Annotated in this window: 56 protein-coding genes and 3 rRNA genes (2 of these 59 running past the window's edge); 51 read left to right on the forward strand and 8 right to left on the reverse strand. The window is 70.1% G+C overall.

The features are described 5' to 3' along the window. The 11 genes in view from pheT to LL946_RS15595 are tightly spaced (at most 46 nt apart) and all read left to right on the forward strand, a layout consistent with a single transcriptional unit that may run on beyond the window. Positions 1–286 carry the final stretch of a phenylalanine--tRNA ligase subunit beta gene (gene pheT / locus LL946_RS15545; RefSeq protein WP_404382217.1) on the forward strand. It extends 2264 nt beyond the left edge of the window, so 286 of the gene's 2550 nt are visible here — the last part of the coding sequence; its start codon lies beyond the left edge, outside the window; the stop codon is at positions 284–286. Then, on the forward strand, positions 283–1014 hold the full coding sequence (locus LL946_RS15550) for an SDR family oxidoreductase (RefSeq protein ID WP_404382219.1): 732 nt from the start codon (positions 283–285) through the stop codon (positions 1012–1014). The genes pheT and LL946_RS15550 overlap by 4 nt, the downstream gene beginning before the upstream one ends. Positions 1015–1060: 46 nt before the next feature. Continuing rightward, positions 1061–2104, forward strand: a complete 1044-nt coding sequence (gene argC, locus LL946_RS15555) for an N-acetyl-gamma-glutamyl-phosphate reductase (protein ID WP_404382221.1) — start codon at positions 1061–1063, stop codon at positions 2102–2104. Between the two features lie 5 nt (positions 2105–2109). Further along, complete coding sequence (locus tag LL946_RS15560; protein ID WP_404386925.1) at positions 2110–2517, forward strand: ACT domain-containing protein; 408 nt, start codon at positions 2110–2112, stop codon at positions 2515–2517. Beyond that, entirely contained in the window at positions 2514–3665 is a 1152-nt protein-coding gene (argJ, locus tag LL946_RS15565) for a bifunctional glutamate N-acetyltransferase/amino-acid acetyltransferase ArgJ (RefSeq protein ID WP_404382223.1), read from the forward strand. Before LL946_RS15560 ends, argJ begins: the two co-directional genes overlap by 4 nt. Before the next feature lie 10 nt (positions 3666–3675). Beyond that, on the forward strand, positions 3676–4560 hold the full coding sequence (gene argB / locus LL946_RS15570; protein ID WP_404382225.1) for an acetylglutamate kinase: 885 nt from the start codon (positions 3676–3678) through the stop codon (positions 4558–4560). Then, entirely contained in the window at positions 4557–5852 is a 1296-nt protein-coding gene (locus LL946_RS15575; RefSeq protein ID WP_404382227.1) for an acetylornithine transaminase, read from the forward strand. The genes argB and LL946_RS15575 overlap by 4 nt, the downstream gene beginning before the upstream one ends. After that, positions 5849–6805, forward strand: a complete 957-nt coding sequence (gene argF, locus LL946_RS15580) for an ornithine carbamoyltransferase (RefSeq protein ID WP_404382228.1) — start codon at positions 5849–5851, stop codon at positions 6803–6805. The genes LL946_RS15575 and argF overlap by 4 nt, the downstream gene beginning before the upstream one ends. Continuing rightward, entirely contained in the window at positions 6802–7305 is a 504-nt protein-coding gene (locus LL946_RS15585) for an arginine repressor (RefSeq protein WP_404382230.1), read from the forward strand. Before argF ends, LL946_RS15585 begins: the two co-directional genes overlap by 4 nt. Continuing rightward, a complete protein-coding gene (gene argH / locus LL946_RS15590) occupies positions 7302–8765 on the forward strand; it encodes an argininosuccinate lyase (protein ID WP_404382232.1) in 1464 nt (487 codons plus the stop codon). Before LL946_RS15585 ends, argH begins: the two co-directional genes overlap by 4 nt. Next, entirely contained in the window at positions 8762–9376 is a 615-nt protein-coding gene (locus LL946_RS15595; protein WP_404382234.1) for a DNA-3-methyladenine glycosylase, read from the forward strand. Before argH ends, LL946_RS15595 begins: the two co-directional genes overlap by 4 nt. Here the strand turns inward: LL946_RS15595 and LL946_RS15600 are convergent. Then, positions 9354–10370, reverse strand: coding sequence for an adenosine deaminase (locus tag LL946_RS15600; RefSeq protein ID WP_404382236.1), 1017 nt, complete (start codon positions 10368–10370; stop codon positions 9354–9356). The two genes, LL946_RS15595 and LL946_RS15600, sit on opposite strands and share 23 nt — an antisense overlap. 186 nt (positions 10371–10556) lie before the next feature. On the opposite strand from LL946_RS15600, the gene tyrS reads away from it, so the two are divergent. The 23 genes from tyrS to LL946_RS15715 all read left to right on the forward strand — a co-directional run bounded on the left by tyrS (position 10557) and on the right by LL946_RS15715 (position 37598). Beyond that, entirely contained in the window at positions 10557–11816 is a 1260-nt protein-coding gene (gene tyrS, locus LL946_RS15605; RefSeq protein WP_404382238.1) for a tyrosine--tRNA ligase, read from the forward strand. A 686-nt stretch (positions 11817–12502) separates the two neighbouring features. Beyond that, positions 12503–14026: ribosomal RNA gene (locus LL946_RS15610) — 16S ribosomal RNA — on the forward strand. A 355-nt stretch (positions 14027–14381) separates the two neighbouring features. Beyond that, positions 14382–17498 (forward strand): 23S ribosomal RNA (locus LL946_RS15615). A 130-nt stretch (positions 17499–17628) separates the two neighbouring features. After that, positions 17629–17745 (forward strand): 5S ribosomal RNA (rrf, locus tag LL946_RS15620). Together the 16S, 23S and 5S rRNA genes form the textbook arrangement of a ribosomal RNA operon. Positions 17746–17928: 183 nt before the next feature. Further along, positions 17929–18990 carry a tetratricopeptide repeat protein gene (locus LL946_RS15625; RefSeq protein ID WP_404382240.1) on the forward strand — a complete coding sequence of 354 codons (1062 nt, stop codon included), beginning with the start codon at positions 17929–17931 and terminating at the stop codon, positions 18988–18990. Further along, on the forward strand, positions 18987–19892 hold the full coding sequence (locus tag LL946_RS15630) for an HAD-IIA family hydrolase (protein WP_404382242.1): 906 nt from the start codon (positions 18987–18989) through the stop codon (positions 19890–19892). The genes LL946_RS15625 and LL946_RS15630 overlap by 4 nt, the downstream gene beginning before the upstream one ends. 68 nt (positions 19893–19960) lie before the next feature. After that, positions 19961–20878, forward strand: coding sequence for a hypothetical protein (locus LL946_RS15635; protein ID WP_404382244.1), 918 nt, complete (start codon positions 19961–19963; stop codon positions 20876–20878). Further along, entirely contained in the window at positions 20875–21225 is a 351-nt protein-coding gene (locus LL946_RS15640) for a hypothetical protein (RefSeq protein WP_404382246.1), read from the forward strand. The genes LL946_RS15635 and LL946_RS15640 overlap by 4 nt, the downstream gene beginning before the upstream one ends. A gap of 1 nt (position 21226) precedes the next feature. Beyond that, positions 21227–22033 carry a TlyA family RNA methyltransferase gene (locus LL946_RS15645; protein ID WP_404386927.1) on the forward strand — a complete coding sequence of 269 codons (807 nt, stop codon included), beginning with the start codon at positions 21227–21229 and terminating at the stop codon, positions 22031–22033. Next, positions 22030–22962, forward strand: a complete 933-nt coding sequence (locus LL946_RS15650) for an NAD kinase (protein WP_404382248.1) — start codon at positions 22030–22032, stop codon at positions 22960–22962. Before LL946_RS15645 ends, LL946_RS15650 begins: the two co-directional genes overlap by 4 nt. Positions 22963–22969: 7 nt before the next feature. Next, positions 22970–24676, forward strand: coding sequence for a DNA repair protein RecN (gene recN, locus LL946_RS15655; protein ID WP_404382250.1), 1707 nt, complete (start codon positions 22970–22972; stop codon positions 24674–24676). Between the two features lie 61 nt (positions 24677–24737). Continuing rightward, positions 24738–25919 (forward strand): putative cytokinetic ring protein SteA, encoded by a 1182-nt coding sequence (gene steA, locus LL946_RS15660; protein WP_404382252.1) that lies wholly within the window; start codon positions 24738–24740, stop codon positions 25917–25919. Then, positions 25916–26869 carry a copper transporter gene (locus LL946_RS15665; RefSeq protein ID WP_404382254.1) on the forward strand — a complete coding sequence of 318 codons (954 nt, stop codon included), beginning with the start codon at positions 25916–25918 and terminating at the stop codon, positions 26867–26869. The genes steA and LL946_RS15665 overlap by 4 nt, the downstream gene beginning before the upstream one ends. Then, positions 26866–27717, forward strand: coding sequence for a hypothetical protein (locus LL946_RS15670; RefSeq protein ID WP_404382256.1), 852 nt, complete (start codon positions 26866–26868; stop codon positions 27715–27717). The genes LL946_RS15665 and LL946_RS15670 overlap by 4 nt, the downstream gene beginning before the upstream one ends. Then, a complete protein-coding gene (murJ, locus tag LL946_RS15675) occupies positions 27714–29381 on the forward strand; it encodes a murein biosynthesis integral membrane protein MurJ (RefSeq protein WP_404382258.1) in 1668 nt (555 codons plus the stop codon). The genes LL946_RS15670 and murJ overlap by 4 nt, the downstream gene beginning before the upstream one ends. After that, entirely contained in the window at positions 29378–30460 is a 1083-nt protein-coding gene (locus LL946_RS15680; protein WP_404382260.1) for a glycosyltransferase family 4 protein, read from the forward strand. The genes murJ and LL946_RS15680 overlap by 4 nt, the downstream gene beginning before the upstream one ends. 78 nt (positions 30461–30538) lie before the next feature. Further along, on the forward strand, positions 30539–32245 hold the full coding sequence (locus tag LL946_RS15685; RefSeq protein ID WP_404382262.1) for a CTP synthase: 1707 nt from the start codon (positions 30539–30541) through the stop codon (positions 32243–32245). Then, positions 32242–32904, forward strand: a complete 663-nt coding sequence (locus LL946_RS15690) for an NUDIX domain-containing protein (RefSeq protein WP_404382264.1) — start codon at positions 32242–32244, stop codon at positions 32902–32904. Before LL946_RS15685 ends, LL946_RS15690 begins: the two co-directional genes overlap by 4 nt. Then, positions 32901–33314: a YchJ family protein gene (locus LL946_RS15695; RefSeq protein ID WP_404382266.1), complete on the forward strand. Its 414-nt coding sequence runs from the start codon at positions 32901–32903 to the stop codon at positions 33312–33314. Before LL946_RS15690 ends, LL946_RS15695 begins: the two co-directional genes overlap by 4 nt. Before the next feature lie 144 nt (positions 33315–33458). Then, positions 33459–33950, forward strand: a complete 492-nt coding sequence (locus tag LL946_RS15700; RefSeq protein WP_404382268.1) for a LysM peptidoglycan-binding domain-containing protein — start codon at positions 33459–33461, stop codon at positions 33948–33950. Between the two features lie 185 nt (positions 33951–34135). Then, positions 34136–35929, forward strand: coding sequence for an aspartate--tRNA ligase (gene aspS, locus LL946_RS15705; protein ID WP_404382270.1), 1794 nt, complete (start codon positions 34136–34138; stop codon positions 35927–35929). Beyond that, on the forward strand, positions 35929–36579 hold the full coding sequence (locus tag LL946_RS15710; protein ID WP_404382272.1) for an HAD family hydrolase: 651 nt from the start codon (positions 35929–35931) through the stop codon (positions 36577–36579). The genes aspS and LL946_RS15710 overlap by 1 nt, the downstream gene beginning before the upstream one ends. Beyond that, positions 36576–37598 carry a GTP pyrophosphokinase family protein gene (locus LL946_RS15715; RefSeq protein ID WP_404382274.1) on the forward strand — a complete coding sequence of 341 codons (1023 nt, stop codon included), beginning with the start codon at positions 36576–36578 and terminating at the stop codon, positions 37596–37598. The genes LL946_RS15710 and LL946_RS15715 overlap by 4 nt, the downstream gene beginning before the upstream one ends. A 78-nt stretch (positions 37599–37676) precedes the next feature. Here the strand turns inward: LL946_RS15715 and LL946_RS15720 are convergent, their stop codons facing one another. Then, positions 37677–38498, reverse strand: a complete 822-nt coding sequence (locus tag LL946_RS15720; RefSeq protein ID WP_404382276.1) for an alpha/beta fold hydrolase — start codon at positions 38496–38498, stop codon at positions 37677–37679. A gap of 93 nt (positions 38499–38591) precedes the next feature. Between LL946_RS15720 and LL946_RS15725 the strand changes: the two genes are divergently transcribed. After that, positions 38592–39986: a replication-associated recombination protein A gene (locus LL946_RS15725; RefSeq protein ID WP_404382278.1), complete on the forward strand. Its 1395-nt coding sequence runs from the start codon at positions 38592–38594 to the stop codon at positions 39984–39986. Positions 39987–40023: 37 nt separating this feature from the next. Here the strand turns inward: LL946_RS15725 and LL946_RS15730 are convergent, their stop codons facing one another. Together LL946_RS15730 and LL946_RS15735 are read right to left on the reverse strand one after the other, a co-directional pair. Then, positions 40024–40398, reverse strand: coding sequence for a hypothetical protein (locus LL946_RS15730; protein WP_404382280.1), 375 nt, complete (start codon positions 40396–40398; stop codon positions 40024–40026). After that, a complete protein-coding gene (locus tag LL946_RS15735) occupies positions 40395–40742 on the reverse strand; it encodes a PadR family transcriptional regulator (protein ID WP_404382282.1) in 348 nt (115 codons plus the stop codon). Before LL946_RS15735 ends, LL946_RS15730 begins: the two co-directional genes overlap by 4 nt. Before the next feature lie 138 nt (positions 40743–40880). Here LL946_RS15735 and alaS point away from each other — a divergent pair, with 138 nt between their 5' ends. Genes alaS through LL946_RS15760 form a run of 5 tightly spaced genes read left to right on the forward strand, consistent with a single transcriptional unit; the run spans position 40881 to position 46765 of the window. Further along, a complete protein-coding gene (alaS, locus tag LL946_RS15740; RefSeq protein ID WP_404382284.1) occupies positions 40881–43574 on the forward strand; it encodes an alanine--tRNA ligase in 2694 nt (897 codons plus the stop codon). A gap of 2 nt (positions 43575–43576) precedes the next feature. After that, entirely contained in the window at positions 43577–44089 is a 513-nt protein-coding gene (ruvX, locus tag LL946_RS15745; RefSeq protein WP_404386929.1) for a Holliday junction resolvase RuvX, read from the forward strand. Beyond that, on the forward strand, positions 44086–45249 hold the full coding sequence (gene mltG / locus LL946_RS15750) for an endolytic transglycosylase MltG (protein WP_404382286.1): 1164 nt from the start codon (positions 44086–44088) through the stop codon (positions 45247–45249). Before ruvX ends, mltG begins: the two co-directional genes overlap by 4 nt. Next, positions 45243–46067: a shikimate dehydrogenase gene (locus LL946_RS15755; RefSeq protein WP_404382288.1), complete on the forward strand. Its 825-nt coding sequence runs from the start codon at positions 45243–45245 to the stop codon at positions 46065–46067. Before mltG ends, LL946_RS15755 begins: the two co-directional genes overlap by 7 nt. Beyond that, positions 46067–46765, forward strand: a complete 699-nt coding sequence (locus tag LL946_RS15760) for a prepilin peptidase (RefSeq protein WP_404382290.1) — start codon at positions 46067–46069, stop codon at positions 46763–46765. Before LL946_RS15755 ends, LL946_RS15760 begins: the two co-directional genes overlap by 1 nt. Positions 46766–46787: 22 nt before the next feature. Here LL946_RS15760 and LL946_RS15765 read toward each other — a convergent pair whose 3' ends face one another. The 3 genes from LL946_RS15765 to LL946_RS15775 are packed head-to-tail and all read right to left on the reverse strand — an operon-like array spanning position 46788 to position 48448. Next, on the reverse strand, positions 46788–47315 hold the full coding sequence (locus tag LL946_RS15765) for a hypothetical protein (protein ID WP_404382292.1): 528 nt from the start codon (positions 47313–47315) through the stop codon (positions 46788–46790). 28 nt (positions 47316–47343) lie between these two features. Further along, positions 47344–47643 (reverse strand): DUF1905 domain-containing protein, encoded by a 300-nt coding sequence (locus LL946_RS15770; RefSeq protein ID WP_404382294.1) that lies wholly within the window; start codon positions 47641–47643, stop codon positions 47344–47346. A gap of 43 nt (positions 47644–47686) precedes the next feature. Beyond that, positions 47687–48448, reverse strand: coding sequence for an ArsR/SmtB family transcription factor (locus LL946_RS15775; RefSeq protein WP_404382296.1), 762 nt, complete (start codon positions 48446–48448; stop codon positions 47687–47689). Positions 48449–48569: 121 nt separating this feature from the next. Between LL946_RS15775 and aroC the strand changes: the two genes are divergently transcribed. From aroC to LL946_RS15800, 5 genes are all read left to right on the forward strand, one after another. Next, the gene (gene aroC, locus LL946_RS15780; protein WP_404382298.1) at positions 48570–49793 is read left to right on the forward strand and encodes a chorismate synthase; all 1224 of its coding nucleotides are present in this window, start codon (positions 48570–48572) and stop codon (positions 49791–49793) included. Further along, positions 49787–50308, forward strand: a complete 522-nt coding sequence (locus LL946_RS15785) for a shikimate kinase (protein WP_404382300.1) — start codon at positions 49787–49789, stop codon at positions 50306–50308. Before aroC ends, LL946_RS15785 begins: the two co-directional genes overlap by 7 nt. Continuing rightward, the gene (gene aroB, locus LL946_RS15790) at positions 50305–51369 is read left to right on the forward strand and encodes a 3-dehydroquinate synthase (protein WP_404382302.1); all 1065 of its coding nucleotides are present in this window, start codon (positions 50305–50307) and stop codon (positions 51367–51369) included. The genes LL946_RS15785 and aroB overlap by 4 nt, the downstream gene beginning before the upstream one ends. Before the next feature lie 65 nt (positions 51370–51434). Next, positions 51435–51830 (forward strand): carboxypeptidase-like regulatory domain-containing protein, encoded by a 396-nt coding sequence (locus LL946_RS15795; RefSeq protein ID WP_404382304.1) that lies wholly within the window; start codon positions 51435–51437, stop codon positions 51828–51830. A 94-nt stretch (positions 51831–51924) separates the two neighbouring features. Then, positions 51925–52371, forward strand: coding sequence for an SRPBCC family protein (locus LL946_RS15800; protein ID WP_404382306.1), 447 nt, complete (start codon positions 51925–51927; stop codon positions 52369–52371). Between the two features lie 49 nt (positions 52372–52420). Here LL946_RS15800 and LL946_RS15805 read toward each other — a convergent pair whose 3' ends face one another. Beyond that, positions 52421–54001: a glutamate synthase-related protein gene (locus LL946_RS15805; RefSeq protein WP_404382308.1), complete on the reverse strand. Its 1581-nt coding sequence runs from the start codon at positions 53999–54001 to the stop codon at positions 52421–52423. A 107-nt stretch (positions 54002–54108) separates the two neighbouring features. Here LL946_RS15805 and LL946_RS15810 point away from each other — a divergent pair, with 107 nt between their 5' ends. The 6 genes from LL946_RS15810 to LL946_RS15835 form a co-directional block, all read left to right on the forward strand. Then, entirely contained in the window at positions 54109–54981 is an 873-nt protein-coding gene (locus LL946_RS15810; RefSeq protein ID WP_404382310.1) for an intradiol ring-cleavage dioxygenase, read from the forward strand. 39 nt (positions 54982–55020) lie between these two features. Beyond that, positions 55021–55611 (forward strand): NYN domain-containing protein, encoded by a 591-nt coding sequence (locus tag LL946_RS15815; protein WP_404382312.1) that lies wholly within the window; start codon positions 55021–55023, stop codon positions 55609–55611. Between the two features lie 98 nt (positions 55612–55709). Next, entirely contained in the window at positions 55710–56270 is a 561-nt protein-coding gene (gene efp / locus LL946_RS15820; RefSeq protein WP_404382314.1) for an elongation factor P, read from the forward strand. 18 nt (positions 56271–56288) lie between these two features. Next, the gene (gene nusB, locus LL946_RS15825; RefSeq protein ID WP_404382316.1) at positions 56289–56699 is read left to right on the forward strand and encodes a transcription antitermination factor NusB; all 411 of its coding nucleotides are present in this window, start codon (positions 56289–56291) and stop codon (positions 56697–56699) included. Next, positions 56699–57199: a GNAT family N-acetyltransferase gene (locus LL946_RS15830; protein WP_404382318.1), complete on the forward strand. Its 501-nt coding sequence runs from the start codon at positions 56699–56701 to the stop codon at positions 57197–57199. Before nusB ends, LL946_RS15830 begins: the two co-directional genes overlap by 1 nt. Positions 57200–57321: 122 nt before the next feature. After that, positions 57322–57671, forward strand: partial view of a dihydrofolate reductase family protein gene (locus tag LL946_RS15835; RefSeq protein WP_404382320.1) — the 5' portion only. The gene runs 235 nt beyond the window's last position; only the first 350 of its 585 coding nucleotides appear in the window; its start codon is at positions 57322–57324; its stop codon lies beyond the right edge, outside the window.

Consider the following 57671-nt stretch of genomic DNA (forward strand, 5'->3'; position numbering starts at 1 on the left):
CACGACGTTCCCCATGGCGCAGAGCGACGTGGCGCTCGTCGTGGACGACGCGGTGACGGCGGAGTCCGTCGAGGCCGCACTGCGCGACGGCGCGGGTCCGTCGCTCGAGTCCGTCTCGCTCTTCGACGTCTACCACGGCGACCAGCTGCCTCCCGGCCGGAAGTCCCTGGCCTACCGCCTCACCTTCCGGGCTGCCGACCGCACCCTGACGACCGACGAGGTCTCGGGGCTGCGGGACTCTGCGGTCGCGGCCGCGGCGTCGCGCACGGGAGCGGTCCAGCGGTGACGGCTCCCGTCGCGATCGTCACCGGTGCCTCGCGGGGCATCGGTGCCCACCTCGCGACGGCGCTCGAGGACAGCGGGTATGCCGTGGAGCGCGGCTCACGCTCCACGGCGGAGGTCACCGACCGCGCGGAGGTCGACGCTTGGGTCGCCGACATCGTCGCGCGGCACGGCCGCGTCGACCTGCTCGTCAACAACGCCGGGGTCATCGACGCCGAGGTGCCGCTCGTCGACAGCGACCCGGACGAGTGGTGGCGGACGGTCGAGACCAACGTGCGTGGCCCCTACCTCGTGACGCGGGCGGTGCTGCCTCACCTCACCCCGGAGACCGGCCGGATCGTCAACCTCAACTCGGGTGCGGCCTACCGCAATGACGACAACGCCACGGCATACAACCTGAGCAAGGGTGCCCTGGCGCGGCTCACGTCACAGCTCGGTCTGGGGGAGGGGCGCACCGCACTCGTCTTCGACCTGGCGCCGGGTGTGGTGCGCACGGACATGACGCTGGGGATGCAGATGCACCGCGGCCGGACCGAGTGGACCTCCCCGGCCGAGGTGACCGACCTCCTGCTCGCGATCGCGCGCGGTGACCTCGATGCGTGGAGCGGCCGTCTGGTGCGAGCGGGCACCGACACCGTGGAGTCCCTCGGCGCCCGTGCGCGTGAGGGTCTGGGCGACCGGGACCGCACGCTGGGTCTCGTCACGTGGGGGGCGGACGACCCGCTGGGCTGACCCACCCTCTTTGCATAGTGATGTGTTGCCATGCAAGACTATGCACATGCTGAGTGTCGCAGTCGCCGGAGCGAGCGGGTACGCCGGGGGCGAGGTCCTGCGGTGGCTCCTGCAGCACCCCGAGGTCGAGGTCGGCGCGGTCACGGCGGGCGGCAACGCCGGTGCGCGGCTGGGCACGATCCATCCCCACCTGTTCGGCCTCGGTGACCGGGTCCTCGAGGAGACGACGCCCGACGTGCTGGCGGGCCATGACGCCGTCGTCCTCGCCCTCCCGCACGGTCACTCCGCGGGTGTCGCGTCCGCGCTCGGTGACGAGACCGTGGTCATCGACTGCGGTGCCGACTTCCGGCTGCGGGACGCGTTGGCGTGGACCCAGTTCTACGACACCCCGTATGCCGGGGCGTGGGCCTACGGCCTCCCGGAGCTGCCGCTCGCCGGCGGAGGCCGGGGTCGCGAGGCCCTCGCCGGAGCCCGCCGGGTCGCCGTCCCGGGGTGCTACCCGACGGCCGTGACGCTCGCCCTGGCACCCGGCCTGGCCGCAGGGGTCGTCGAGCCCGACGACGTCGTGATCGTCGCTGCGTCGGGGACGTCCGGCGCCGGCAAGTCACTCAAACCGCACCTGCTCGGTTCGGAGGTCATGGGGTCGATGTCGCCCTACGGCGTCGGGGGAGTGCACCGGCACACCCCGGAGATCGAGCAGAACCTCTCGGCCGCCGCCGGCTCCGACGTCACCGTGTCGTTCACGCCCACGCTCGCACCGATGCCCCGCGGCATCCTCGCGACCTGCACCGCCCGTGTGGTGCCCGGGACCTCGGCGGACGAGGTGCACGAAGCGTGGCGCACGACATACGCGGACGAAGCCTTCGTCCACGTGCTCGAGCCGGGCACCTGGCCCTCGACGTCCGCCGTCGTCGGCAGCAACCACGTCACCGTCCAGGTGGCGCTCGACGAGCGCACCGGCCGCGTCATCGCCGTGGCCGCGGTCGACAACCTCGCCAAGGGCACGGCCGGCGCGGCCGTCCAGTGCCTCAACCTCTCCGCCGGCCTGCCCGAGGCGACCGGCCTCCTCGGATCGGGGGTGGCGCCGTGAGCGCCATGCCACTGCACCTCATGACCCATCCCGAGTCCCTCGTCGTCGCCCGCCTCGACGGCGGTGCCGACCCCTCGTGGGACTGGACGCCCGGACCCTTTGCCTCCCTCACGAGGACGCCGCAGGAGACGTCGGTGGTGTGTCTCGCCGAGCTCGTCCCCGACGGCGTGCTCACGGAGGGGCCGTTCCGAGGTGTCGAGGTGGCCGGCCCGTTGGCCTTCGAGGCCGTCGGCGTCATGGCCGAGATCCTCGCGCCGCTCGTGTCGGCCGGCATCAGCGTCCTCGCCATGTCGACCTTCGACACGGACTGGGTGCTCGTCCCCGAGCAGCACATCGCCCACGCGAGCGAGGCGTGGCGCAAGGCCGGACTCATCGTCACCCCGACGGTCCTCACCGGTCGGAGGGACACGTGAGCGTCACCGCGGCGCAGGGCTTCCGGGCCGCGGGTGCGACCGCCGGTCTCAAGGCGTCGGGGTCCAGCGACGTGGCCCTCGTCGTCAACGACGGCCCGCACCACCATGTCGCCGCCGTCTTCACCTCGAACCGTGTCGAGGCTGCTCCCGTGACCTGGTCCCGGCAGGCCGTGAGCGACGGCCGCGCCGACGCGGTCTTCCTCAACTCCGGAGGAGCCAACGCCTGCACCGGCTCGAAGGGGTTCCAGGACACGCACCGCACCGCCGAGCTCGTCGCCGCAACGCTCGGCTGCAGTGCCCTCGACGTCGTCGTGTGCTCGACCGGCCTCATCGGTGAGTTCCTGCCGATGGACCGCATCGAGGCCGGCGTGGGCCTCACCGCCGACGCGCTCGCGGTCGACGGGGCCGAGGCCGCCGCCCGCGCGATCATGACGACCGACTCGGTGCCGAAGCAGGCGACGGTCTCGCGCGACGCCTGGTCCGTGGGCGGGATGGCCAAGGGTGCCGGCATGCTCGCACCGGGGCTCGCAACGATGCTCTGCGTCATCACGACCGACGCCGCCACCGACGCCGCGACCCTCGACGCGGCCCTCAGGGCCGCCACCGCGGTGACGTTCGACCGGGTCGACTCCGACGGCTGCATGTCGACCAACGACACCGTCGTCCTCATGGCGTCGGGCGCCTCCGGGGTGGCGGTCGATCCTGACGGCCTCACCGCCGCGGTGACCGAGGTGTGCGCGTCGCTGGCCCGACAGCTCGTCGCCGACGCCGAGGGGGCCAGCCACGACATCGCCGTCGAGGTCCGTTCCGCGGCAACCGAGCTCGAGGCCGTGGAGGTCGCCCGGTCCGTGACCCGGAGCAACCTCTTCAAGGCCGCGATCTTCGGGAAGGACCCCAACTGGGGCCGCGTGCTCGCCGCAGTCGGCACGACCGACGCGACCTTCGACCCCACCACGCTCGACGTCGCGATCAACGGCGTCCAGGTCTGCCGCGCCGCCACGGTCGGCGAGGACCGCGACCTGGTCGACCTCGGCCCTCGTGAGGTCCGGGTCGTCATCGACCTCCACGCCGGCGACGCCACCGCGACGGTGTGGACCAACGACCTCACCCACGAGTACGTCCACGAGAACTCCGCCTACAGCACGTGAGGACCTCCCCGTGATCGACGACCTGACCCGGCTCAAGGCGAGCACCCTCGTCGAGGCACTGCCGTGGCTCGAGGCGTTCCGCGGTGCGCTCGTCGTCGTCAAGTACGGCGGCAACGCCATGGTCGACGACGAGCTCAAGCTCGCCTTCGCACAGGACATCGCCTTCCTCCGGTATGCCGGACTGCGCCCCGTCGTCGTCCACGGCGGCGGTCCCCAGATCAAGGCGATGCTCGACCGGCTCGGGCTCGAGAGCGAGTTCAAGGGCGGTCTGCGCGTCACCACCCCCGAGGTCATGGACGTCGTGCGCATGGTCCTCACCGGCCAAGTCGGTCGCGAGCTCGTCGGCCTGCTCAACCAGCACGGACCACTGGCCGTAGGGCTCTCCGGAGAGGACGGCGCCCTCTTCGGCGCCCGCCGTCGGGGGGTCGTCGTGGATGGAGTCGAGGAGGACCTCGGGCTCGTCGGCGACGTCGTCTCGGTCAACACGAAGGCGGTCGTCGACCTGCTCGACGCCGGCCGCATCCCCGTCGTGTCCACGATCGCCCCGGACCTCGACCACGACGGCCAGGTCCTCAACGTCAACGCCGACACCGCGGCCGCTGCGCTAGCAGCCGCTCTCGGCGCGCGCAAGCTCGTCGTCCTCACGGACGTCGAGGGCGTGTATGCCGCGTGGCCCGACCGGTCCTCCCTGCTCTCGACCCTGCCCCTGAGCCAGGCGCGCGAGCTGCTGACCCGCGTCGACTCCGGGATGATCCCCAAGCTCGAGGCCTGCATCCGGGCCGTCGAGGACGGCGTCCCGCAGGCCCACGTTATCGACGGCCGCGAACCGCACTCGCTGCTCCTCGAGGTCTTCACCTCGGCGGGCATCGGCACCCTCATCGAGGAGGACGCATGAACACCCCACGAAGTTCGCCCACGCCGAACGTGGGACCCGCCCCGCTTCGCTCCTCCAATACTTCGCGGGGACCCCGCACGAGCACCCCCAGCGGCACCGGAAGCCAGCCCGAGCTGCTCGACCGCTACGCCCACTCGCTCATCCCCGTCTTCGGGACTCCGCAGCTCGTCCTCGAGCGTGGCGCCGGTCCCTGGGTGTGGGACACCGACGGCAAGCGCTACCTCGACCTCGTCGGCGGGATCGCGGTCAACGCGCTGGGGCACAACCACCCAGCCCTCGTCGCAGCGGTCTCCAAGCAGATCGGCGAGATGGCGCACATCTCGAACTTCTACACCTCACGCGTCCAGATCGAGCTCGCCGAGCGGTTGCTCGCCATCGCCGGCGCGCCCGAGGGCTCCGGGGTGTTCTTCGCCAACTCCGGTGCCGAGGCGGTCGAGGGCGCCATCAAGCTGTCCCGGCGCACCGGCCGCACGGGCATCGTCGCCGCCGAGGGCGCCTTCCACGGCCGCACCACGGGGGCCCTCGCCCTGACGCACAAGGCCGCCTACCGCGAGCCCTTCGCGCCCCTCATCCCCGACGTCACCCACGTGCCCAACAACGACATCGACGCCCTGCGCGGCGCTGTCACGACGGACACCGCAGCCGTCGTGCTCGAGCCGGTCCAGGGTGAGGCGGGAGCGGTCGTCGCCGACCCGGCATACCTGCGTGCCGCCCGTGAGGTGACCACGGCGGCGGGTGCGCTGCTCGTCATCGACGAGGTCCAGACCGGCATCGGTCGCACCGGCGACTGGTTCGGGTTCCAGGAGAGCGGGATCGTCCCGGACGCGATCACCCTCGCCAAGGGGCTCGGCGGAGGCCTCCCCATCGGAGCCCTCGTGACCTTCGGCGCCCACGTCACCGGTCTCCTCACCGCCGGCCAGCACGGCTCGACGTTCAGCGGCAACCCGCTCGTCGCGGCCGCCGGGCTCAGCGTGCTCTCGACGATCGAGTCCGAGCAGCTGCTCGGGCACGTCACGGCGATGGGAGAGCACCTCGTGGCGGCCGTCGCGGCACTCGAGCACCCCGACATCGTCGGCGTCCGGGGCCGGGGGCTGCTGCGGGCGATCGTCCTGCGCTCGGACCTCTCTGCCGACATCGCCGCAGCGGCCCGCGAGGCGGGCTTCCTCGTCAACGCCGTCGCGCCGGACGCCATCCGGCTCGTCCCACCGCTCGTCGTCACCGCCGAGGAGCTCGACCTCTTCGTCGCCGCCCTTCCCTCGCTCATCGCCACCGCCAAGGAGTCGAACTCATGACCACCACGCCCAGGCACTTCCTCCGGGACGACGACGTCACCCCGGCCGAGCAGGCAGAGATCCTCGAGCGCGCCGCGGCCATCAAGGCGCGTCCGTTCAGCGACCGGAGCCTCGAGGGGCCCGAGGTCGTCGCGGTGCTCTTCGACAAGCAGACGCTGCGCACCCAGGTGTCCTTCGCCGCCGCGATCGCCCACCTCGGCGGCTTCCCCCTCGTCATCGACGGCAAGCTCGCGCAGGTCGGTGTGCGTGAGTCGATCGCCGACGTCGCCCGGGTGCTCACGCGCGAGGCCAAGGTCATCGTGTGGCGCACCTACGGTCAGGAGCGCATCGAGGAGATGGCCGCGCACTCGAGCGTGCCCGTCGTCAACGCCCTGACCGACGAGTTCCATCCCTGCCAGATCCTCGCCGACCTCCTCACGATCAAGGAGCACAAGGGGACCCTCGCGGGGCTGACCTTCGCCTACGTCGGCGACGGCGCCAACAACATGAGCCACAGCTACCTGCTGGGCATGGCGATGTCGGGCCTCCACGTCCGCGTCGGCACGCCTGCCGACTACCAGCCGTCGCCGCCGCTGCTGGCCCGCGCTGCCGAGATCGCGGCGACGACGGGTGGCTCGGTGACGGTCGTCGAGGACCCCGCCGAGGCCGTGACCGGGGCCGACGTCGTCGCGACGGACACCTGGGTCTCGATGGGCTTCGAGAAGGAGAAGAAGTCCCGTCAGGGCTCGGCGAGCCCCTTCGCCCCGTATGCCGTGAGTGCCGAGCTCATGGCGAAGGCCAAGCCGGACGCGATCTTCCTCCACTGCCTGCCCGCCTACCGCGGCTTCGAGGTCGACGCCTCCGTCATCGACGGACCGCAGTCGGTCGTCTGGGACGAGTCCGAGAACCGGCTGCACGCGCAGAAGGCCGTGCTGTCCTGGCTCCTCGAGAAGAGCGGGGGACTGGGCCGATGACCGTCTCGTCCAGCCGCACCGGACGCCAGCGCCGCATCGTCGAGATCCTCTCGAGCCGTCCGGTCCGTTCGCAGACCGAGCTGCTCGGCATCCTGGGTCAGGACGGGATCGACGTCACCCAGGCGACCCTGTCGCGAGACCTCGTCGACGTCGGTGCCGAGAAGGTCCGTGTCGGCAAGAACCTCGTGTATGCCGTCCCCGGCGAGGGCGGCGACCGCACCGTCCGCGTCGCTCCGGACGAGGAGGAGACGTCGAGCCGGCTGGCCCAGCGCTGTCACGAGCTCCTCGTCTCGGCCGAGGTCTCCGTCAACCTCGTCGTGCTGCGCACCCCGCCCGGGGCGGCGAACTTCCTGGCCTCGGCCATCGACCACACGAGTGTCCCCGGCGTGGTCGGCACGATCGCGGGAGACGACACCATCATGATCATCACGACAGGAGCCGCGGCGTCGCGCAAGGTCGCCGCCAGGCTCATGGGCTACACCCGGAGGGAGAACGCGTGAGCGAGCACGCAGGCGAGCACGTTGGCGACAAGACGCAGCAGGCCGGTCTGAGCCTGTGGGGAGGTCGCTTCAGCGGCGGCCCGGCCGACGCTCTCGCCGAGCTGTCGCGGTCGACGCACTTCGACTGGCGGCTCGCGCTGCACGACATCGCCGGGTCGCGTGCCCACGCCCGGGTGCTGCACGGCGCCGGGCTGCTCGCCGACGACGACCTCGCGACCATGCTCGCCGCGCTCGACCGGCTCGCGGCCGACGTGGAGTCGGGCACCTTCGCCCCGGGCCCGGACGACGAGGACGTCCACACCGCCCTCGAGCGTGGCCTCATCGAGCGCGCCGGCGCCGACGTCGGTGGTCGTCTCCGGGCCGGCCGCTCGCGCAACGACCAGGTCGCGACGCTGGTCCGCATGTACCTGCGGGAGCACGCCCGCACGGTCGCAGGGCTCGTCGTCGACGTCGTCGACGCGCTGGTCGCCCAGGCCGGGCGCCACCCCGGCGTCGCCATGCCCGGCCGCACCCACCTCCAGCACGCGCAGCCGGTGCTGCTCGCCCACCACCTGCTGGCCCACGCGTGGCCGCTGCTGCGTGACGTGGAGCGGTTGCGTGACTGGGACGCGCGGGCTTCTCTCAGCCCCTACGGCTCGGGCGCCCTCGCGGGCAGCTCGCTCGGGCTCGACCCGGAGGCCGTCGCGGCCGACCTGGGCTTCGCCGGCGCCGTCGAGAACTCGATCGACGGCACTGCGGCGAGGGACGTCGTGGCCGAGTTCGCGTTTGTGACGACGATGGTCGCCGTCGACCTGTCGCGGATCGCCGAGGAGGTCATCCTCTGGGCGACCAAGGAGTTCGGCTTCGTCACCCTCGACGACGCCTACTCGACTGGGTCGAGCATCATGCCGCAGAAGAAGAACCCTGACGTCGCCGAGCTCGCGCGCGGGAAGGCCGGCCGGCTCGTGGGCAACTTGACCGGACTCCTCACCACGCTCAAGGGCCTGCCGCTGGCCTACAACCGTGACCTGCAGGAGGACAAGGAGCCGGTCTTCGACTCCATCGACACGCTCGAGGTCCTCCTCCCTGCCTTCAGCGGCATGGTCGACACCCTCGTGTTCGACACCGAGCGCCTCGAGTCCCTTGCGCCACAGGGCTTCTCCCTCGCCACCGACATCGCCGAGTGGCTGGTCCGCGAGGGTGTGCCGTTCCGCGTCGCCCACGAGGTGGCGGGGGAGTGCGTCCGGGTCTGCGAGTCACGGGGGATCGAGCTGTGGGACCTCTCCGACGACGACCTGTCCGGCATCTCCGAGCACCTCACACCCGGCGTGCGCGACGTCCTGTCCGTCGACGGCTCCCTGGCCTCGAGGGACGCCAAGGGCGGCACGGCGCCGGCTCGCGTTGCCGAGCAGCTGGCGAGGGTCGAGACTCAGCGCGACGAGGCCCGTGCCTGGGCGACGTCGCTGCCCGTCGTCCGGTGAGGCTGGAGCGGGCGTTCTTCGCCCGTCCCGCGCCGGTCGTGGCGCCCGAGCTGCTCGGGTGCCGACTCACCCACGGCGGGGTCACCGTGAGGCTCACGGAGGTCGAGGCCTACACCGGCGAGGGCACGGACCCGGGGTCCCACGCCTACCGGGGACGGACGCCGCGCACGGAGGTGATGTTCGGCATGGCCGGTCACCTCTACGTCTACTTCAGCTACGGCATGCACTGGTGCGCCAACGTGGTCTGCGGCGACGAGGGGAGTGCGGCGGCGGTGCTGCTGCGGGCCGGTGAGGTGGTCGAGGGTCACGACGTGGCCGCGGCGCGTCGGGCAGGGGTCCGACCGCGCGACTGGGCACGTGGTCCGGCCCGGCTCACCTCCACGCTGGCGATCGACCGGTCGCACGACGGCGCCGACGTCTGCGACGGGGGTGCGGTGCGGTTCGAGCCACCGGCCGAGGCGGTCGACCGCGCGCGGATCCGCACCGGACCACGTGTCGGGGTGAGCGGGCCGGGAGGCGACGGGACGGCATACCCCTATCGGTTCTGGCTCGACGGGGAGCCGAGCGTGAGCGCCTACCGGCCCGGGGTCACTCGCCGACGTACGCGCTGATCTCCGCGCGGATGCGCTGCTTGACGGCGTCTGGCGCACAGCTCACGTCGACCGCCGTCGTCGCGAGGTCGGCCAGACCACGCTCGTCGAGGTCGAGCAGGTCTGCCGCGATGGCGTACTCCCGGTTGAGGGTGGTGCCGAACATCGGCGGGTCGTCGCTGTTGACGGTGACGACGACTCCGGCGTCGCGCAGCGCGCGAAGGGGATGGTCCTCGAGGCTCTCCACGCAGCGGGTGGCGAGGTTCGACGTGGGGCACACCTCGAGGGGGATGCCTTCGGCGACGAGGCGCTCGATGAGGCGCGGGTCGTCGATCGACCGGATGCCGTGACCGATGCGCTCGGCCCCGAGGGCGTCGAGAGCGTCCCAGACGGACTGCGCGTCGGTCGACTCGCCGGCGTGGGGGAGCGAGCGGAGTCCGGCTGCGCGAGCACGGTCGAAGTGCGGCTTGAACTGCGGGCGTGGGACCTCCGGACCGCCCAGACCGAAGCCGATGAGCGACTCCGGCCCGTGGTCGATGGCGTAGCCGAGGGTCGCGTCCGCGGAGGCGAGGCCGGCCTCGCCCGGGATGTCGTAGATCCACCGGAGCACCACACCGAGGTCGCGTTCGGCTGCTCGGCGGGCATCCTCGATCGCCTCTGTGTAGGCCTCGATCGGGATCCCCATGCGCACACTCGTGAACGGCGTCATCGTGAGCTCGGCATAGCGAACCTGCTGTGCCGCAAGGCCTTCGGCCACCTCGTAGGTCAGGAGGTGGATGTCCTCGGGCGTCCGGAGCAGCGACACGACGGCGAGGTAGACGTCGATGAAGTGCGCGAAGTCCGAGAAGACGTAGAAGTCGCGCAGCGCCTCGATCCCCTGTGGCACACCGGAGTCGGGGTGTCGCTCGGCCAGCCGCGCGACGGTCTCCGGCCGGGCGGAGCCCACGTGGTGCACGTGCAGCTCTGCCTTGGGCAGACCCGCGATGAACCCTTCGTATGCCGTCCGCTCACCCATGTGCCGCAGTCTGTCAGTCCGCGAGTGCCTGGGCGACGGCCCTGGCGCCGAGGGGTGCGAGGGCGTGTCCGCGTGGTGAGGAGAACCAGGTCGCCATGAGTAGGAGCTCGGGAGCGGGCACGCCTCACATCCCACAGGGCGACGCGGTGCGTCGGCCACCGAGTTCGCCGTGGCAGGCTGACGCCCGTGAACGACATCCTTGCCGAGCTGCAGTGGCGTGGTCTCGTGGCGCAGACCACCGACGAGGGCGCGCTGCGTGACGCCCTGACCCAGGGCCCGATCACCGCCTACTGCGGCTTCGACCCCACCGCACCCTCCCTGCACTTCGGCAACCTCGTCCAGCTCATCGTGCTGCGCCACCTCCAGCGCGCCGGCCACCGGGTGATCTGCCTCGTGGGTGGGTCGACCGGGCTCATCGGCGACCCCCGGCCGAGCTCCGAACGCGTCCTCAAGACCAAGGAGCAGACCGCAGAGTGGGTCGGGCGGATCCAGCAGCAGGTGCAGCCCTTCCTCGACTTCGAGGGCGAGAACGCCGCGATCATGGTCAACAACCTCGACTGGACCGCCCCCATGACGGCCCTCGACTTCCTGCGCGACATCGGCAAGCACTTCCGGGTCAACCAGATGGTCAAGAAGGACGCGGTCGCCGCCCGCCTCAACTCCGACGAGGGCATCTCCTACACCGAGTTCAGCTACCAGATCCTCCAGGGACTCGACTTCCTCGAGCTCTACCGCGCGCACGGGTGCACCCTCCAGACAGGTGGGCAGGACCAGTGGGGCAACCTCACCGCCGGGTCCGACCTCATCCACAAGGTCGAGGGGGAGTCGGTCCACCTCCTGACGACGCCGCTCGTCACCGACGCCGCCGGCAACAAGTTCGGCAAGAGCGAAGGCAACGCCGTCTGGCTCTCGTCCGACATGACGAGCCCCTACGCCTTCTACCAGTACTGGCTCAACGTCGAGGACGCCTCCGTCGTCAAGCTGCTGCGCATCTTCACGGACCGCACCCGGGACGAGGTGGCCGAGCTCGAACGACAGGTGGCGGAGGAGCCCTTCAGGCGGGCGGCGCAGCGGACGCTCGCCGCTGACGTGACGACCCTGGTGCACGGGGCGGAGGCGACCGTGGCGGTGCAGGCGGCGTCCGAGGCGCTCTTCGGCAAGGGTGACCTCGCCGCCCTCGACGCACGCACCCTGGGCGATGCCACCGCGGAGCTGCCCGGGGGAGAGGTCTCGCCGGGGATGACGATGACCGACGCCCTCGTCGCCGTCGGGCTCGTCGAGTCCCGCAACGCCGCGCGGCGGGCGATCGGCGACGGCGGAGCATCGGTCAACGGCGTGAAGGTCACCGACCCGGAGCTCGCTCTGTCGGACGAGCACTTCCTCCACGGATCCGTGGTCATCCTGCGCCGTGGCCGCAAGTCGATGGCCGCGGGTCGAAAGGGCTAGAACGCCTCTCGCACACCGCAATCGGGCCCTGCGACGCCGTTCCCACGGTGGTCGGCGGGGCCCGATTTGGAATCTGCTGCGGACGTCATCTAATGTTCTCGATGTCAGCCCGAGAGGGAGGAACGGACACCACTGCGCAGGGCCCACGGCCCCGCACGAAGTAGGCCGGTCCCGGGGTTGGCCCCAACAGCTCGAGACGGTGGAGACGCCGGCGACAGCGTCACGCCGCGAGGTGTGACGGTTGGGAGAGACCGACCGTCAGGACCAGCGGAAACGCCGGTTTGGAGCGCGGCCCACAGGCTGCTACGGTTGGTACCCCGCGAAGATCCAAGCGCAGTCGGATCCGGCGGTCCTGAGAGGGACGAGGCCGGGTTTGACGCCCAAGTGTGGCCGTGGGTAGGTTTGAGCAGTTGCCCTGGATGCTGGCCCTGTTGGGTTGGTTGATGGTGTGCGTCCGTTCCTTGAGAACTCAACAGCGTGTCAAAAATCGATGCCAATACCTCGTCTCGTGGCGATGGTGGCGCTGCCCGTTCGGGTGGTGTTGTTGTCGTGGCGAACGAATTTTTTTCCTTTGGTTGACAATGATCATTCAGCAGTTTTTGCTGGTTGTTCTTGCTCAGCCAGGTTTTCAATCATCCTTTTGGGATAATGTTTTTCTCCGCCTTTTGGGTGGGGGATTGCAGTCATCAACGGAGAGTTTGATCCTGGCTCAGGACGAACGCTGGCGGCGTGCTTAACACATGCAAGTCGAACGGTGATCTCGAGAGCTTGCTCTTGGGTGAGCAGTGGCGAACGGGTGAGTAACACGTGAGTAACCTGCCCCTGACTCTGGAATAAGCGCTGGAAACGGCGTCTAATACCGGATACGAGACGCCACCGCATGGTGAGTGTCTGGAAAGTTTTTCGGTCTGGGATGGACTCGCGGCCTATCAGCTTGTTGGTGAGGTAATGGCTCACCAAGGCGATGACGGGTAGCCGGCCTGAGAGGGCGACCGGCCACACTGGGACTGAGACACGGCCCAGACTCCTACGGGAGGCAGCAGTGGGGAATATTGCACAATGGGCGAAAGCCTGATGCAGCGACGCCGCGTGAGGGATGACGGCCTTCGGGTTGTAAACCTCTTTCAGCAGGGAAGAAGCGCAAGTGACGGTACCTGCAGAAGAAGCACCGGCTAACTACGTGCCAGCAGCCGCGGTAATACGTAGGGTGCGAGCGTTGTCCGGAATTATTGGGCGTAAAGAGCTTGTAGGCGGTTTGTCGCGTCTGCTGTGAAAATCCGGGGCTCAACCCCGGACTTGCAGTGGGTACGGGCAGACTAGAGTGTGGTAGGGGAGACTGGAATTCCTGGTGTAGCGGTGAAATGCGCAGATATCAGGAGGAACACCGATGGCGAAGGCAGGTCTCTGGGCCACTACTGACGCTGAGAAGCGAAAGCATGGGGAGCGAACAGGATTAGATACCCTGGTAGTCCATGCCGTAAACGTTGGGAACTAGGTGTGGGTCTCATTCCACGAGATCCGTGCCGCAGCTAACGCATTAAGTTCCCCGCCTGGGGAGTACGGCCGCAAGGCTAAAACTCAAAGGAATTGACGGGGGCCCGCACAAGCGGCGGAGCATGTGGATTAATTCGATGCAACGCGAAGAACCTTACCAAGGCTTGACATATACCGGAAACATCCAGAGATGGGTGCCCCGCAAGGTCGGTATACAGGTGGTGCATGGTTGTCGTCAGCTCGTGTCGTGAGATGTTGGGTTAAGTCCCGCAACGAGCGCAACCCTCGTTCTATGTTGCCAGCACGTGATGGTGGGGACTCATAGGAGACTGCCGGGGTCAACTCGGAGGAAGGTGGGGATGAGGTCAAATCATCATGCCCCTTATGTCTTGGGCTTCACACATGCTACAATGGCCGGTACAAAGGGCTGCGAAACCGCAAGGTGGAGCGAATCCCAAAAAACCGGTCTCAGTTCGGATTGGGGTCTGCAACTCGACCCCATGAAGTTGGAGTCGCTAGTAATCGCAGATCAGCAACGCTGCGGTGAATACGTTCCCGGGCCTTGTACACACCGCCCGTCAAGTCACGAAAGTCGGTAACACCCGAAGCCGGTGGCCCAACCCTTGTGGAGGGAGCCGTCGAAGGTGGGACTGGCGATTGGGACTAAGTCGTAACAAGGTAGCCGTACCGGAAGGTGCGGCTGGATCACCTCCTTTCTAAGGAGCACTGGCGCGCAAGCGTCCAGAGCCTGGTCTGTCCCCGACTGTGGGGCAGCAGGTGCTCAAGGGTGGAACATCGATTATTTGGCGTCGTCTCGTGCATCGCACGCAAGTACACCTCGGCTTTTGTCGTGGTTGGAACGTGGTGGTGGGTGGGTCGGCGCCTGACACGTTGTTGGGTCCTGAGGGCTCGGGCGCAAGCTCGAAACTCAGGCCGGTATCCGGTCAGGACCGTCACCGCTGGTGAACCGCTGGCTCCCTCATGGGGGAGCGGGTAGGCATGGCAGCGTAGGTGGCGGGCCGCCCGTATGTTGAGAACTACACAGTGGACGCGAGCATCTTTATCTTTGCGTATCAAGTTTTTAAGGGCGCACGGTGGATGCCTTGGCACCAGGAACCGAAGAAGGACGTAGGAATCTGCGATAAGCCACGGGGAGTCGATAACCAGACTGTGATCCGTGGATTTCCGAATGGGGAAACCCGGCTGGAGGCAAGTCCAGTCACTCTCATCTGAACACATAGGGTGAGTAGAGGGAACGTGGGGAAGTGAAACATCTCAGTACCCACAGGAAGAGAAAGCAACCGCGATTCCGTGAGTAGTGGCGAGCGAAAGCGGAAGAGGCTAAACCGTATCTGTGTGATAGCTGTCAGGCGTTGCAGGTACGGGGTCGTGGGACCTCTCGGCCGGGACTGACATCCCGGCATGGAGTCAAAAATTCGCGGTGTAGTCGAAGGGCATTGAATGGCCCGGCACAGAGGGTGCGACCCCCGTAGACGAAACATCGTGAACTTCAGAGAGTTATCCCAAGTAACACGGGGCCCGAGAAATCCCGTGTGAATCTGGCGGGACCACCCGCTAAGCCTAAATATTCCCTGGTGACCGATAGCGGACAAGTACCGTGAGGGAAAGGTGAAAAGTACCCCGGGAGGGGAGTGAAATAGATCCTGAAACCGTGTGCCTACAATCCGTTGGAGCCTCCTTGTGGGGTGACAGCGTGCCTTTTGAAGAATGAGCCTGCGAGTTAGTGCTCAGTGGCGAGGTTAACCCGTGTGGGGAAGCCGTAGCGAAAGCGAGTCCGAATAGGGCGAATGAGTCGCTGGGTCTAGACCCGAAGCGGAGTGATCTACCCATGGCCAGGTTGAAGCGACGGTAAGACGTCGTGGAGGACCGAACCCACTTAGGTTGAAAACTGAGGGGATGAGCTGTGGGTAGGGGTGAAAGGCCAATCAAACTCCGTGATAGCTGGTTCTCCCCGAAATGCATTTAGGTGCAGCGTCACGTGTTTCTTACCGGAGGTAGAGCTACTGGATAGCCGATGGGCCTCACCAGGTTACTGACGTTAGCCAAACTCCGAATGCCGGTAAGTGAGAGCGTGGCAGTGAGACTGCGGGGGATAAGCTCCGTAGTCGAGAGGGAAACAGCCCAGACCACCAGCTAAGGTCCCAAAGCGTGTGCTAAGTGGGAAAGGATGTGGAGTTGCACTGACAACCAGGAGGTTGGCTTAGAAGCAGCCACCCTTTAAAGAGTGCGTAATAGCTCACTGGTCAAGTGATTCCGCGCCGACAATGTAGCGGGGCTCAAGCACACCACCGAAGCTGTGGCATTGACATATTGCCCGGCCACCACACCTGCGGGTTGGTGGTCCAAGCGTGTTGATGGGTAGGGGAGCGTCGTGTGGCCAGGGAAGCGGCGGAGTGATCCAGCCGTGGAGGCCACACGAGTGAGAATGCAGGCATGAGTAGCGAATGACGGGCGAGAAACCCGTCCGCCGAATAACCAAGGGTTCCAGGGTCAAGCTAATCTGCCCTGGGTAAGTCGGGACCTAAGGCGAGGCCGACAGGCGTAGTCGATGGACATCCGGTTGATATTCCGGAACCGGCGAAGAACCGCCCATGACGAACCTTTTGATGCTAAGCGCCTGAAACCCGCTGACGTCTTCGGACCGATGCGGGCGGAGCGCGCGACCCGATCTGGTAGTAGTCAAGCGATGGAGAGACGCAGGAAGGTAGCCTCCGCGTGGCGATGGTAGTCCACGTCCAAGGGTGTAGGGAGTGAGATAGGCAAATCCGTCTCACACATGTCCTGAGACCTGATAGTGACCGCGAATGCGGGAAGCAGGGTGATCCTATGCTGCCAAGAAAATCTTCTAGCGAGGTTCGAGCCGCCCGTACCCCAAACCGACTCAGGTGGTTAGGTAGAGAATACCAAGGCGATCGAGTGAATCATGGTTAAGGAATTCGGCAAAATACCCCCGTAACTTCGGGAGAAGGGGGGCCCAGAGGGTGAAGTTCTTCACGAACTAGCCCGAACGGCCGCAGAGACCAGGGAGAAGCGACTGTTTACTAAAAACACAGGTCCGTGCTAAGTCGCAAGACGATGTATACGGACTGACGCCTGCCCGGTGCTGGAAGGTTAAGAGGACGGGTTAGATCCTTCGGGGTCGAAGCTCAGAATTTAAGCCCCAGTAAACGGCGGTGGTAACTATAACCATCCTAAGGTAGCGAAATTCCTTGTCGGGTAAGTTCCGACCTGCACGAATGGCGTAACGACTTCTCCACTGTCTCAACCATGAACTCGGCGAAATTGCACTACGAGTAAAGATGCTCGTTACGCGCAGCAGGACGGAAAGACCCCGGGACCTTTACTATAGCTTGGTATTGGTGTTCGGTACGGCTTGTGTAGGATAGGTGGGAGACTGTGAAGCCGGCACGCCAGTGTCGGTGGAGTCAACGTTGAAATACCACTCTGGTCGTTCTGGATATCTAACCTCGGTCCGTGATCCGGATCAGGGACATTGCCTGGTGGGTAGTTTAACTGGGGCGGTTGCCTCCTAAAAGGTAACGGAGGCGCTCAAAGGTTCCCTCAGCCTGGTTGGTAATCAGGTTTTGAGTGTAAGTGCACAAGGGAGCTTGACTGCGAGACAGACATGTCGAGCAGGGACGAAAGTCGGAACTAGTGACCCGGCGGTGGCTTGTGGAAGCGCCGTCGCTCAACGGATAAAAGGTACCCCGGGGATAACAGGCTGATCTTGCCCAAGAGTCCATATCGACGGCATGGTTTGGCACCTCGATGTCGGCTCGTCGCATCCTGGGGGTGGAGTCTCTCCCAAGGGTTGGGCTGTTCGCCCATTAAAGCGGTACGCGAGCTGGGTTTAGAACGTCGTGAGACAGTTCGGTCCCTATCCGCTGTGCGCGTAGGAAATTTGAGAAGGGCTGTCCCTAGTACGAGAGGACCGGGATGGACGAACCTCTGGTGTGTCAGTTGTTCTGCCAAGAGCACCGCTGATTAGCTACGTTCGGAAGTGATAACCGCTGAAAGCATCTAAGCGGGAAGCACGCTTCAAGATGAGATTTCCATGGACCTCGTGTCCGAGAGGCTCCCAGCTAGACTACTGGGTTGATAGGCCAGACGTGGAAGTGCAGTAATGCATGTAGCTGACTGGTACTAATAAGCCGATAACTTGATACACACCAAAAGATTTTGTTGTGCTCGCGTCCACTGTGCAGTTCCCGAGATACGGTCGGGAACCCCCCGACCACGCCACCGAACCCGGTGCGACGTGACCAGGGGGAAAGAACCACCGACATCTCCATAGAGTTTCGGCTGTCATAGCGAAGGGGAAACGCCCGGCTCCATTCCGAACCCGGAAGCTAAGCCCTTCAGCGCCGATGGTACTGCACTGGTGACGGTGTGGGAGAGTAGGACGCAGCCGGACAAACATTCCAGAAATGGCCCGCCCACCCGGCGGGCCATTTCTCATTTCCGACCTTATTCACCTGTGGTCGGGAGCCCTGGACACCGGGTCGACGGCGACCACGGCCGGCCAGAGTGCCGGGGCCCCTAGACTGCACCTGCTCCTGCGGCGACGTCCGCCGCCCGATCTGCCTGGAGGCTTTCGATGACCGACGAGAACCGTGGACCACGTCGTGACGGTGGGCGGGACGAGTCCCGTCGTGGCGGCCCCGGCGGCCAGGGTTCGCGCGGTCGCGACGCCAGCGGCCGAGGCCCACGGGGCGCCGGTCGCCCGCAGCGAGACGATCGCGGTGCTACCGGCGGAGCCCGCCGTGAGGATGACGGTGCACCGCGTGGTGCCGCCCGGGGTGATCGGCGAGACGATCGCCGGGACGACCGGTCTCCCCGTGGCGGCGGTCGCGACGACCGTCGGGACACGGGCCGACCCACCCGCGGCGGCGTCGACCGTGACCAGGAGCAGCGAGGCGGTTCGCGCCTCGCGCCCAAGGGTCCCCGGCGCCCGGAGCCGAGCATCCCTGACGGGGTCACCGGCAAGGAGCTCGACCGCTCGGTCCACCACCAGCTGCGCACCCTGAGCAAGGAGAACGCCGACGGCGTGGCCCAGCACCTCGTCATGGTGGCGGCCCTGCTCGAGGCCGAGGACTTCGACGGCGCGATGGCGCACGCCGAGACGGCGGTCCGTCGTGCCGGTCGCGTGCCGGCTGCGCGGGAGGCGCTGGGCATGGTGGCCTACCGCACCGGTGACTTCGCCCGCGCCCTGGGTGAGTTCCGCACGGTCCGCCGGATCAGCGGCTCGGACCACCTCATTCCCCTCATGGTCGACTGCGAGCGAGGGCTCGGTCGCCACGAGCGGGCCCTCGACCTGGCGCAGTCGCCGGAGGCCAGGCGGCTGCCCACGCAGGACAAGGTGGAGCTGGCGATCGTCGTGTCCGGCATCCGCCGCGACCTCGGGCAGACCGATGCCGCCCTCGTCGCCCTGCAGATCCCGCAGCTGAAGAAGTCGAACCAACCTCGTCTGGCCTACGCCTACGCCGACACCCTGCTCGGCCTGGGTCGGACGGCCGAGGCTCGCGAGTGGTTCGAGAAGGCTGCCGAGGCCGACACCGAGTACGAGACCGACGCCGTCGAACGCCTCGAGGAGCTGGACGGGGTCAGCATGACGGACCTGCTCGACGGTGCCGACGAGGAGGACGAGGTCCGCGAGTGAGGCTCGTCGACCGCTACGACGCGATCGTCTGCGACCTCGACGGTGTCGTCTACCGCGGTGACCCCGCAGTGCCGTATGCCGTGGAGTCCCTGTCCGTGGCCGGCATACCGATCCAGTACGCCACCAACAACGCATCCCGGCCCCCGTCGGAGGTGGGCGAGCACCTGCGTCGGCTGGGGCTCGACGTGGATGACTCGTCGGTGGCCACGAGCAGCCAGGCGGCGGCGTGGCTGCTCACCCGGCACGTCGCGGTCGGTGCCGCTGTGCTCGCCGTCGGGGGAGATGGCGTGGCCGAGGCGTTGCGCGAGAGGGGATACGTCCCCGTGTTCTCGGCGGCCGACGACCCGGCCGCCGTGGTTCAGGGCTACGGCAGCGACGTGACCGCGGACGACCTGGCCCAGGCGGCATACGCCGTCCAGCAGGGCGCCCTCTGGCTCGCGACGAACACGGACCACACGTTGCCCACCGCTTCGGGGTTCGCACCGGGCAACGGCGCCCTCGTGCTGGCCGTGGGTGCTGCCGTGGGTCGCGGCCCCGACCTCGTCGCGGGCAAGCCGGACGAACCGCTCTACCTCATGTGTGCCGAGCGACTCGGTGTCGCACCCGAACGGGTGCTCGCGATCGGTGACCGGCTCGAGACCGACATCGAGGGAGCGCACCACGCCGGCATGGACTCCTTGCTGGTTCTCAGTGGCGTCCACGGTGTGCACGATGCGGTCTCTGCGCCGCCCGAGAGCCGACCGACGTGGATCGCGCCCGACCTTCGTGCGCTCCTCGAGGAGGTCGAGTCGCTCGAGCCCGCGTCGTCGGCACTGCGCGAAGAGTGGGCCGCACGTGACGGCTCCTCGGCCGGCGACGTGAGCAGGCCGCTGCCAGAAGGACTCGCAGCCCTCACGGAGTGACTCGGCTCTGCGTGGGCACGCCGACGAGTAGCGTGGGGCGGAACCACCACGAACTCACAGGAGGATCCATGGCCCAGCGGTCGATCAAGGGATACGTCGAGCTCGCCTCCGGACTCGGCGAGATGACGAGGAGCGCGGCCAAGGAGGCCGCGGCGGAGTTCGTCGCCCTCACCAACAATGACCTGTCGCCCAAGAAGGTCACGAAGCAGGCGAGCAAGCTCGCCGACGACCTCGTCGCGGCTGCGAACACCAACCGCAAGAACCTGGTCGCCCTGGTGCGCTCCGAGGTCGACAAGGCAGTCGGTCGTCTCGACGTGGCCACCCTCCAGCAGGAGCTGTCGTCGATGGCTGTCACCGTGCAGTCGCTGCGTGGGCAGGTCGAGGACCTCGCGTCGTCTCTGTCGGGCCGTTCGAGCGCAGCTGCGTCGGGCGCGGCAGCGGGTGCGGCGACCGGCGTGGCCAAGATCGCCGACTCCGCAGGTGGGTCTGTCGCCGACGCCGTCCCGGCGAGCGAACCGGCTCCGAGCCGGCGTCCGGCACGGTCGGCGCTCAAGACGTCGACGGCGAGGAAGTCCTTGACGGCCAAGAAGGCGCCGGCGAAGAAGGCCCCGGCCACGACGACCACCGCGAAGACGTCCGCGAGCACGAAGTCTGCCGCCAAGAAGGTGCCGGCCAAGACGTCGGCAACGTCTGCGTCGACCGCGACGAAGGCCTCGACGGCGAAGAAGGCGCCAGCCAAGAGGGCCTCCACCGCGAACTCGACTGCGAAGAAGGCGCCGGCCAAGAGGGCCTCCGCCGCGAGCTCGACGGCGAAGAAGGCTCCCGCCAAGAAGACCTCCACCGCGAGCTCGACGGCGAAGAAGACGTCGACGGCGAAGAAGGCTCCTGCCAAGAAGACGTCCACATCGACGGCTGCCACGAGCACCCCGAGCGAGACCGCCTCCACGTCGGCCGGCTCCACCACGTCCTCGGCGGGCGGCGCGTGAGCGAGCACCGACACGAGGGACCGGACGGAGTCGACGAGCTGCAGGTCGAGTCCCACGAGCAGGTAGCGCCCGGTGAGCCCACCGCGCACGTCGGGGCCGTTGCGGACGGCGAGGTCACCGAGGCTGCGGACCCCGAGGCTCGGACCGAGGACGTCGCCGACGAGGGCCCCGCCCCGGCGCCCGGGGCAGCATCAGCCACCCCGGCGCCGGAGACGGGCGACCTCGTCATCGATGCCGCCCTCCGGGACCTCGCCGAGGCGCCGGAGGACGACCTCGACGCCCAGGTCGAGCGGGGCGAGCAGGTCCAGCGCACCCTTCAGGGTCGCCTGAGCGACCTCGGGGGCTGAGATCGCCCGACTCGACGCCGAGCTCGTCCGACGTGGGCTCGCCCGGTCGCGCGGTGAGGCTCGCGAGCTGATCGAGGGTGCCCTCGTCACGGTCGACGGACGCCCGGCTGCCAAGCCGGCCCAGCCCACCGACGAGACGACGTCGATCGTCGTCTCGGACGACCGACCGCGGTGGGTCGGGAGGGCGGCATACAAGCTCGAGCACGCCTTCGACGCGTGGGCCGCGCGCGGGCTCGACGCCGAGGGGCGCCGCTGTCTCGACGTCGGCGCCTCGACCGGTGGCTTCACCCAGGTCCTCCTGGCCCGGGGTGCGGGCCACGTCGTGGCACTCGACGTCGGTCACGACCAGCTCGTCCCGGAGCTGCGCGACGACCCGCGCGTGACCGAGCGGAGCGGCACCTCCATCCGGGAGGTCAGGCCCGAGGACCTCGGAGGCACCTTCGAGCTCGTCGTCGGCGACCTGTCGTTCATCTCGCTCACCCTCGTCCTCGCGCCCATCGCCGCGCTGGCCGCTCCCGGCGCCGACGTCGTGCTCCTCGTCAAGCCCCAGTTCGAGGTCGGTCGAGGGCGGCTGAGCAAGAACGGCATCGTCACCGACCCACGACACCGTCGCCAGGCCCTCACCGACGTCCTGACCGCCGCCGAGGCCGCCGGCCTGGGCGTCAACGGTCTGGAGCGCAGTCCGATCAGCGGGGGAGAGGGCAACACGGAGTACCTCCTGTGGGCACGGTCGGGGGTCTCGGGCACGATGGACCCCGATGCCCTGTCCGCAGCCGTCCGGGGCCTGAGCAAGGGAGGTCGACCATGAGCCAGCCACGCCGCATCCTGCTCGTCGTCCACCCCTCGCGTGCCGAGGTCCACGACCACGCCCTCGGCGTCGTCAAGCGGCTCACGTCGGCAGGGGTCTCGGTCGCGGTCCTCAGCGACGAGGTCCTCGGCACCCCGCTCGAGGGCCAACCCGACCTCGTCGCCGCGGACCCGGCCGACCCGACCGCCGGCTGCGAGCTCGTCTGCATCCTCGGTGGCGACGGCTCGATCCTGCGCGCCGCAGAGCTGTCGCGCGGGTCCGGCGTGCCGCTGCTCGGGGTCAACTTCGGACACGTCGGCTTCCTCGCCGAGGTCGAGCGGGACGACCTCGACGTCACGGTCGAGCGGATCGTCGAGCGCAGCTACGCGGTCGAGGACCGGATGACCCTCGAGGTCGTGGCCTTCCACGACGGTGAGACCGTCTTCGAGAGCTGGGCGCTCAACGAGGTCACGGTCGAGAAGGCCTCGCGCGAGCGGATGATCGAGCTCACGGTCGAGATCGACGGACGCCCGCTCTCCACGTGGGGCTGCGACGGGGTGGTCATGGCCACCCCGACCGGCTCCACGGCATACGCCTTCTCGGCCGGTGGCCCCGTCGTGTGGCCCGACGTCGAGGCGTTGCTGCTGGTGCCCATCAGTGCCCACGCGCTCTTCGCCCGGCCGCTCGTCGTGGGGCCGGAGAGCCAGCTGGCCGTCGAGGTCGTGCCCGGCACCCAGGGTTCTGGCGTGGTCTGGTGCGACGGGCGGCGCGCGGTCGACCTGCCGCCGGGTGCCCGCATCCAGGTGCACCGCAGCAGCGACCCGGTGCGCCTGGCCCGCTTCACGGCCTCCCCGTTCACCGACCGCCTCGTCGAGAAGTTCGACCTCTCGGTGCACGGCTGGCGCGGTGCGGCCCGACGGGCCAACGGCTCCGACCCCCAGGCGGGCTGAGCCGAGCATGCTCCAGGAGATCAGGATCAAGGATCTCGGCATCATCGATGAGTCGGTCATCGAGTTCGGGCCGGGCCTGACCGTGCTGACCGGTGAGACCGGTGCCGGCAAGACCATGGTCGTCACGAGCCTCGGCCTGCTCCTCGGCGCGAGGTCGGACTCGGGCCTCGTCCGCGAGGGCTCGGACCGGGCCGTCATCGAGGGCGTCTTCGACGTCCCCGCCGACCACCCGGCCACTGCCCGCGCGGTGGAGGCCGGGGGCGACGTCGACGACACCCTCGTCCTCGTGCGCTCGGTCAGCGGGGAGGGACGTTCGCGCGCCCACGTCGGCGGCCGCAGCGCTCCCGTCGGCGTGCTGAGCGAGCTGGGCGAGCACCTCGTGGCCGTCCACGGACAGGCCGACCAGTGGCGACTTCGCCGTCCCGAGGAGCACCGCGAGCTGCTCGACGCCTTCGGTGGGGCGCCACTGGGACGGGTGCGGACGGCATACGACGCGGTGTATGCCGCCCACGCGGCTGCCGCGAACGAGCTCGAGTCGCTGCGCTCCGCGGCCCGCGACCGCGCCCAGGAGCTCGACCTCCTCCAGCGCGGGCTGGAGCGCATCGAGGCCGTCGAGCCGAAGCCCGGTGAGGACGTCAGCCTGCGGACCGAGGACGAGCGCCTCGCCCACGCCGAGGAGCTGCGCTCCGGGTCGGCGCAGGCGCAGGCTCTCCTCGCCGGCGACGACGACGCCATCGGCGGCGGCAGCGCGGGAGTCATGGGTGACCTCGCGTCCGCCCGCGCCGCGCTCGCCCAGGTGAGCGCCAACGACCCCTCCCTGGCCGAGCTCGAGCGCCGCCTCGTCGAGGTGTCGCACCTGGTGACCGACCTCGCCTCCGACCTGGCCGCCTACGTCGCCGACGTCGACCTCGACCCCGGTCGCCTCGTCTGGGTGCAGGAGCGCCGGTCGGCACTGTCCGACCTCACGCGCAGCTACGGCGACACGGTCGACGAGGTGCTCGCGTGGAGCGAGTCGGCCGCCCGCCGCGTGCTTGAGCTCGAGGGTGACGACGACCGCATCACCGCCCTGGAGGAGCGGGTCGCCCAGCTCGACCGTGATCGCACTGCCGCCGCGGCCGCCCTCACGGCTGCGCGCGTCAAGGCGGCCAAGGCCCTGTCCAAGCGCATCGGTGACGAGCTGGGGCACCTCGCCATGGGATCGGCGACGGTGGTCGTCGGGGTCGAGCAGCCGGGGCGCCTCGGGCCCCACGGCGGCGACGACGTCGAGATCGGGCTCGCCGCCAACGTCGGCGGCACCCCACGCAGCGTGAGCAAGGTCGCCTCCGGGGGTGAGCTGTCCCGCGTGATGCTCGCGATCGAGGTCGCGACGGCCCAGGCCGACAGCACCCGGTCGGTGCCGACCTTCGTGTTCGACGAGGTCGACTCGGGTGTCGGCGGGCGGGCAGCGCTGGACGTCGGCGCCCGGCTCGCGGCGCTCGCCGCAACGGCCCAGGTCATCGTCGTCACCCACCTCGCCCAGGTGGCGGCCCACGCCGACCACCACCTCGTGGTGTCCAAGGCCGACGACGGCAAGGTCACTCGGAGCGGGGTGCGCAAGGTCGTGGGGGAGGAGCGCGTCACCGAGCTCGCCAGGATGATGGCTGGCAGCGAGAGCGACGCGGCGCGCGAGCATGCCCGCGACCTCCTCGGCGACCTCGGCCGCACGCCCGCCTGACCCGGCGCCGGCGGCGCAGGCGTGCACGATGGCGCCCCGTGTGCGTGGCACGATGTGACGGATGCCCTTCACGACTCGCCTCCGACGCGAACGCGACCCCGGACCTGCCGGTGTCAGCGGTCCTGCCCGCGTCGACCCGCGCACCAAGGACCTGACCAAGCGCCTCAAGCCGGGTGACGTCGCCGTGATCAACCACGTCGACATCGACAAGGTGAGTGCCGAGGCGCTCGTGGCCTGTCGACCGAGCGCCGTCGTCAACGCGGCCGCGTCGATCTCGGGGCGCTACCCCAACCTCGGGCCGGAGATCCTGCTCGCGGCGGGAATCCCCCTGCTCGACGCCGTCGGTGACGACGTCATGACCCTGCACGAGGGCACGGTGGTCCACCTCGAGGGCAACGACCTCAAGGCGGGAGAGAAGGTCGTCGCGACGGGCACGGCGCTCGACGCCGCGATCGTCACCGAGTCGATGAGCGAGGCCCGTGCCGGGCTCAACCACCAGCTCGAGGCCTTCGCCGCCAACACCATGGAGTACCTCAAGCAGGAGCGCGCGCTCCTCCTCGACGGTGTCGGTGTCCCCGACATCGAGACCGACCTCGAGGGCCGCCACGTCCTCATCGTCGTGCGCGGCTACCACTACAAGGAGGACCTGCGGATGCTGCGGTCCTACATCCGCGAGTACAAGCCGATCCTCATCGGAGTGGACGGTGGCGCCGACGCGATCGTCGAGGCGCGGCACAAGCCCGACCTCATCGTCGGCGACATGGACTCGGTGTCCGATGCGACCCTGCGGTGCGGGGCCGAGGTCGTCGTCCATGCCTACCGCGACGGACGCGCACCAGGGCTCGAGCGCGTGCGTGATCTCGGGGTCGAGCCGGTGGTCTTCCCGGCGACAGGCACGAGCGAGGACGTCGCGATGCTCCTCGCCGACGACAAGGGAGCGACCCTCATCGTGGCGGTGGGCACCCACGCGACCCTCGTCGAGTTCCTCGACAAGGGTCGCGCCGGCATGGCCAGCACCTTCCTCACCCGCCTGCGCGTCGGCGGCAAGCTCGTGGACGCCAAGGGCGTGAGCCGGCTCTACCGCTCGCGCATCTCGGGCAGCTGGCTCGTCGTCATGGTCCTCGTCGGGTTGTTGGCCCTGACGGCCGCGCTCTGGGCCACACCGGGGGGCAAGGTCCTGCTCCAGGTCCTCGGCGCCCGTCTCGACGATCTCTGGTCCGCTCTCGGAGGAATCTTCACGTGATCGACTTCCGCTACCACCTCGTCTCGATCGTCTCGATCTTCATGGCTCTCGCCGTGGGGATCGTGCTCGGTGCGGGTCCGCTCAAGGGCACGATCGGGGACACGCTCACCCAGGAGGTCACCCAGCTGCGCGAGGACCGGGCGGCACTGCGCGTCGAGCTGGACGCAGCACGCAGGGCCGGAGTCGCCCGCGACGAGTTCACCACCGAGACCCGGACGCGGTTGGTCGGTGGCACCCTCGCCGGTGCCACGGTTGCTCTCGTGGTGCTCCCGGGCGCCGATGCCGACCAGGTGGAGGCGGTCTCCGACACGCTCACCGCAGCCGGCGCGAGCATCGTGTCGCGCACGACGATCGAGGACTCGTGGATCCCCGACGACGACGAGGCGACGACGGCCCAGCGGACCCTGGCGACGGAGCTTCGCCGCTCTCTGGGGCTGCCTGCCGCTGCGGCGTCCGACTCGGCCCCGCTCGACGACGTGCTCGCCGCCTCCCTCGTGTCAACCGGGGCGGGAGCGGTGACCGACGCGGGCAAGGCAGCGCTCGACGCCCTCGCCGGCGCGAACCTGCTCGACGCGGACACGGCCGACCTGCAGCGGGCGGGCAACGCTGTCATCGTCGGCGGTGTCATCAAGGGTGACGTCGTGGCGGACCGCGATCGCGCGGCCAACCGGCTGGCCGGTCTCGCGGCCGCTCTCGACCGGGCCGGCCAAGGTGCCGTCCTCGCCTCCGACGTGGGTGTCACCGGGTTCGCCGGCGCGTCCTCGGTCGTCAGGGCAGCTCGCGGGGACGCCGGCACCTCCCGCAACCTCTCGACCGTCGACGACCTCAGCCTGCCGCTGGGCCAGGTGAGCGTCGCCTATGCCCTCGCCCAGCAGAACGAGGGTGGCGTGGGGCAGTACGGCCTCGGCGACGGTGTCTCGGCCGGCTACCCGCCGGTGCCCGCGTCGTGAGCCGGCGCAGCCTCGTCGCCGGCCTGGTGGCGGCGGCGACCGCCGGCGGACTGTCGCTCGGGCGCCGCTTCCTGCCGCCCGAGGTCCGGGCTCCGTGGGACAGGACCAACCACGCGGGCCGCACCGTCACCCTCCTCGAGGGTCCGATCTATGCCGTCGCCGCCGCAGCAGGTTCCGCGGCGGCTCGCTCCGTCGCGGCCGGTTCCGTCTCGGCGGGATCGCCCTCCGCGGCGGGGGTCGTGGCGAGCCTGGGCTCCGCGGCGTTCGGCGCGCTCGACGACCTCGCCGGCGACTCCTCGAGCAAGGGACTCAAGGGCCACCTCGGCGCGCTGGCCCGCGGCGAGGTGACCACCGGGGCGGTGAAGATCGTCGGGATCGGTGCCACCGGCCTCGTGGCCGCTGCGCTGGCCGACCGACGGACCGGTCGCGGCCTCGCGGCGACCGTCGTCGGCGGCGCTGCCATCGCCGGCTCCGCCAACCTCGCGAACCTGTTCGACCTGCGTCCGGGCCGCACCCTCAAGGTCACGGCGCTCACCGCACTGCCCGCGCTGCTGCCCACCGGGACCCCCCGCGGCGCGGGCGTCGCCACGGCCGCTGCCGCCCTCGGCGCCGCCGCCGGCACGCTTCCGGACGACCTGGCCGGCCGCTCCATGCTGGGGGACACCGGGGCCAACGCGGCCGGCGCCATGATCGGTCTGGCGTTCGTCGAGCGCTCCGGGCTCCGCGGCCGACTCGCCGTCCTGGCGCTGACCGCCGGACTCACGGTGCTCTCGGAGAAGGTGTCGTTCAGCAAGGTCATCGACGACACGCCGTTCCTGCGCCGCGTGGACCACTGGGGTCGCTGGTGAGCCCCAGGTCGGTCGGGCAGTCGGTGGCGAAGGCCGCGCTCGTGGTGGCCGTCGCCACCCTGCTCGCGCGGCTCGCCGGCTTCGCGCGCACGATGGTCTTCTCCGGCAGCGTGGGCACCAGCCCGGTCGGTGACGCCTACCAGACCGTCAACACCCTGCCCAACGTCGTCTACGAGGTCGCCGCCGGTGGCGCGCTCGCCGCGATCGCGGTGCCCCTCGTGGCCGGCCAGCTCGGGGCCGGGCGCCGCGAGGACTCCGACCGCAGCGCCTCGGCCCTGCTCACCTGGGCCGTCGTCGTCCTCGTCCCGCTCTCGGCCGCTGTGTTCCTGGCGGCGCCGTGGCTGAGCGACCTCCTGCTCGACGACCGTGCCCGACCGGGCAGCGGCGACCTCGGCACGACGATGCTGCGGATCTTCGCGCCCCAGGTGGCGCTCTACGGCATCGGCGTGGTGCTCGCCGGGGTGCTCCAGGCGCACCGACGCTTCCTCGCGGCAGCGCTCGCGCCGCTGTTCTCCAGCCTGGTCGTCATCGTCGCCTACGTGGCCTACGGCAGCCTCGTTCCGGGCCCGGTCTCCGCGGACTCCGTGGGCGACGGTGCCGTCTGGGTCCTGGCCGGCGGAACCACGGCCGGGGTGCTCGTCCTCAGCCTGCCGCTGCTCGTCCCGGCTCTGCGGACCGGGACCAGACTGCGACCCACCCTGACCTTCCCGGAGGGCCTCGGGCGGCGCGCCGCGTCTCTCGCGGGTGCCGGTGTGCTCGCTCTCGCTGCCCAGCAGTCCGCCGTGGCGCTCACGCTGTGGCTGACCCACGCGCCGCGGACCGTCGACATCGGTGTCGTCAACGTCTACGCGATCATCCAGGCCCTCTACTTGCTCCCGTATGCCGTCCTCGCCGTGCCCGTGGCCACGGCCGCCTTCCCCGCGCTCGCGCACGCGGAGGGGGCGACCGACGACGCATCGCCCCGGGCCGCGGCCACCCTGTCGCGGAGCCTGCGCGGGATCATCCTGCTCACCTCCGGTGCCGCGGCGACCCTCATCACCGTGGCCCGGCCGATCGGCGAGTTCTTCCTGGCCTGGGACCGGGGCGCCAACGGCGCCGGTCGCGCGGCCCTGGGCGCGCTGCCCGGCGGGCTCGCCGCGTGGGCGCCTGGCCTCGTGGGTTTCAGCATCGCCGCGCTCCTCACCCGGGCGCTCTACGTCCGCGGTCGCCCCTTCCACGCCGCGGGGGCCGTCGCGGGCGGCTGGCTCGTGGCCGGCCTGCTCCCGCTCGCTTGGATCCCCGTCGGGTCGGACGCCGGCACGACGCTGGGACTGCTCGGCATCTCCTCGACGCTGGGGATGACCGGTTCGGCCCTCGCCCTCGTGCTCCTCGTGCGGCGGGCCTGGGGCCCGGCCGCGCTCGCAGGCAGCGGCCGCACCGTCGGGGCTGCCGTCGTCTCCGCAGCCGTGGCCATCGCCACCGGCGACACGGTCTCCCGGCTCATGGACGGATCGGGGCTTCTCGGCTCCCTCCTCGCCGGCCTCGTCATCGGCGCTGCCACCATGGGGGTCCACCTCGTCGTGATGTCCTTCGCGGACCGCGCAGGTTTCCGGCAGCTGGTCGAGCGTGGCCGCATCCGTCGTCAGAAGCAGGATGAGACGCAGGGACAGGAGCGGGGTCGGTGAGGGTCGCACTGGTCATGGGGACGAGCGCCGGCGGCACAGGTCGCCACGTCCACGACATCGTCAGCGGACTCGTCGGGGCCGGACACGACGTCGTCGTGCTCGCGCCGCCGGTTGAGCTCGACCAGTTCGCCTACGCCGCCACGGGCGCTGCGACCGTCGAGCTGGGGGTCTCCGACCGGCCGCACCCGGTGCGGGACGCGCAGGCGCTCGGCGTGCTCCGCCGGGTCTGCGGGGGTGCCGACGTCGTCCACGCCCACGGTGCCCGGGTGGGGGCCCTCGCCGCCGTGGCGCTCGTCGGCCAGGAGGTCCCGCTGGTCGTCACCCTCCACAACGCCTCGCCCGGGGGCGGGCTGGCCGGACGGGTCCACGCCGTGCTGGAGCGCGTCGTGGCCGCAGGCTCGGACCTCGTCCTCGGGGTCTCGGCCGACATCGTCGAGACCCAGCGCCGCCTCGGGGCGCGGCGCGCCGAGCTCGCCGTCATCGCCGCACCCCCGCCGGCCACGGTCACCCGCGACCGTTACGCCGTGCGTCGTGACCTCGGCATCGACCCGCGCACCATGCTCCTCGTCACGGTGGCCCGGCTCGCCCCGCAGAAGGACCTCGACCTGCTCATCGACGCCGTTGCCGAGATGCTCGAACGGCACGACATCGAGGTCGTCTCGGTCGTGGCGGGCGACGGACCCGACAGGGAGCGGCTGCAGGCCCGCATCGACGCGCAGCGCGTCCCCGTGCGGCTGCTCGGCCACCGCACCGACGTCGCCGACCTCATCGCGGCCGCCGACGCGGTCGTCTCCACGGCACGCTGGGAGGGCCAGCCGGTGGGCCTGCAGGAGGCACTCCACACCGGAGCCGCCATCGTCGCCACCGACGCGGGCGGCACGGGTGCGGTCGTCGGGGACGCGGCCATCCTCGTCCCGGTCGGCGACGTGCCCTCGATGGCCCGGGCCCTCACCGACGTGCTGCTCCACGGCGCCGTGCGCGACGACCTCCGGTCGCGGGCCATCGCCCGCGGAGGCGAGCTCCCGACGAGCGCCGACGCGCTGGAAGCGGCGCTCACGGCATACCGGTCCGTCCTCTGAGACAGGGCACCTCGTCCGCGTGCCGCGGAGAGTCGTGGTGAGCAGGATCCCTGCGATGACGTATTGTTGAAGCCCGTGGTGGCTCAGACGAAACAGATCTTCGTGACCGGAGGCGTCGCCTCTTCGCTCGGCAAGGGCCTCACGGCATCAAGCCTCGGATTCCTGCTCAGGGCACGCGGTCTCCGCGTGACGATGCAGAAGCTCGACCCCTATCTCAACGTCGACCCAGGGACGATGAACCCGTTCCAGCACGGCGAGGTCTTCGTGACCGACGACGGGGCGGAGACCGACCTCGACGTCGGTCACTACGAGCGGTTCCTCGACCGCAACCTCGTCGGCAAGGCCAACGTGACGACCGGCCAGATCTACAGCCAGGTCATCGCCAAGGAGCGTCGCGGCGAGTACCTCGGCGACACGGTCCAGGTGATCCCGCACATCACCAACGAGATCAAGGAGCGCATGCGCGCTCAGGCCGCCGGTGCTCCCGGGGTCGACGACCGCGAGGCGCCCGACATCATCATCACCGAGATCGGCGGCACCGTCGGCGACATCGAGTCGCTGCCGTTCCTCGAGGCGGCGCGACAGGTGCGGCACGACCTCGGTCGCGACAACGTCTTCTTCCTCCACGTCTCGCTCGTGCCCTACCTCGCGCCGAGCGGTGAGCTCAAGACCAAGCCGACCCAGCACTCGGTCGCCGCGCTTCGCCAGGTCGGCATCCAGCCCGATGCCCTTGTCCTGAGGGCCGATCGGGACATCCCTGAGCCGATCAAGCGCAAGATCTCGCTCATGTGCGACGTCGACACCGAGGGTGTCGCCGCCTGCGTCGACGCTCCGAGCATCTACGACATCCCCAAGGTCCTCCACCGTGAGGGACTCGACGCCTTCGTCATCCGTCGCCTCGGTCTGACCTTCCGCGACGTCGACTGGACCGACTGGGACCGGCTCCTGGGCCGGGTCCACAACCCCGAGCACCAGGTCGAGGTCGCCCTCGTCGGCAAGTACATCGACCTGCCCGACGCCTACCTCTCGGTGACCGAGGCGCTGCGTGCCGGTGGCTTCCACCACGACGCCAAGGTCAAGATCCGCTGGGTGGCCAGCGACGAGTGCCAGAGCCCCTCGGGGGCACAGAAGGCCCTCGGCGGTGTCGACGCGGTCCTCGTCCCCGGCGGCTTCGGCGTGCGCGGCATCGAGGGCAAGCTCGGCGCACTCACGTGGGCCCGCGAGCACCGCGTCCCGACGCTGGGCATCTGCCTCGGCCTGCAGTGCATGGTCATCGAGTACGCCCGCAACGTCGCCGGGATCGAGGGTGCGAGCTCGACCGAGTTCGACCCCGAGACGCCCGCGCCCGTCGTCGCGACGATGGAGGAGCAGAAGGCGTTCGTCGAGGGCGCAGGCGACCTCGGCGGCACCATGCGCCTCGGTTCGCAGCGTGCCGACCTGCGCGAGGGCTCGCTCGTCGCCGGCGTCTACGGCGCGACGAGCGCGGACGAGCGCCACCGTCACCGCTACGAGGTCAACGAGTCCTACCGCGAGCAGCTCGAGTCCGCCGGACTCGTCATCTCGGGCACGCACCCCGAGCTGGGTCTCGTCGAGTTCGTCGAGCTGGCCCGCGAGGAGCACCCCTACTACGTCGCGACCCAGGCGCACCCGGAGTTCAAGTCGCGTCCCACCCGGGCGCACCCGCTCTTCGCCGGGCTCATCGGCGCGGCCATCGAGGAGCAGCGCGCAGCCCGCCTCGTCGAGGTCGAGCGACCCAAGGTCCCGGTGGAGGCCGACGCCCTGTGACGTCGCAGCGACTCTCCGACGAGCACGACCCGCAGCCCGTGCTGCGCAGCGAGGTCGTCATGGAGGGTCGGGTCTGGGACGTCGTCCGTGACCAGGTCGACCTCGGCGATGCCGGTGCACACGTGCGCGAGTACGTCCGTCACCCCGGTGCCGTCGCGGTCGTCGCGCTCGACGACGAGGGGCGCATCTGCCTCGTCCAGCAGTACCGCCACCCCATCCGCACCCGCGAGTGGGAGGTCCCGGCCGGTCTGCTCGACGTCCCGGGGGAGCCGCCGTGGGAGGCCGCCGCCCGTGAGCTGCACGAGGAGGCCGACCTCGTCGCCGGCCGACTCGACGTGCTCGTCGACCTGCACCCGTCGCCCGGCGGGCTCGACGAGGCGATCCGCGTCTTCCTCGCCCGCGACACCCGGCTCGTCGACCACGCGGACCGTCACGTCCGTGAGGCCGAGGAGCACGGTATGCCGTGTGCCTGGGTGCCGCTCGACGATGCGGTCGAAGCGGTGCTCGAAGGGCGGGTCCAGAACGGCATCCTCGTCGCCGCCGTGCTCGCCACGCACGTGTCGCGACAGCGTGGCTGGGACACGCTGCGCCCTCACGACGCGCCGTGGCCGCAGCGGCCGGTGGACCCCGGCCGCTCCACGGGGACGAGCAGCGCGTGATCCCGCGGTCGGCGACCGGCCCCTGTCCCTGCGGTGGCCAGCCGTTCGGCGCGCCACTGTCGGCGTGCTGTGGTCCCTACCTCGCGGGTGAGGGCTGGCCACCGACTCCCGAAGCGCTCATGAGGTCGCGCTACACGGCATACGCGGTGGGTGACACCGACCACCTCTTCCGCACGTGGCACCCGGCCACCCGTCCCAGCGGCGTCGAGGCCGATCCCAGCCTGACGTGGACGGGTCTGGAGGTGGTCTCGGTCAGCGGCGACGACGACGAGGGGGTCGTCGAGTTCGCGGCGCACTGGACCTCGGGACAGGGCTCCTCGCGGCAGCGAGGCGCCGTGCGTGAACGCAGCACGTTCACCCGTCGGGCCGGGCGCTGGCTCTACCGAGACGGCGTGCCGTCGCAGTCCTGACGGCTCACGAATTGCCCTGTCGCTGCGGCGTGCGGTGGCGGAGTCCTTGGATAACGTCGAAGCGCCCCCAGACCCACACCTCCGGGGGTGCCCCATGACCGGATGGTCGCGGGGCAACGCAACAACGCGGAAGGAGCAGCCACCATGGGTTTCCTGGACGACCTCAAGAAGGGTCTCGGCTTCGACGACGACAACGACGCCGTCTCCGAGGCGCAGAAGCAGGCGGACGAGGCCAAGAAGAAGGCTGACGAGGCCGCGGAGAAGGCGCGCAAGGAGAGTGGCGAGAAGGCCGAGAAGGCCAAGAAGGAGGCCGACGAGGCCGCCGTCGAGGCCGCGAAGAAGCGGGCCGAGGCCGACCGGGCGGCGAAGGAGGCGGCCGACCGCGCCGGCACTCCGGCGCCGGCACCGGCGCCCGCACCGAAGGCTCCCGCACCGAAGGCGCCGGCTCCGGCTCCGGCTCCGGCGAAGAAGGCGCCGGCCCCGAAGGCGCAGCGCACCCACACCGTCAAGAAGGGTGACACCCTCTCCGAGATCGGCGAGACGTACGGCGTGAGCTGGAAGAAGATCGCCAAGGTCAACAAGATCGAGAACCCCGACCTCATCTTCCCGGGCCAGAAGTTCATCATCCCGGACTGACGGGGCACTGACGGTGCGCTGAACAGCACCGGCCGCAACGGCCGATGTCACCGGAGCACCACCGAGGGCCGTGACGCCACTGCCGCGTCACGGCCCTCGCTCGCGCCGAATCCGGTTCGTGCGGGAACGTCGCGACTCCGTAGGATGACGGGCGTTCATCCACCCCCTGTCTCGAAGGACCCCCCGTGCTCCGCACCCATGAGGCCGGCACCCTGCGCGCCGACCACACCACCCAGACCGTCACGCTCACCGGTTGGGTGGCCAAGCGTCGCGATCACGGTGGGGTGGCGTTCATCGACCTGCGCGACGCGAGCGGCGTCGTCCAGGTCGTCGCGCGCGACGAGGTCCTCACGGGCGCGGCGCACGACCTGCGGGCCGAGTTCTGCATCAAGGTGACCGGTGAGGTCGTCGCCCGCACCGAGGCCAACGTCAACCCCGAGCTCCCCACGGGCGAGGTCGAGGTCGTCGCGTCCGCCATCGACGTGCTGGCACCGAGTGCGCCGCTGCCCTTCCAGATCGACGAGCGCGTCACGGTCGGTGAGGAGGCGCGCCTCAAGCACCGCTACCTCGACCTGCGCCGCCCCGGCGCCTCGTCCGCCGGTGCCGCGCTGCGACTGCGCTCCAGGGTCAACGCCGCCGCGCGCCAGGTGCTCGGTGAGCGCGACTTCGTCGAGATCGAGACGCCGACGCTTACGCGCTCCACGCCCGAGGGCGCCCGTGACTTCCTCGTCCCCGCCCGCCTCGCGCCCGGGTCCTGGTACGCCCTGCCGCAGAGCCCGCAGCTGTTCAAGCAGCTGCTCATGGTCGCCGGCATGGAGCGCTACTACCAGATCGCGCGCTGCTACCGCGACGAGGACTTCCGTGCCGACCGCCAGCCCGAGTTCACCCAGCTCGACATCGAGATGAGCTTCGTCGAGCAGGCCGACGTCCTCGAGCTCGGTGAGGCGATCGTCAAGCAGGTCTGGCAGCTCATCGACGTCGACCTCGAGGCGCCCTTCGAGCAGATGACCTACGCCGACGCGATGCGTCGCTTCGGCTCGGACAAGCCCGACCTCCGCTTCGGCAACGAGCTCGTCGAGTGCACCGACTACTTCACGGACACCCCCTTCCGCGTGTTCCAGGCCGAGTACGTCGGCGCCGTCGTCATGCCCGGTGGGGCGAGCCAGCCGCGCAAGCAGCTCGACGCCTGGCAGGACTGGGCCAAGAGCCGTGGGGCCAAGGGCCTCGCCTACGTGCTCGTGGGTGAGGACGGCGAGCTCGGCGGTCCGGTCGCCAAGAACCTCTCCGACGAGGAGAAGTCCGGCCTCGCCGCACACGTCGGCGCGAACCCCGGGGACTGCGTCTTCTTCGCCGCGGGCCCGACGAAGTCCTCGCGCGCCCTCCTCGGGGCAGCCCGCCTCGAGATCGGCAGGCGCTGCGAGCTCATCGACGAGGACGCCTGGTCCTTCCTCTGGGTGCTCGACGCACCGCTCTTCGAGCCGGCCTCGGAGGCCGTGGCCGCCGGGGACGTCGCTGTCGGTGGGGGAGCGTGGACCGCGGTCCACCACGCCTTCACCTCGCCTAAGGCCGAGTTCCTCGACACCTTCGACACCGACCCCGGACCGGCGCTGGCCTATGCCTACGACCTGGTCTGCAACGGCAACGAGATCGGTGGTGGGTCCATCCGTATCCACCGCCGCGACGTCCAGGAGCGGGTCTTCAAGGTCATGGGCCTGTCCGACGAGGAGGCCCAGGAGAAGTTCGGCTTCCTCCTCGACGCCTTCGCCTTCGGCGCACCGCCCCACGGCGGCATCGCCTTCGGCTGGGACCGCATCGTCTCCCTGCTCGCCGGCACCGAGTCGATCCGCGACGTCATCGCCTTCCCGAAGTCCGGCGGCGGCTACGACCCCCTCACCGCTGCACCCGCTCCGATCACGTCGGAGCAGCGCAAGGAGGCCGGCGTGGACGCCAAGCCCGAGGCACCGGGCGAGAAGGCCTGATGTCGACGGCGGCCGACGTCAGCGTGGAGGTCCGGCCGCTCGACCCCGCGCGCCCGGTGGGAGTCATGCTCTGGGACGCCGACGGCGTGCTCCAGCACCCGCGTCACGAGTGGCGTCCCCGGCTCGAGGCCTGGGGTGGGCCCGGCTTCGCCGAGGCCCTCTTCGCCGCCGAGATCCCGTCACTGCGGGGAGAGCTGCCGTTCCGCGAGTCGCTGGCGCAGCTGCTGCGTGAGCGGCCCGAGGTCACCGCCGGGGTCGAGGACCTCGTGGAGCTCTGGGAGCAGGTCGACGGTGACGAGGTCGCGCTCGAGCTCGTCCGCGAGGTCGCCGCCTCCGGTGTCATCTGCGTGCTCGCGACGAACCAGCAGGACCACCGCAAGGAGTTCCTGCGCCGCCGCTTCGGCTACGACGACGTCTTCGCGCAGTCGTTCTACTCGTGCGACCTCGGCGCGATGAAGCCCGAGAGTGCCTACTTCGAGCGGGTGCTCGCCGCCCTCGGCATCGAGGCGCAGGACGCCGGCGACGTGGGCTTCGTCGACGACAGCCGCGCCAACGTCGACACGGCACTGCGGTTGGGCATCCGTGCGGTGCACCACGACCCCGCCACCGGAGTGCCCGGCCTTCGCGCTGCCCTGGGGTGGTCCGCGTGAGCGAGGAGCGGTCGGCGGGTGCGGTCGGGTCCGACGTCGCTCACGCGGCGGTGCAGCACTACGCCCAGCTCCAGCCCGAGCTGCGCCAGGTCGCCGACCAGTTCGTCACCATGGTCACGGCGCTGCTCGACGACGCCGGCATCAACTACGTCAGTGTCACCGGGCGCGCCAAGAGCGTCGCGTCCTTCGCCGGCAAGGCCTCACGCACCATCGACGGTGTCCCCGCGTTCGCCGACCCGCTCACCGAGATCACCGACCAGATCGGCGTCCGGGTCGTCACCTACCTCCAGGGCGACGTGACGGCCGTGGCCGACCTGCTCGCGGGCGAGTTCAGCGTGCTCGACGACCGTGACCTCGGCCAGGAGACCGCGCAGCAGGGACGCTTCGGCTACTCCAGCCGGCACCTGCTGGTGACCCTGGATGACGAGGCGAGCGACCCGGCATACGCCCACCTGCGGGGCCGGTCCGCCTCGGTGCAGGTGCGCACGATCCTCCAGCACGCCTGGGCCGAGTTCGAGCACGACGTGCGCTACAAGGGGTCGGTCCCGGCGGCCGACGTCTCCGACCTCGACCGCCGGTTCACCCTCGCGGCAGGCCTGCTCGAGCTCGCTGACCGGGAGTTCACGGCGATCCGTGACCGGCTCCAGGCCGGCGGCGGTCCCGGTGCCGGCTCGGCCGACGACGACCCGCGCATCGCCGGGCCGGACCTTGCGGCCTTCCTCACCGCGCACTTCAGCGACGCCGGGTGGTCGCGCACAGACCACTACTCGTGGATCTCCGGGCTGCTGCTCGAGCTCGGCATCACCTCGCTCGACGAGCTCGGCGGCCTGCTCGGCACGGTGGATGCCCAGGGGATCAACGAGCGCATGGACTACCGCTACCCGGCAGGTGCCGTGCGGCGGCTCGACGACGTGCTGCTCGCGGTGTTCGGCCCGCGCTACATCAACCTGCACGGCAACGCACACCGGGTCGAGTCGCTCACCGCCCGCCTCGAGAAGGTGCGCGGCTCCCAGGCCTGACGTGGACGCCGGTGGGACCCGGTCCCGGCGACGAGCCCTGACCCGAGGGCCAACGCTCGACGCCGCGACCGGGTGGCCTCACTTCGTGAGGAAGGCGACCACCGCCGCGTTGAACTCGTCCCGGTGGCTGACGTTGATGCCGTGCGGCCCGTCCGCGACGGTCACGAGCTCGCTCCCGGCGACCTGCTCGTGGGTGCGCTGACCCGAGACCTCCACGGGCACGATGGCGTCGGAGTCGCCGTGGATGACGAGCGTCGGGACCGTGACCCTGGCGAGGTCGTCGGTGAAGTCCTCGAGCCACGACGAGATGCAGGCGACCGCGGCCTCGAGGTCGGCCTGACCGGCCAGGGCCATTGCCTGCGCCCGCTGCTCCTCGGTGACCTTGAGCTCGCCGCCCGCGGAGAAGAAGTTCGTCGTGAAGTCGTCGAGGAAGCTCTCTCGGTCCGCTCGCAGACCAGCCTGCATCTTCTCGGCCTCCTCACGGGGGAGCCCACCGTCGGGGTTGTCGTCGCTCTTGAGGAGCCACGGCGGGATGGCGGCCGCAAACGCGATGCTGCGCACCCGGTCCTCGCCGTGGGTGCCGATGTAGCGCGCCACCTCACCGCCGCCCATCGAGAAGCCGACGAGGGAGACGTCGCGCAGGTCGAGCCGCTCGATGAGGTCCGCGAGGTCCGCCGTGAGGGCGTCGTAGTCGTAGCGCCCGTCAGGGGCAGGGTCGGACTGACCGAACCCGCGCCGGTCGTAGGTGATGACCCGCAGGCCCGCAGCCGTCAGCGCGGGGACGGTGTCGCTCCAGGACGCGCCCGAGAGTGGCCAGCCGTGGATGAGGACCACGGGGCGTCCATCGCCTCCGGTGTCCTCGTGGTGGACGGTGGCGGGTGCGGAGGTCGTGTCGGACATGAGTCACCTTTCGTGGACGGACAGGCGTCTTCGAGCCTATGCACAGGATTCGGCGCACGCTGAACGGGCGACTGGTGTGACGTGTGTCACATCATGGCCAACGGCTACCCTGCGAACGTGCCAGCCGCCGACGACCTCTTCGCCGCCCCTGCGGGAGAGCAGCGCGGGTCGATGCTTCCCCCGCTCGCGGTCCGCATGCGTCCCGCCTCCATCGAGGAGGTCCGCGGCCAGGCGGACATCCTGCGACCGGGCAGCCCGTTGCGCCGCCTCATCGAGGGCTCGGGCGGCACCGCCGGACCCCTGAGCGCCATCCTCTGGGGGCCGCCCGGCACGGGCAAGACGACGCTGGCCCACCTCGTCGCGACCGCGGCGAACCGGGAGTTCGTCGAGCTGTCCGCGGTGACCGCGGGCGTCAAGGACGTCCGCGCCGTCATGGAGGCGGCGGCCCGCAACCGCGACCTCTACGACCGACAGACCGTGCTCTTCCTCGACGAGATCCACCGCTTCACCAAGGCCCAGCAGGACGCGCTGCTCCCCGGCGTCGAGACCCGCCAGGTCATCCTCGTCGCCGCGACCACCGAGAACCCGTCGTTCTCGGTCATCGCACCCCTGCTGTCCCGGTCGATGCTCATCACGCTGACCTCGCTCGACGACGAGCAGGTCGCCGACGTGATCGACGCCGCGCTGACCGACGCCCGCGGTCTCGACGCGGCATACACGCTCTCGGACGAGGCGCGCGAGCACCTCGTCCGGATCTCCGGGGGTGACGCCCGCCGGGCGCTGACGTCGCTCGAGGCCGCCGCGGGCGTGGCACAGGACGACGCGCCGGTCGGTGGTGAGGACGGACCGGTCACGATCACCCTCGCGCACGCGGAGCAGGCGGTGGCCCAGGCGTCGGTGCGCTACGACAAGACCGGCGACCAGCACTACGACGTCGCCTCCGCCTTCATCAAGTCGATGCGCGGCTCCGACGTCGACGCCGCCCTGCACTACCTCGCCCGCCAGCTCGAGGCGGGGGAGGACCCCCGGTTCATCGCCCGCCGCATCGTCATCGCGGCCAGCGAGGACGTCGGCATGGGTGACCCCACAGCGCTGCAGACGGCCGTCGCGGCGATGCACGCCGTCGCCCAGATCGGCATGCCGGAGGCGCGGATCATCCTCGCCCAGGCCGTGGTCCACAACGCGCTCGCGCCCAAGAGCAACGCCGCCTACGCCGGCATCAACGCCGCCATCGCCGACGTCCGTGCCGGGCACGGGGGAGCGGTGCCCCCGCACCTGCGCGGGAGCGGGTATGCCGGTGCGTCCCGTCTCGGTCACGGCGACGGCTACGTCTATGCGCACGACCAACCCGACGCGGTCGCGGCGCAGCAGTACCTGCCGGACGACCTGCACGGGAGGGCCGACTACTACCAGCCGACCGACCGCGGGTTCGAGGCGCGGCTCCAGGAGAGGTGGACCTGGCTCAAGGACCGCCTCGGGCGCGGCTGAGCCGCTCGGGCCGACCTCGAGGAGGCGCTTCCCGTGCTCAGATGCCGCCGAACGTCGTGCGCCCGATCCCGCCCTGGTCGGTCCGGGTGTCGCGTTGCTTCGGGTCGCGGATCCGGCCGCACCGGGTGCACTCCAGTGCGAACACGGTCGGGTCGGCCGACTCGGTGTGCACCTTGCGGTCGTGGTGGCGACCGAGGAAGCACGGCACGGCGCCGGAGCCGGCCGCGGCGTGGATGACCTCCCACCGCAGGCGAGGGGCGCCGACGAGGGTCGAGACGGCATACCCCGTCCGTCTCATCCCGCGGGGCAGGGTCTGGAGGTCCGCGTCGAACTCGGCGACGTAGCGTCGGCGGACCTGAGTCGGCAGGATCCGGACCGCGAGGTCGAGGGGGTAGTCGGCGAGTCGGCTCATGACGTCGCTCCTTGTGGTCGTGGAGATGAGGGTGCCCGGGCGGCGAGCCGCGCCCGCCTGGCGTCGTCGCGGGCGAGGGCCGCACTGGCGGCGGTGGCTCCGGCTGCGGTGAGCCGGTAGTGACGTCGGCGCGGACGGCCGGCGTCGGACGGGTCGACGTCCTCCCACTCGCTGCGGACCCAGCCAAGTCCTTCGAGGCGGGCGAGGATCGGGTGGACGGTGCCGCTCGGGAGGAGGGTGGCGGCGCCGATGGCCAGGCCGTAGTGCTCGTCGTCCGGGCGGGCCAGCAGGGTCTCGAGGACGGCGCGCGTCGGCCCGGTCATCTTCGGCTGGGCGTCAACCATGGTTCAACTCTACCTAGGGGGTGAGCGCTGGCGTCAAGACCCGGGAGGAACGCGGGCGCGGGTCCGAGGAGGCGCCACGTAGGATTCACCGGTGCCCGGCAATCCGGGCCGGACGCACTCGACCTCAGGACTGACGACATGGAAACCGCCGAGATCCGGCGCCGTTGGCTCGCCTTCTTCGAGAAGAACGGCCACACGGTGGTGCCCTCCGCACCCCTCATCCACGACGACCCCAACCTGCTCTTCGTCAACGCCGGCATGGTGCCGTTCAAGCCGTACTTCCTCGGTCAGGAGACGCCGCAGTGGGCGCGGGCCACGAGCGTCCAGAAGTGTGTGCGCACAGGTGACATCGAGGAGGTCGGCAAGACCTCCCGTCACGGCACGTTCTTCCAGATGAACGGCAACTTCTCCTTCGGCGACTACTTCAAGAAGGACGCCATCCGGCTCGCCTGGGAGCTGCTCACCTCCTCGCAGGACGACGGCGGCTACGGCCTCGACCCGGACCGGCTCTGGGCGACCGTCTACGAGGACGACGACGAGGCCGAGCGCCTGTGGGCCGAGTACACCTCGATCCCGCTCGACCGCATCGTGCGCCGGGGCAAGGCCGACAACTACTGGCACATGGGCGTCGCGGGCCCCGGTGGCCCCTGCAGCGAGATCTTCTACGACCGTGGGCCCGAGTACGGCGACGAGGGTGGCCCGGCGGTCGACGAGGACCGCTACATGGAGATCTGGAACCTCGTCTTCATGCAGTACGAGCTCAGCGCGGTCCGGTCCAAGGTCGACTTCGACGTCGCCGGCCCCCTGCCGGCCGAGAACGTCGACACCGGCATGGGCCTCGAGCGCATCGCGAGCATCCTCCAGGGCGTCGACAACCTCTACGAGATCGACGAGGTCTACCCCGTCCTCGAGAAGGCTGCCGAGCTCACGGGCAAGACCTACGGCGCCCATTCCGGGCACGCCGCGAGCGAGTCCAACCCCGACGACGTGCGCCTTCGCGTCGTCGCCGACCACATCCGGTCCTCGCTCATGCTCATCGGCGACGGTGTGACGCCGGGCAACGAGGGACGCGGCTACGTGCTGCGCCGCATGCTGCGGCGTGCGGTGCGCTCGATGCGGCTGCTCGGCTTCGAGGAGCCCGCGCTGCCGCACCTGCTGCCCGTCTCGATGGAGCGGATGAAGCAGTCCTACCCCGAGCTCGAGACCGGGTTCGACCGGATCAGCCAGATCGCCTACGCCGAGGAGGAGGCCTTCCGGCGCACACTCGCCGCGGGCACCACCATCCTCGACACGGCGGTGTCGCGGACCAAGCAGTCGGGTGGGCAGGTGCTCGCCGGTGACCAGGCGTTCCAGCTGCACGACACCTACGGCTTCCCGATCGACCTCACCCTCGAGATGGCGGAGGAGCAGGAGCTCTCGGTCGACCGCGAGGGCTTCACCCGCCTCATGCAGGAGCAGCGTGACCGTGCCAAGGCCGACGCCAGGTCGAAGAAGGCAGGCCACGCCAACACCGAGGTGTGGAAGGAGCTGCGCGGTCTCGGCGAGACCGACTTCCGTGCGTGGCAGGAGCTGACGAGCGAGGCCAAGGTCGTCGGCCTCGTCATCGACGGCGAGCGTGTCGAGGAGATCGAGCCCGGCCAGCGGGGCCTCGTGGTCCTCGACCGCACCCCGTTCTACGCCGAGTCCGGTGGCCAGATCGCCGACGAGGGCATCATCACCGCCGACGGCGTGCACCTCAAGGTCATGGACGTGCAGCGCCCGGTCAAGGGCCTCATCGCGCACACCGTCGAGGTCGTCCACGGGCCGCTGCGGGCCGGTGCCCCGGTCCTCGCCGAGGTCGACCCCGAGTGGCGGTTGTCCGCCTGCCAGGCGCACTCCGGCACCCACGTGGTCCACGCCGCGCTCCGGCAGGTGCTCGGCCCGTCGGCCCTGCAGTCCGGCTCCTACAACAAGCCCGGCTACCTTCGCCTCGACTTCGCCTGGGGACAGGCGCTCTCGCCCGCGACCCGCAGCGAGATCGAGGAGGTCGCCAACCTCGCGGTCCGCAAGGACCTGCCCGTGTCCGCGGCCTGGATGCCGCTGGCGCAGGCCCGCGAGCTCGGTGCCCTCGCGCTCTTCGGCGAGACCTACGGCGAGGACGTGCGCGTCGTCGAGATCGGCGGGCCCTGGTCGCGCGAGCTCTGCGGTGGCACCCACGTCGGCCACTCCTCGCAGGTCGGTGCCCTCACGGTCACCGGCGAGTCGTCCGTCGGCTCCGGCGTCCGTCGCCTCGAGGCGTTCGTCGGCATGGACGCCCTGCGCTTCCTCGCGCGGGAGCGCGCCATCGTCGCCGAGCTCAGCGGCATCGTCGGCGCGCAGCCGGGTGAGCTGACCGATCGTGTCGCTGCCATGGTGACCCGCCTCAAGGACGCCGAGCGCGAGCTCGAGCGCTCGCGCAAGCAGGCCGTGCTCGAGGCGGCCGGCTCGCTCTCGGACAACGCCAAGGACGTCGGCGGGGTCCGCTTCGTCGGCCACGACGCCGGTGGGGACGCGGCGGCCGACGACGTGCGCGCCATGGTGCTCGACGCGCGGCAGCGGCTCGGCGAGGGTGCTCCCTCGGTCGTGGCCGTCACCGGCGGCGCCAAGGGGCGTCCGGTGGTCGTCATCGCGACGAACCAGGCCGCCCGCGACCGTGGCATCAAGGCCGGTGAGCTCGTGCGCATCGCCGCCCAGACCCTCGGTGGCGGTGGCGGTGGCAAGGACGACATCGCCCAGGGCGGCGGGCAGGACCTCGCCAAGACCGGCGAGGCCATCAACGCCGTCGAGTGGCGCGTGGGCGAGCTGGTCGGTTGAGCATGCGCCCCGGGGTCCGCTTGGGGGTCGACGTCGGCACGGTTCGTGTCGGTGTGGCCGTCAGCGACCCCTCGGGCGTGCTCGCCAGCCCCCATGCCACGCTGCGGCGCACGTGGCCCGAGGGCGCCGGCGCGGCCGAGGACGACATCGCCGTGATCGCGGAGCTGGCCTCCGAGCGTGGCGCCGTCGAAATCGTCGTCGGGCTCCCGCGCTCACTTTCGGGTGGCGAGGGAGCCGCTGCGGAGGCCGTCCGCAAGTATGCTGCGGAGTTGGCTCGCCGGGTCGCCCCCGTCGGGGTCCGTCTGGTCGACGAGCGACTCACGAGTGTCGACGCTCACAGGGCCCTGCGCCAGAGTGGTGTCGATGGACGACGGCAGCGTGCCGTCGTCGACCAGGCCGCTGCAGTCCTCATCCTCCAGTCAGGCCTGGACGAGGAACGCGGTTCGGGTCGCCCTCCGGGTGAGCCGGTGAAGGACAAGCGGCGCAGGCCGAAGACGAAGGACGGACAGCGGTGACCCAGAACCAGCTCGACACAACGATCTTCGGTGAGCCGCCCCCGGAGGAGCCTCGCCGCCGTCACCACCGTCGTCGTCGCCAGCGGGGCAAGGGCCGTCGGATCCTCGTGCTCATCCTCGCGGTGGTCCTCGTCGGCGCCGCCACGGCCACGGCGTTCACGTTCCTCAAGCCCATCCTCTCCTCGATCACGGGCGGCGGCAACGAGGCCGAGGACTTCCCCGGGCCCGGTGAGGGCGAGGTCCAGGTCACGGTCAAGCAGGGCGACAGCGGCGAGTCGATCGCGACCGCGCTCAAGGCGGCCGGCGTGGTCAAGACGCGCACGGCATACCTCGACGCGTCCGCCGCGGACCCCGAGCAGAGCGCGCGGATCCAGGCCGGCACCTACACGCTCAAGAAGGGCATGAAGGCGAGTGATGCCTTCGGCATGCTCACCGACCCGGGCAACCGCACGGTGGCCCGCGCCACGATCCCCGAGGGCTTGTGGGTCAACGAGATCTTCGCCCGCCTGAGCAAGGCCACCGGCGTGCCGGTCGCCCAGTACCAGGCTGCCGCCAAGAACCCGGCGGCGCTCGGGCTGCCCGAGTCCGCGAACGGCCGGCTCGACGGCTACCTCTTCCCGTCGAGCTACGAGTTCGACGAGAAGGTGCCCGCGGCCACCCAGCTCAAGCAGATGGTCGCCATGACCGTTGCCGAGCTCGAGAAGGCCGGCGTCCAGCCCAACGACTACAACCGGATCCTCACCATCGCCTCGATCATCGAGGGCGAGGTCAACGGTGACGCCGACCGCGCCAAGGTCGCCCGGGTCATCCAGAACCGCCTCGAGGACCCCAACGGTCCGACCGTCGGCCTGCTCCAGATGGACTCCACGGTCCACTACATCGAGCAGGGGCGCGGTCGCGCCGGCACCTCGAACGAGGCTCGCAACTCGGACAGCCCCTACAACACCTACAAGGTCAAGGGACTCCCGCCGGGCCCGATCAACAGCCCCGGCGCCGCCTCCATCGAGGCCGCGGCCAACCCGGCGGACGGACCGTGGTTCTACTTCGTGGCGGTCAACCCCACGACGGGCGAGACCAAGTTCGCGGTGACCCAGGCGGAGCACGACGCCAACGTCCGCGAGTTCAACGAGTGGTGCTCGGCCAACAAGGACAAGTGCTGAGAGCCGCAGTCCTCGGGTCGCCGGTGTCGCACTCGCTCTCGCCTGCCCTCCACACCGCGGCGTATGCCGCACTCGGCCTCTCGCAGTGGACCTACGACAGGCGTGAGGTCACCGAGACCGAGCTGGCGGGCGTCGTCGAGGGCCTCGACGAGGAGTGGCGCGGGCTCAGCCTGACCATGCCGCTCAAGGAGGTCGCCTTCCAGGTGGTCGCGACGGCCACCGAGGTCGCCCGCGCCGCAGGAGCGATCAACACGCTGGTCCGTCGCGACGACGGCGGCTGGGACGGCGCGAACACCGACGTCGCCGGGATCGTGGGCGCCCTGGCCCACGTGGACCACGAAGGCGCCGCGTCGATCCTCGGCTCGGGGGCGACGGCGCGCTCGGCGGCTCTCGCGCTGGTCGAGCTGGGCGTCCGGGACGTGACGGTGGCCGCGCGCAACGCGGACACGGCCGCAGCCGTCGTCTCGCTCCTCGCCGACCGGGGTGTGACGGCGACACACGTCCCGCTCGAGGAGTGGGCGCGCCAGCCCCGCCGGCTCGTCGTCTCGACGCTGGCCCCGGCCGCGAGCGGCACGGCTGCGGACGCCCTCTCGGCCGCCGGCCCCGGTTCCAAGCTCGCCGGGACCACCCTCATGGACGTCGTCTACGCGGACTGGCCGACCCCGCTGGCGCGTGCCGCGCAGGCGCGCGGTGCCGAGGTGGTGTCGGGGCTCGACATGCTCGTGCACCAGGCAGCGGTCCAGGTCGAGCTCTTCACCGGTGCCCGCCCCCCGCTCGACGTGATGTTCGACGCGGCCCGCGCAGCAGTGGCGGGCTGATGTCGTCGACCGTCCTCTCGGGCGTCGCCCTCGTGCTGCTCGTGGCCGCTGCGCTGGTCGTCGGACACCTCACGGCCCGTGAGCTCGCCACCGGTGGCTACCGGATCGTCGAGGACGAGGCGACGCACCCGACGCCGCCCAGGTGGTGGGTCGCGCCGCTGCTCGGGGTCGTCGTCCTCCTGCTCGCCCTCACGGTCGGTGACACGGCACGCTATGCCGCGCTGCCGGCATACCTGCTCTTCGCCTGGCTCACGGTGTGCCTCGTGTGGATCGACATCGACGTCCACCGACTGCCGGTGGGGCTGACCCGGCCCGCGCTGCCGGCGTTCGCGGTGCTGCTCGTGCCACCGACGATCGCGACGGGGGAGTGGGACCGGCTGCTCACGGCGGGCCTGTGCTGTGTGGGCCTGACCCTGCTCTACGTCGTGTTCGCGTTCCTGCCCGGCGGTGGGTTCGGCGGCGGCGACATCCAGCTCGCGCCGACGATCGGGCTGCTCCTCGGCTGGTTCTCGGTCGGCCACGTCGTCCTCGGGACGATGGCCGCGTTCGTGGTCGGCGGGGTTACGGCCCTCGTCCTCCTCGTGAGCGGACGCGCCGGCCGCACGACGGCGATGGCCTTCGGGCCGGCGATGTGCGCCGGCGCGATCGTGGCGATCGCGTGGGGCCAGCAGCTGCTGGACGTCTACCTCGGCGGCTGACCGCCCGACTCCCGCCGGTTGGTCAGCGCTGCTGGATGGGGCCCGCCGCCGGCAGCCCGAAGGTCTCGCGCAGGTGCGACGACTGTCCCCCCGCCTCGAGCGCCTCGGCGGTCCTGGTGACCGAGCGCTCGCCGGGCCAGACGTGGACGGCCATGAGGGCCAGCGAGACGAGAGCGCCCCCGACATAGGTCCACACGCCGCCGTCGAAGACGAAGGCCGCCACGAGCGAGCCGATGGCAAGGGCCTCGGTGAGCGCGAACCGCAGCATCATCGAGCTCTGCCAGCGCAGGCGCCCGGCGTTCGCGGCCTCGTCGTCGCCCAGAGACGGGTCGAGAGGAGGGAGCCGGTAGCCCAGCGTCTCCACGAGCAGGTGGATCGCGATGCCGGCACCGACCTGCACGAGGAGGACCCAGGTCGGAGGAGCGGAGTCCGTGCCCAGGACGAAGGACATCGCGACGCCGATGAGGACCAATGCGCCCATGAGGGCGCCGCACAGGGTTCGTGCGGACAGGGCGAACGCGGCGGCGGCGGGGGGTGGTGTCGTCGTCATGCCGCGAGAGTAGTGGTGCTCCGGTCGGTCAGGCGTGCACCCGTGCCCGGTCGTCGTCGAGTCGCTCGGTGAGATGGATGGTCACGGTGTCGCCGGTTCCCTTGCCGATGGTCGCGCGGGTCGCCCTGGTCAGCGGCAGCTTGTGCGTGCCGTCACCCAGGGCCATGAACGACCCGCGGAACGGGTGGTCGTCCACCGCCCCGGCCACCTTGACGAGCCCTCGGGTGCCGAAGAACTCGGCGGTCCAGTCCGTGACCACGTAGGTCCAGCCGCCATCGGCCGTGCTCGTCACGAGCGTTCCGGTGAAGGTCTTGTCGAGCGTGCTCATGTCGATCTCCTTCGTTCTCCGTGGGGGTGGGGCGTCCGGTCGTTCAGCCGTACATCTGGGAGCCGGGGGTGGTGAGCTCGGTGCCGGTCTCGAGCCAGGTCTTGAGGCCCGAGAGGACCATCGGCCAGCCGCCGTGGATCGCTTCTGACACGCCGTCGGGGAGCTGGTCGTGGACGACGGTGAGCCGGCAGGAGTCGCCGACCTGCTCGATCTCCCACGTCACCCGGGACGTTCCGGCCGCCTCGGCGTCGTCGTCCCAGTGGGCGTGGAAGCTCTGGACGAGCAGCCGGGGTGGCTCGACGGTGAGGTTCTCCCCGTCGACCAGTGGCCCGTCGACACCGGCGTGCGTGACCTCGTAGGGGGAGCCGGGCGTCCAGTCCGAGGCGACCGTGTTGCCGAAGTGGAACCGGCGGCGGGTCTCGGCGTCGGTGATGGCGTGCCACAGCCGCACGGGCGTGGTGCGGATGTAGATCTCGAAGACCTTGCTCGTGCTCATGCTCTCTGCCTCCAGCTCGTCGCGCAGCCCCACGAGGCCGGCGGCCCAGGGCTCGGTGTACTTGCTGACCCATCGGTCGTGGACCTGCCGGATCCCCACCGGGTTGAGGAAGTGCAGCTTCTCGCGGCCCTGCCGGCGGGTGACGACGAGCCCGGCCTCCTCGAGCTGCCCCAGGTGCTTGGCGACGCCGATGCGGGTCATGTCGAACTCGGCGGCGAGGGAGTGGAGCGACTGCCCGTCCGTGACGAAGAGGGCATCGAGGAGCGACCTGCGGGTCGGGTCGGCCAGCGCCCGGAAGATGAGGTCCACGAGTCGAGCATAGGAAACCATATGGTTACCTGTCAAGGGCGGGTATGCCGTCCGCCCCGGACCGCGCCCAGGTGCTGACCGTGCCCGGCGGGTCCTCGAGGCACCGTGGGAGGATCGGGCCATGCTCCGATGGTTGACCGCAGGTGAGTCGCACGGCCCTGCACTCCTGGCCACGATCGAGGGCCTGCCGGCCGGCGTCGAGGTGACCCGCAAGGACCTCGCCGACGCGCTGGCCCGCCGACGCCTCGGCTACGGCCGTGGTGCGCGGATGAAGTTCGAGCAGGACGAGGTCGAGTTCCTCGGTGGGGTCCGGCACGGGCTGACGATGGGCTCGCCGATCGCCATCCGGATCGGCAACACCGAGTGGCCGAAGTGGGAGACCGTCATGTCGGCCGACCCGGTGTCCGAGGAGGCCTACGAGGCGTCCAACGACGTGGGCGCCGAGAAGGAGGTCGCCCGCAACAAGCCCCTGACCCGACCGCGGCCCGGCCACGCCGACCTCGTCGGCATGCAGAAGTACGGCTTCGACGACGCCCGCCCCGTCCTCGAGCGCGCGTCGGCCCGCGAGACCGCGGCCCGTGTGGCTCTCGGGGAGGTCGCGGCACGCTTTCTCGACCAGGCCTACGGCATCAGGCTCGTCTCGCACACGGTCTCGATGGGACCGGCCGGCGTCGCCGACGACGCGCCGCTGCCGACGCCCGACCAGGTCGCGCAGATCGACGCCGACCCCGTCCGGACACTCGACCCCGCCGGTTCGGCCGCGATGGTGGCCGAGGTCGAGGCCGCCAAGAAGGACGGCGACACCCTCGGCGGCGTCGTCGAGGTCCTCGCCTACGGCCTGCCGCCGGGCCTGGGCTCCCACGTCCACTGGGACCGTCGGCTCGACGCCCGTCTCGCGGGCGCGCTCATGGGCATCCAGGCGATCAAGGGTGTCGAGGTCGGCGACGGCTTCCGCACCGCGGCCCGCCGCGGCTCGGCCGCGCACGACGAGATGGAGCGCGACGGGTCGGGCACGATCCGCCGCCGCACCGGCCGCGCCGGGGGCACCGAGGGCGGCATGTCCAATGGCGACGTGCTGCGGGTGCGCGCCGCGATGAAGCCCATCTCCACCGTCCCGCGCGCCCTCGACACGATCGACACGACGGGGGAGGGCGAGGCCAAGGCGATCCACCAGCGCTCCGACGTCTCCGCCGTCCCGGCTGCGGGGGTCGTGGCCGAGGCCATGGTCGCCCTCGTCCTCGCCGAGGCCTGCCTCGAGAAGTTCGGGGGCGACTCGGTCGCCGAGACGCGACGCAACCACGCGGCATACCTCGCCGCCATCCCCGAGACGATGCGCTCGTGGTGACCGGGCAGCGTCCGGCCCTCGTGCTCATCGGGCCGCCCGGGTCGGGCAAGACGACGATCGGCACGGCCCTCGCGACCGAGCTCGGCGTCCCGTTCCACGACACCGACGCCGCGATCGAGGCCGACCAGGGCTGTTCGATCTCGGACATCTTCGTCCTCGACGGCGAGCCCGCCTTCCGCGCGCTGGAGCGGGCCGAGGTCGCGCGTGCCGTCTCGGCCGAGACCGGCGTCGTCGCCCTGGGCGGCGGAGCGCCGATGGACGACGAGACCCAGGCCGTCCTCGAGGGTCACGTCGTCGTCTTCCTCGACGTGGGCATCGCCGATGCCGCGAAGCGGGTGGGCTTCGACGCGAGCCGGCCGCTGCTCGCGATCAACCCGCGCGCCGCGTGGACCAAGCTCATGAATGAGCGCCGCCCGACCTACGAGCGGCTCGCGACCCACCGCGTCGACACCGCTGGTCGCGCCGTGGACGAGGTCGTCGCCGAGATCGTCGCGACCGTGGCCCCGCGCGGATGAGCGTGGTCTCCGTCGGGGGCGACTACGACGTCGTCATCGAGAGCGGCTGCTCCGCGCGCGTCGGCGACGTCGTCGGTGAAGGAGTGCGCCGGGCTCTCGTCGTGCACCCCGACTCGATGCGCACCCTGGGCGAGCAGGTCACGGCCTCGTTGCGCGACAGCGGGATCGAGGCGTATGCCGTGGGCGTGCCCGACGCCGAGGACGCCAAGACCGCTGTGGTCGCCGCGGACCTGTGGGCCCTGCTCGGCCGGCACGGCTTCACCCGCACCGACATCGTCGTCGGTGTCGGGGGCGGCACGGTGACCGACCTCGCGGGTTTCGTCGCCGCAACCTGGCTGCGAGGCGTGCCGGTCGTCCAGGTGCCGACGACGCTGCTCGGGATGGTCGACGCCGCGGTGGGTGGCAAGACCGGCATCAACACGGCCGAGGGCAAGAACCTCGTCGGCTCGTTCCACCCGCCGCGCGCCGTACTCTGCGACGTCGACGTGCTGGCGACGTTGCCGCGCGCGGACTACGTTGCCGGGCTCGCCGAGATCGTCAAGGCGGGTTTCATCGTGGACCCGGTCATCCTCGACCTCGTCGCCGACGACCCCGATGCCGCGACACGGCCCGACGGGCCGCACACCCTCGAGCTCATCGAACGCGCCATCCGGGTCAAGGCGGACGTCGTGAGCCAGGACCTCAAGGAGTCCTCGCTGCGCGAGATCCTCAACTACGGGCACACCTTCGGCCACGCGATCGAGCAGGTGGAGCAGTACCGGCGTCGGCACGGGGAGGCCGTCGCCATCGGCATGGTCTTCGCGGCCGAGCTGGCTCGGGCCGCCGGGGTGCTGTCGCCCGCGGTGGTCGAGCGGCACCGCGAGGTGCTCACGTCGGTGGGGCTGCCGACCACCTACGAGGCGGGCCGGTGGGCCGAGCTCGAGACCGCGATGCGCCGCGACAAGAAGACCCGTGGTGACCTGCTGAGGTTCGTCGTGCTCGAGGACATCGGACGGCCCGTGCGGCTCGAGGGTCCGACACCGGAACAGCTCCACACGGCATACGCCGCCGTTTCTGGCTGACCACGCCTCGGCGTGCCGTGAGGTGAACCGACACGGCCACGCCTGATGAGTGGTTGGCTGGGCACATGGCGCCCTCCATCATCAAGCCGGTCATCATCAGCGGTCTCGCCGCGGGCATCTGGGCCTGGCTGAGGAGGAAGCCCCCGATCCTCGTCGTGGCCCACCGGGTCGTCGACGCGTCGACGGGCAAGGGCCTGTCAGGGGTCGTCGTGACGGCCGTCCGGATCAACACCGAGGATGCGTTCAGCTCGGTGACGACGAACGCCCTCGGCGGCTACACCCTCGGGCCGATCCCCGAGGAGGAGTTCGGGCTCCGGGTCGACGGCAGCGCCATCGGCTACGAGTCCGGGTGGGTCCAGGGATCACCGACCGGAGCCGCCCACGTCGTGCCGACCTGGGGTGAGGCGAACTCGTGGGGCCCGAACCCGCCGGCAGTCACCCGCGTGAAGAAGGCCGCCTGAGCAGACCACGCTCGGGTGCTGGGCGCAGGAGCGTCGTTGACCGGTACTTCGGCCCGGGAGGAGACTCGAAGGACTCCGTCGAAGTGAGGTCGAGATGGCGAGGGTCGAGGGCGAGATCACGATCCACCGCTCGGTGGAGGACGTCTTCGACTTCGTGGCAGACCAGTCCCACGAGCCGTTGTACAACCCGGACATGGTGAGTTCCGTCAAGGAGACGCCCGGCCCGATCGGCCGCGGTACCTGCTTCAGGTCGGCAGTGAGATCGGGCCGTCGCGTCGCTGAGATGCGCATCGAGGTCACGGGGTACGAGAGCCCGCGGCTGCTCACCTCCACGACGACGATGAGTCAGCTCGACATCGACTACACCCTGCGGTTCGAGGGTTCCGGCGACGGAGGCACCCGGATGCGATGGTCCGGGAACGTGCGGCCCAAGGGCGCGTTGCGCCTCTTGGGTCCACTGGTCTCGGTGATGGGCAACCGCCAGGAGCGACGGATCTGGTCGCAGCTGAAGTCATACCTCGAGGGCACGGCTGGCCGGTGATGAGCGGACGGCAAGTGGCCCGCTCGCAGCACAGTCCCGGGCCGGCCGCTCAGGTCGTCGCGGTCGCTGACTCCGGCGCCTCGGTGTCGAGGTCGCGCTCGGGCCACATGATCGCCGTGATGTCGCGCGCGAGGTCCGGGCCAAGGGCGCCCCAGCCCTTCTCGTAGCCGTAGACCTCGCGCAGCGGTGTACCCGTCCGGTTGCCGTCGAGGATCTCGACCGCCTCGGCGTCGATGAGGCCGGGGTGCGGGACGCCGCAGGCCTCCGACACCTTGAGGAGATCGCGCCGCAGGGTCTGGAGATAGTTGGCGAGGCGCACGGACTTCAGGGTGGGGTCGAGCCCTCGGACGAGCCAGGGGTTCTGGGTGGCCACCCCGGTGGGGCAGTGGTCGGTGTGGCACTTCTGCGACTGGATGCAGCCGATCGAGAGCATGGCCTCTCGGGCGACGTTGACCATGTCCGCACCCAGGGCGAACGCCACGAGCGCGTTGTCCGGCAGGCCGAGCTTGCCGCTGCCGATGAATGCGACGTCATCCGTGAGACCGGCCCGCGCGAACGTTGAGTACACCCGGGAGAACCCGACCCGGAAGGGGAGTGCCACCGTGTCCGTGAACACGAGCGGTGCGGCCCCGGTGCCGCCCTCACCACCGTCGACGGTGATGAAGTCGACGCCACGGGTGCGACCGGACATCTGCTGCGCGAGGTCCTCCCAGAAGCCCATCTCGCCGACTGCCGACTTGATGCCGACGGGGAGTCCCGTTTCCTGCGCGATCCGCTCCACCCAGTCAAGCATGCTGTCGACGTCGTCGAACTCCGCGTGGCGAGAGGGGCTGACGCAGTCCTCGTTCATGGGTATGCCGCGGATCCGGCTGATCTCCTCGGTGATCTTGGCTGCTGGAAGGAGGCCTCCCAGACCGGGCTTGGCGCCCTGGCTCAGCTTGACCTCGATGGCGCGCACCGGCGACGACTGGACGAGGTCCTTGAGCCGCGCGAGGTCGAACCGACCCTGCTCGTCCCGACACCCGAAGTAGGCCGTCCCGATCTGGAGGATGAGGTCACCGCCGTTTCGGTGGTGGTCGGAGAGACCGCCCTCGCCGGTGTTGTGCAGCGACCCGGCGAGCGCGACGCCGCGGTTGATCGCTTCGATCGCGTTGCCGGAGAGCGAGCCGAAGCTCATCGCCGAGACGTTGACCACCGATGCCGGCCGGAAGGCATGGGTACGACCGCGTGGGGCGCCGAGGACCTTGGCGCCAGGCAGGGGCACATCGTCATCGTGGTGCCCGTGAGCCACCGCCGTCGACGGCGCCGAGGGCGCGAAGGTCCGGTGCTTGACGATGACGTAGCCCTCGGTGTGCTCGATGTCGTTGTCCGTGCCGAACCCGACGTAGTTGTTCTCCTTCTTGCTGCTGGCATAGACCCAGGTCCGCTGGTCCCTCGAGAAGGGTCGCTCCTGGTCGTTGCTCGTGACGATGTACTGCCTGAGCTCGGGGCCGACCTTCTCGAGCGCATACCTCGCGTGAGCGATCACGGGAAAGTTCCTGCTCAGGGCACGCTTCTTCTGGGTGAGGTCGCGCGCGGCGACCCCCGCGAGCCCGACGACAGCGGCACCGATGAGCGACTTCGCCTTCATGGCTCGCAGTCTGCCCCCCAACGGGGTCTGCGCACTGGAACGCGCTCACAGGAGTCGCACAGCCAGGACATGGCTTCGTGCCGGAGGCGGGCGCCACAGTGTGGGACATGAGCGAACGACGCACCCCCCAGCAGCCCCACCCGGACCACGACCGCGGCCTCGAGTTCGACGTTGCCACGCTCTTGGACCGACGACGTGCCCTGGGGCTGTTCGGCGGCGCCGGCCTCCTCGCGCTCGCCGGCTGCGCCGACGCCACGACCAGCGCGACGTCCAGCCCGACCGCGTCCTCGAGCGCGTCGTCCTCCGCAACGGCACGTGCCTCGGCCGGTGCGTCCGCGAGCGCCGGTGCCGCGACGACCGAGGTGCCCGACGAGACCGGTGGCCCCTACCCGGGTGACGGCAGCAACGGCGTCAACGTCCTCGACGACGCAGGCATCATCCGCTCCGACATCACGAGCTCGTTCGGCACGTCGACGACCAAGGCCGAGGGCGTCGCGCTCACGGTGAACCTCACGGTCACCGACAGCTCGAACGGGTATGCCGCTATGGAGGGTGTGGCGGTCTACCTCTGGCACTGCGACCGCGAGGGCAACTACTCGATGTACTCCCAGGGCGTCGAGAACGAGAACTACCTGCGGGGGGTGCAGCCGACCAATGCGAACGGGACGGCGACCTTCACGACGATCTTCCCCGCGGCATACATGGGTCGGTGGCCGCACATCCACTTCGAGGTCTACCGGTCCACGGCAGAGGCGACGAGCACCGGCCAGATCGTCAAGACCTCGCAGCTCGCCCTGCCGGAGGCGGTGTGCAACACGGTCTACGCGACGTCGGGCTACGAGCAGAGCGTCCGCAACATGTCACGGACGACGCTCACCTCGGACAACGTCTTCGGCGACGACGGCGGGATCCACCAGCTCGCCACGGTCACGGGGGACGCGAGCAGCGGCTTCGTCGCCAACCTGACGATCGGCGTCTGACCGGAACCGTGGCCCGAGTGTGCACCTAGACTCCGGACCATGGCAGCCGCGAAGACGACCGAGAGCGACGACTCCGAGGTCCTCACCTATCTCCTCGTCGACGGCGAGAACATCGACGCCACGCTCGGCACCTCGATCCTGGGCCGGCGGCCGCAGCCCGACGAGCGGCCGCGCTGGGACCGCCTCATCGCCTTCGCCAAGGAGGCGTGGGACCAGGACGTCCGGGGGCTGTTCTTCCTCAACGCGACGACGAGCATGCCGATGTCGTTCATCCAGGCGCTCAACGCGCTTGGTTTCCAGCCGGTCCCGCTGTCCGGCGACGCCGACGTCAAGGTCGTCGACGTGGCGATCCAGCGCACGCTTCGCGCCATCAAGGAGCGCGACGCCGACGTCATGCTCGTCAGCCACGACGGCGACTTCCTCGAGGAGGTCGAGTCGCTGCTCGAGGACGACGACCGCCGCGTCGGCCTCATGGCGTTCCGCGAGTTTCGCAACAGCGGCTTCACCGCCCTCGAGGCCGACGGGCTCGAGAGCTTCGACCTCGAGTACGACGTCAAGGCGTTCACGTCGGCTCTGCCGCGCATCAGGGTCATCCCGATCGAGGAGTTCGACCCGGCCCAGTTCCTCTGAGCCCGTCCCCCCGGGCCGAGTCGCGCGGATTCGGGGCGATGGCCCGCGCCGGATAGACTTCCCGGCGATCTCCCGACACTCATGGAAGCGAATCACACGTGGCATCGACGAACGACCTCAAGAACGGCCTCGTCCTCAACCTCGAGGGCCAGCTCTGGACCGTCGTGGAGTTCCAGCACGTCAAGCCCGGCAAGGGCCCGGCCTTCGTGCGGACCAAGCTCAAGCACGTCCTGTCGGGCAAGGTCGTCGACAAGACGTTCAACGCCGGCACCAAGGTCGAGACGGCCAACGTCGACAAGCGCAACATGCAGTACGTCTACAACGACGGCACCGACTACGTCTTCATGGACGGTGACACCTTCGACCAGATCTCGGTGACCCCCGCGATCGTCGGTGACGCCGCCAAGTTCATGCTCGAGAACCAGGACGCGATCGTCGCCCGCCACGAGGGCAACGTGCTCTTCATCGAGCTGCCGGCCTCGGTCGTCCTCGAGATCCAGTACACCGAGCCGGGCCTGCAGGGCGACCGCTCCACCGGTGGCACCAAGCCGGCGACCCTCGAGACCGGCGCCGAGATCGGTGTCCCGCTCTTCCTCAACACCGGCGACAAGGTCAAGGTGGACACCCGCGACGGGTCATACCTCGGCCGCGTCAACTGATCGGCGGCTGCTCCCCACATGGCAGCACGCACCAAGTCGCGCCGGCGCGCGATCGACCTCCTCTTCGAGGCCGAGCAGCGCCAGCTCAACGCCAGTGAGCTCCTCAAGGAGCGGCTGGCGACACCGGTGACGGAGGCTCCGCTCAACGAGTTCACGGCCGACCTCGTCACCGGCGTCGTCGACCACTGGACCCAGATCAACGACCTGCTCACGACCTACTCGCAGGGCTGGGCGCTCGAGCGCATGCCCGCCGTCGACCGCGCGATCCTGCGCGTCGGGGCCTACGAGGTGCTCTTCGGCGAGGTGCCCGAGGGTGTCGCGATCAGCGAGGCCGTCTCGCTCGCGACCGACCTGTCGACCGACGACAGCCCGAAGTTCGTCAACGGCCTGCTGGCCCGCTTGGCCGAGGTCAAGCCCACCCTGGCCTGATGACCCACGTCCGACTCGCGACGGTCGCCGACCTGCCCGGGTTGGCGGCCGTCGAGTCGTCGGGGGACAGGTTGTTCGACACGGTCTTCGCAGACGTCGACTGGCCGCCTCCGCCGTCGGGGGAGGAGCGCAGCGCCGAGCCGTGCTTCCTCCTCGTCGTGGGCGAGCCCGTGGTCGGCTTCGCCCACGTCCTCGACCTCGCGGGCCACTGGCACCTCGAGCAGCTCGTCGTCGACCCGGCGCACGGTCGCCGAGGGCTTGGAGCAGCCCTGCTCGATGCCGTATGCCGTGAGGTCGCCTCGCGCGGCGGCCGCCGGGTCACCCTGCGCACCTATGCCGACGTCCCGTGGAACGCGCCGTTCTACGTCCGCCACGGCTTCGTCGAGCTCGTCGCCGAGCCCGAGTGGATGTGGCCGCTGCGCGAGGCCGAGGAGCGGATCGGCCTCATGCGCTTCGGGCGCAGGGTGGCCATGGTGAGGGACGGCCTCGCCGGGGCCTGACGTGCGTCTCGGCTGTCGGGGGCGGCTCGCGTTGTCAGGTGCACCTTGTGCCCCGACGACGCAGGATGGTCCCGACAGCCCGGACCCGACGGTGCGCAGGCACAGCTGACAGGATCGGTGGCATGCGCAGGCTCGTCTACTACGTCGCGACCACCCTCGACGGCTTCATCGCCGGCCCGGACGGCGGTGACCCCAGTGCCTCCGAGTTCTTCCCGGTGACACCGGACCTCGTCGAGTTCATCGCCGCCGAGTACCCCGAGACCCTGCCGGGCCCCGCCCGCGACGCCATGGGCATCGACGGCGAGGGTGCCCACTTCGACACCGTCATCGAGGGCCGGGCGTCCTACGAGGTCGGGCTGGCCGCCGGGTTCGACGACGCGTACCCGCACCTGCGCCACCTCGTCGTCTCGAGCACGCTCGCGGGACGCGACGACCTGCCGGTCGAGATCGTGACCGGCGACCCCGTGGACCG

The sequence above is a fragment of the Knoellia locipacati genome, assembly GCF_044791685.1.
In the GTDB taxonomy this organism is placed as follows: Bacteria; Actinomycetota; Actinomycetes; order Actinomycetales; family Dermatophilaceae; genus Knoellia; species Knoellia locipacati_A.

Excerpts from the sequence above, each read along its gene's own strand:
- argC (WP_404382221.1), top strand. The coding sequence starts at position 1,061 with ATGCTGAGTGTCGCAGTCGCCGGAGCGAGCGGGTACGCCGGGGGCGAG.
- LL946_RS15560 (WP_404386925.1), top strand. The coding sequence starts at position 2,110 with ATGCCACTGCACCTCATGACCCATCCCGAGTCCCTCGTCGTCGCCCGC.
- LL946_RS15575 (WP_404382227.1), top strand. The coding sequence starts at position 4,557 with ATGAACACCCCACGAAGTTCGCCCACGCCGAACGTGGGACCCGCCCCG.
- argF (WP_404382228.1), top strand. The coding sequence starts at position 5,849 with ATGACCACCACGCCCAGGCACTTCCTCCGGGACGACGACGTCACCCCG.
- LL946_RS15585 (WP_404382230.1), top strand. The coding sequence starts at position 6,802 with ATGACCGTCTCGTCCAGCCGCACCGGACGCCAGCGCCGCATCGTCGAG.
- LL946_RS15600 (WP_404382236.1), bottom strand. The coding sequence starts at position 10,370 with ATGGGTGAGCGGACGGCATACGAAGGGTTCATCGCGGGTCTGCCCAAG.
- LL946_RS15625 (WP_404382240.1), top strand. The coding sequence starts at position 17,929 with ATGACCGACGAGAACCGTGGACCACGTCGTGACGGTGGGCGGGACGAG.
- LL946_RS15635 (WP_404382244.1), top strand. The coding sequence starts at position 19,961 with ATGGCCCAGCGGTCGATCAAGGGATACGTCGAGCTCGCCTCCGGACTC.
- LL946_RS15650 (WP_404382248.1), top strand. The coding sequence starts at position 22,030 with ATGAGCCAGCCACGCCGCATCCTGCTCGTCGTCCACCCCTCGCGTGCC.
- recN (WP_404382250.1), top strand. The coding sequence starts at position 22,970 with ATGCTCCAGGAGATCAGGATCAAGGATCTCGGCATCATCGATGAGTCG.
- steA (WP_404382252.1), top strand. The coding sequence starts at position 24,738 with ATGCCCTTCACGACTCGCCTCCGACGCGAACGCGACCCCGGACCTGCC.
- LL946_RS15700 (WP_404382268.1), top strand. The coding sequence starts at position 33,459 with ATGGGTTTCCTGGACGACCTCAAGAAGGGTCTCGGCTTCGACGACGAC.
- LL946_RS15710 (WP_404382272.1), top strand. The coding sequence starts at position 35,929 with ATGTCGACGGCGGCCGACGTCAGCGTGGAGGTCCGGCCGCTCGACCCC.
- LL946_RS15720 (WP_404382276.1), bottom strand. The coding sequence starts at position 38,498 with ATGTCCGACACGACCTCCGCACCCGCCACCGTCCACCACGAGGACACC.
- LL946_RS15725 (WP_404382278.1), top strand. The coding sequence starts at position 38,592 with ATGGCCAACGGCTACCCTGCGAACGTGCCAGCCGCCGACGACCTCTTC.
- LL946_RS15730 (WP_404382280.1), bottom strand. The coding sequence starts at position 40,398 with ATGAGCCGACTCGCCGACTACCCCCTCGACCTCGCGGTCCGGATCCTG.
- LL946_RS15735 (WP_404382282.1), bottom strand. The coding sequence starts at position 40,742 with ATGGTTGACGCCCAGCCGAAGATGACCGGGCCGACGCGCGCCGTCCTC.
- alaS (WP_404382284.1), top strand. The coding sequence starts at position 40,881 with ATGGAAACCGCCGAGATCCGGCGCCGTTGGCTCGCCTTCTTCGAGAAG.
- ruvX (WP_404386929.1), top strand. The coding sequence starts at position 43,577 with ATGCGCCCCGGGGTCCGCTTGGGGGTCGACGTCGGCACGGTTCGTGTC.
- LL946_RS15760 (WP_404382290.1), top strand. The coding sequence starts at position 46,067 with ATGTCGTCGACCGTCCTCTCGGGCGTCGCCCTCGTGCTGCTCGTGGCC.
- LL946_RS15765 (WP_404382292.1), bottom strand. The coding sequence starts at position 47,315 with ATGACGACGACACCACCCCCCGCCGCCGCCGCGTTCGCCCTGTCCGCA.
- LL946_RS15770 (WP_404382294.1), bottom strand. The coding sequence starts at position 47,643 with ATGAGCACGCTCGACAAGACCTTCACCGGAACGCTCGTGACGAGCACG.
- aroC (WP_404382298.1), top strand. The coding sequence starts at position 48,570 with ATGCTCCGATGGTTGACCGCAGGTGAGTCGCACGGCCCTGCACTCCTG.
- aroB (WP_404382302.1), top strand. The coding sequence starts at position 50,305 with ATGAGCGTGGTCTCCGTCGGGGGCGACTACGACGTCGTCATCGAGAGC.
- LL946_RS15795 (WP_404382304.1), top strand. The coding sequence starts at position 51,435 with ATGGCGCCCTCCATCATCAAGCCGGTCATCATCAGCGGTCTCGCCGCG.
- LL946_RS15800 (WP_404382306.1), top strand. The coding sequence starts at position 51,925 with ATGGCGAGGGTCGAGGGCGAGATCACGATCCACCGCTCGGTGGAGGAC.
- LL946_RS15805 (WP_404382308.1), bottom strand. The coding sequence starts at position 54,001 with ATGAAGGCGAAGTCGCTCATCGGTGCCGCTGTCGTCGGGCTCGCGGGG.
- LL946_RS15810 (WP_404382310.1), top strand. The coding sequence starts at position 54,109 with ATGAGCGAACGACGCACCCCCCAGCAGCCCCACCCGGACCACGACCGC.
- LL946_RS15815 (WP_404382312.1), top strand. The coding sequence starts at position 55,021 with ATGGCAGCCGCGAAGACGACCGAGAGCGACGACTCCGAGGTCCTCACC.
- nusB (WP_404382316.1), top strand. The coding sequence starts at position 56,289 with ATGGCAGCACGCACCAAGTCGCGCCGGCGCGCGATCGACCTCCTCTTC.
- LL946_RS15830 (WP_404382318.1), top strand. The coding sequence starts at position 56,699 with ATGACCCACGTCCGACTCGCGACGGTCGCCGACCTGCCCGGGTTGGCG.